The 54,490-nt window shown below is 72.3% G+C and carries 54 protein-coding genes and 2 pseudogenes (2 of these 56 cut by a window edge); 26 read left to right on the top strand and 30 right to left on the bottom strand.

What is annotated here, in order from left to right; translation table 11 throughout:
- The 3 genes in view from ACLJQE_RS36420 to ACLJQE_RS36410 are tightly spaced (each overlapping or abutting the next) and all read right to left on the bottom strand, a layout consistent with a single transcriptional unit that may run on beyond the window.
- Nucleotides 1-37, bottom strand: the 5' end (the start) of a protein-coding gene (locus ACLJQE_RS36420) for an ABC transporter permease (protein ID WP_410644104.1). 914 nt of this gene lie to the left of the window's left edge; 37 of the gene's 951 nt are visible here — the first part of the coding sequence; it begins with the start codon at nt 35-37; its stop codon lies off the left edge, out of view.
- On the bottom strand, nt 18-1,583 hold the full coding sequence (locus ACLJQE_RS36415) for a sugar ABC transporter ATP-binding protein (RefSeq protein ID WP_410644103.1): 1,566 nt from the start codon (nt 1,581-1,583) through the stop codon (nt 18-20). Before ACLJQE_RS36415 ends, ACLJQE_RS36420 begins: the two co-directional genes overlap by 20 nt.
- The gene (locus tag ACLJQE_RS36410) at nt 1,580-2,659 is read right to left on the bottom strand and encodes an ABC transporter substrate-binding protein (RefSeq protein ID WP_410644102.1); all 1,080 of its coding nucleotides are present in this window, start codon (nt 2,657-2,659) and stop codon (nt 1,580-1,582) included. The genes ACLJQE_RS36415 and ACLJQE_RS36410 overlap by 4 nt, the downstream gene beginning before the upstream one ends.
- Before the next feature lie 155 nt (nt 2,660-2,814).
- Between ACLJQE_RS36410 and ACLJQE_RS36405 the strand changes: the two genes are divergently transcribed.
- The gene (locus ACLJQE_RS36405) at nt 2,815-3,819 is read left to right on the top strand and encodes a LacI family DNA-binding transcriptional regulator (RefSeq protein WP_410644101.1); all 1,005 of its coding nucleotides are present in this window, start codon (nt 2,815-2,817) and stop codon (nt 3,817-3,819) included.
- Nucleotides 3,820-3,825: 6 nt separating this feature from the next.
- Here the strand turns inward: ACLJQE_RS36405 and ACLJQE_RS36400 are convergent, their stop codons facing one another.
- The 3 genes from ACLJQE_RS36400 to ACLJQE_RS36390 form a co-directional block, all read right to left on the bottom strand.
- Nucleotides 3,826-4,980 (bottom strand): AAA family ATPase, encoded by a 1,155-nt coding sequence (locus ACLJQE_RS36400; protein WP_410644100.1) that lies wholly within the window; start codon nt 4,978-4,980, stop codon nt 3,826-3,828.
- Nucleotides 4,981-5,102: 122 nt separating this feature from the next.
- On the bottom strand, nt 5,103-5,657 hold the full coding sequence (locus ACLJQE_RS36395) for a snapalysin family zinc-dependent metalloprotease (protein ID WP_410644099.1): 555 nt from the start codon (nt 5,655-5,657) through the stop codon (nt 5,103-5,105).
- Between the two features lie 115 nt (nt 5,658-5,772).
- Nucleotides 5,773-6,264, bottom strand: a complete 492-nt coding sequence (locus ACLJQE_RS36390; RefSeq protein WP_410644098.1) for a winged helix-turn-helix transcriptional regulator — start codon at nt 6,262-6,264, stop codon at nt 5,773-5,775.
- 101 nt (nt 6,265-6,365) lie between these two features.
- On the opposite strand from ACLJQE_RS36390, the gene ACLJQE_RS36385 reads away from it, so the two are divergent.
- Nucleotides 6,366-7,070 carry an SDR family oxidoreductase gene (locus ACLJQE_RS36385; protein WP_410644097.1) on the top strand — a complete coding sequence of 235 codons (705 nt, stop codon included), beginning with the start codon at nt 6,366-6,368 and terminating at the stop codon, nt 7,068-7,070.
- 120 nt (nt 7,071-7,190) lie between these two features.
- Nucleotides 7,191-7,754, top strand: coding sequence for a TetR/AcrR family transcriptional regulator (locus ACLJQE_RS36380; protein ID WP_410644096.1), 564 nt, complete (start codon nt 7,191-7,193; stop codon nt 7,752-7,754).
- A gap of 67 nt (nt 7,755-7,821) precedes the next feature.
- Here ACLJQE_RS36380 and ACLJQE_RS36375 read toward each other — a convergent pair whose 3' ends face one another.
- From ACLJQE_RS36375 to ACLJQE_RS36360, 4 genes are read right to left on the bottom strand one after another with little or no spacing between them, the layout of a single operon-like run.
- Nucleotides 7,822-8,004: a hypothetical protein gene (locus tag ACLJQE_RS36375; protein WP_410644095.1), complete on the bottom strand. Its 183-nt coding sequence runs from the start codon at nt 8,002-8,004 to the stop codon at nt 7,822-7,824.
- Between the two features lie 57 nt (nt 8,005-8,061).
- Entirely contained in the window at nt 8,062-8,934 is an 873-nt protein-coding gene (locus tag ACLJQE_RS36370) for a phosphotransferase family protein (RefSeq protein ID WP_410644094.1), read from the bottom strand.
- Entirely contained in the window at nt 8,919-9,737 is an 819-nt protein-coding gene (locus tag ACLJQE_RS36365; RefSeq protein WP_410644093.1) for a siderophore-interacting protein, read from the bottom strand. The genes ACLJQE_RS36370 and ACLJQE_RS36365 overlap by 16 nt, the downstream gene beginning before the upstream one ends.
- A complete protein-coding gene (locus tag ACLJQE_RS36360) occupies nt 9,734-12,007 on the bottom strand; it encodes an ATP-binding cassette domain-containing protein (protein ID WP_410644092.1) in 2,274 nt (757 codons plus the stop codon). Before ACLJQE_RS36360 ends, ACLJQE_RS36365 begins: the two co-directional genes overlap by 4 nt.
- Before the next feature lie 75 nt (nt 12,008-12,082).
- Here ACLJQE_RS36360 and ACLJQE_RS36355 point away from each other — a divergent pair, with 75 nt between their 5' ends.
- Entirely contained in the window at nt 12,083-12,883 is an 801-nt protein-coding gene (locus ACLJQE_RS36355; protein ID WP_410644091.1) for a TetR/AcrR family transcriptional regulator C-terminal domain-containing protein, read from the top strand.
- Here the strand turns inward: ACLJQE_RS36355 and ACLJQE_RS36350 are convergent.
- Genes ACLJQE_RS36350 through ACLJQE_RS36340 form a run of 3 tightly spaced genes read right to left on the bottom strand, consistent with a single transcriptional unit; the run spans nt 12,861 to nt 16,137 of the window.
- Entirely contained in the window at nt 12,861-13,601 is a 741-nt protein-coding gene (locus ACLJQE_RS36350; RefSeq protein ID WP_410644090.1) for a methyltransferase domain-containing protein, read from the bottom strand. The genes ACLJQE_RS36355 and ACLJQE_RS36350 overlap by 23 nt on opposite strands.
- Before the next feature lie 11 nt (nt 13,602-13,612).
- Nucleotides 13,613-13,843 (bottom strand): ferrous iron transport protein A, encoded by a 231-nt coding sequence (locus tag ACLJQE_RS36345; RefSeq protein ID WP_410644089.1) that lies wholly within the window; start codon nt 13,841-13,843, stop codon nt 13,613-13,615.
- A 38-nt stretch (nt 13,844-13,881) separates the two neighbouring features.
- Nucleotides 13,882-16,137, bottom strand: a complete 2,256-nt coding sequence (locus tag ACLJQE_RS36340) for a terpene synthase family protein (protein WP_410644088.1) — start codon at nt 16,135-16,137, stop codon at nt 13,882-13,884.
- 165 nt (nt 16,138-16,302) lie between these two features.
- Here ACLJQE_RS36340 and ACLJQE_RS36335 point away from each other — a divergent pair, with 165 nt between their 5' ends.
- Together ACLJQE_RS36335 and ACLJQE_RS36330 are read left to right on the top strand one after the other, a co-directional pair.
- Complete coding sequence (locus ACLJQE_RS36335) at nt 16,303-16,599, top strand: GNAT family N-acetyltransferase (protein ID WP_410644087.1); 297 nt, start codon at nt 16,303-16,305, stop codon at nt 16,597-16,599.
- Between the two features lie 151 nt (nt 16,600-16,750).
- Entirely contained in the window at nt 16,751-17,767 is a 1,017-nt protein-coding gene (locus ACLJQE_RS36330) for a S1 family peptidase (protein WP_410644086.1), read from the top strand.
- Nucleotides 17,768-17,863: 96 nt separating this feature from the next.
- Here the strand turns inward: ACLJQE_RS36330 and ACLJQE_RS36325 are convergent, their stop codons facing one another.
- Complete coding sequence (locus ACLJQE_RS36325) at nt 17,864-18,490, bottom strand: SAM-dependent methyltransferase (protein WP_410644085.1); 627 nt, start codon at nt 18,488-18,490, stop codon at nt 17,864-17,866.
- 210 nt (nt 18,491-18,700) lie between these two features.
- On the opposite strand from ACLJQE_RS36325, the gene ACLJQE_RS36320 reads away from it, so the two are divergent.
- The 3 genes from ACLJQE_RS36320 to ACLJQE_RS36310 all read left to right on the top strand — a co-directional run bounded on the left by ACLJQE_RS36320 (nt 18,701) and on the right by ACLJQE_RS36310 (nt 21,633).
- Complete coding sequence (locus ACLJQE_RS36320) at nt 18,701-19,900, top strand: cytochrome P450 (RefSeq protein ID WP_410644084.1); 1,200 nt, start codon at nt 18,701-18,703, stop codon at nt 19,898-19,900.
- Between the two features lie 87 nt (nt 19,901-19,987).
- Nucleotides 19,988-20,815, top strand: coding sequence for an SCO6745 family protein (locus ACLJQE_RS36315; protein WP_410644083.1), 828 nt, complete (start codon nt 19,988-19,990; stop codon nt 20,813-20,815).
- 62 nt (nt 20,816-20,877) lie between these two features.
- The gene (locus ACLJQE_RS36310; protein WP_410644082.1) at nt 20,878-21,633 is read left to right on the top strand and encodes an SDR family NAD(P)-dependent oxidoreductase; all 756 of its coding nucleotides are present in this window, start codon (nt 20,878-20,880) and stop codon (nt 21,631-21,633) included.
- A 225-nt stretch (nt 21,634-21,858) separates the two neighbouring features.
- Here the strand turns inward: ACLJQE_RS36310 and ACLJQE_RS36305 are convergent, their stop codons facing one another.
- Nucleotides 21,859-22,413, bottom strand: coding sequence for a CGNR zinc finger domain-containing protein (locus ACLJQE_RS36305; RefSeq protein ID WP_410644081.1), 555 nt, complete (start codon nt 22,411-22,413; stop codon nt 21,859-21,861).
- A 102-nt stretch (nt 22,414-22,515) separates the two neighbouring features.
- Here ACLJQE_RS36305 and ACLJQE_RS36300 point away from each other — a divergent pair.
- Nucleotides 22,516-23,369: pseudogene (locus tag ACLJQE_RS36300) on the top strand (alpha/beta fold hydrolase).
- Nucleotides 23,370-23,396: 27 nt separating this feature from the next.
- Here ACLJQE_RS36300 and ACLJQE_RS36295 read toward each other — a convergent pair.
- Entirely contained in the window at nt 23,397-24,425 is a 1,029-nt protein-coding gene (locus tag ACLJQE_RS36295) for a carbohydrate kinase family protein (protein ID WP_410644080.1), read from the bottom strand.
- Between the two features lie 222 nt (nt 24,426-24,647).
- On the opposite strand from ACLJQE_RS36295, the gene ACLJQE_RS36290 reads away from it, so the two are divergent.
- A complete protein-coding gene (locus ACLJQE_RS36290; RefSeq protein ID WP_410644079.1) occupies nt 24,648-25,928 on the top strand; it encodes a 6-phospho-beta-glucosidase in 1,281 nt (426 codons plus the stop codon).
- On the opposite strand, the gene ACLJQE_RS36285 is transcribed toward ACLJQE_RS36290, so the two are convergent.
- Nucleotides 25,925-26,635: an SDR family oxidoreductase gene (locus ACLJQE_RS36285; RefSeq protein ID WP_410644078.1), complete on the bottom strand. Its 711-nt coding sequence runs from the start codon at nt 26,633-26,635 to the stop codon at nt 25,925-25,927. The two genes, ACLJQE_RS36290 and ACLJQE_RS36285, sit on opposite strands and share 4 nt — an antisense overlap.
- Before the next feature lie 200 nt (nt 26,636-26,835).
- Here ACLJQE_RS36285 and ACLJQE_RS36280 point away from each other — a divergent pair, with 200 nt between their 5' ends.
- Nucleotides 26,836-28,026, top strand: coding sequence for a cytochrome P450 (locus tag ACLJQE_RS36280; RefSeq protein WP_410644077.1), 1,191 nt, complete (start codon nt 26,836-26,838; stop codon nt 28,024-28,026).
- A gap of 179 nt (nt 28,027-28,205) precedes the next feature.
- Nucleotides 28,206-29,930 (top strand): 3-oxosteroid 1-dehydrogenase, encoded by a 1,725-nt coding sequence (kstD, locus tag ACLJQE_RS36275; RefSeq protein ID WP_410644076.1) that lies wholly within the window; start codon nt 28,206-28,208, stop codon nt 29,928-29,930.
- Here kstD and ACLJQE_RS36270 read toward each other — a convergent pair.
- The 4 genes from ACLJQE_RS36270 to ACLJQE_RS36255 form a co-directional block, all read right to left on the bottom strand.
- Nucleotides 29,927-30,955, bottom strand: a complete 1,029-nt coding sequence (locus ACLJQE_RS36270; RefSeq protein ID WP_410644075.1) for an LLM class flavin-dependent oxidoreductase — start codon at nt 30,953-30,955, stop codon at nt 29,927-29,929. The two genes, kstD and ACLJQE_RS36270, sit on opposite strands and share 4 nt — an antisense overlap.
- A gap of 43 nt (nt 30,956-30,998) precedes the next feature.
- Nucleotides 30,999-32,180: a Glu/Leu/Phe/Val dehydrogenase dimerization domain-containing protein gene (locus tag ACLJQE_RS36265; protein WP_410644074.1), complete on the bottom strand. Its 1,182-nt coding sequence runs from the start codon at nt 32,178-32,180 to the stop codon at nt 30,999-31,001.
- A gap of 20 nt (nt 32,181-32,200) precedes the next feature.
- On the bottom strand, nt 32,201-32,782 hold the full coding sequence (locus tag ACLJQE_RS36260; protein WP_410644073.1) for a TetR/AcrR family transcriptional regulator: 582 nt from the start codon (nt 32,780-32,782) through the stop codon (nt 32,201-32,203).
- A gap of 762 nt (nt 32,783-33,544) precedes the next feature.
- Nucleotides 33,545-35,251: a TIGR03086 family metal-binding protein gene (locus ACLJQE_RS36255; protein WP_410644072.1), complete on the bottom strand. Its 1,707-nt coding sequence runs from the start codon at nt 35,249-35,251 to the stop codon at nt 33,545-33,547.
- An 84-nt stretch (nt 35,252-35,335) separates the two neighbouring features.
- Between ACLJQE_RS36255 and ACLJQE_RS36250 the strand changes: the two genes are divergently transcribed.
- Nucleotides 35,336-35,983 (top strand): TetR/AcrR family transcriptional regulator, encoded by a 648-nt coding sequence (locus tag ACLJQE_RS36250; protein WP_410644071.1) that lies wholly within the window; start codon nt 35,336-35,338, stop codon nt 35,981-35,983.
- A gap of 175 nt (nt 35,984-36,158) precedes the next feature.
- Nucleotides 36,159-36,986 carry a hypothetical protein gene (locus tag ACLJQE_RS36245; RefSeq protein WP_410644069.1) on the top strand — a complete coding sequence of 276 codons (828 nt, stop codon included), beginning with the start codon at nt 36,159-36,161 and terminating at the stop codon, nt 36,984-36,986.
- Nucleotides 36,987-37,073: 87 nt separating this feature from the next.
- Here the strand turns inward: ACLJQE_RS36245 and ACLJQE_RS36240 are convergent.
- Nucleotides 37,074-37,684 (bottom strand): annotated as a pseudogene (locus tag ACLJQE_RS36240) (trypsin-like serine protease).
- A 113-nt stretch (nt 37,685-37,797) separates the two neighbouring features.
- Here ACLJQE_RS36240 and ACLJQE_RS36235 point away from each other — a divergent pair.
- A complete protein-coding gene (locus ACLJQE_RS36235) occupies nt 37,798-37,920 on the top strand; it encodes a hypothetical protein (protein WP_410644068.1) in 123 nt (40 codons plus the stop codon).
- Here ACLJQE_RS36235 and ACLJQE_RS36230 read toward each other — a convergent pair.
- Nucleotides 37,913-38,569 (bottom strand): rhomboid family intramembrane serine protease, encoded by a 657-nt coding sequence (locus ACLJQE_RS36230; RefSeq protein WP_410644067.1) that lies wholly within the window; start codon nt 38,567-38,569, stop codon nt 37,913-37,915. The genes ACLJQE_RS36235 and ACLJQE_RS36230 overlap by 8 nt on opposite strands.
- A 93-nt stretch (nt 38,570-38,662) precedes the next feature.
- On the opposite strand from ACLJQE_RS36230, the gene folP reads away from it, so the two are divergent.
- The 4 genes from folP (at nt 38,663) to ACLJQE_RS36210 (ending at nt 42,636) form a co-directional block, all read left to right on the top strand.
- Nucleotides 38,663-39,541: a dihydropteroate synthase gene (gene folP / locus ACLJQE_RS36225; RefSeq protein ID WP_410644066.1), complete on the top strand. Its 879-nt coding sequence runs from the start codon at nt 38,663-38,665 to the stop codon at nt 39,539-39,541.
- Between the two features lie 220 nt (nt 39,542-39,761).
- Nucleotides 39,762-40,889, top strand: a complete 1,128-nt coding sequence (locus ACLJQE_RS36220; RefSeq protein ID WP_410644065.1) for a hypothetical protein — start codon at nt 39,762-39,764, stop codon at nt 40,887-40,889.
- On the top strand, nt 40,886-41,797 hold the full coding sequence (locus ACLJQE_RS36215) for an ABC transporter ATP-binding protein (protein ID WP_410644064.1): 912 nt from the start codon (nt 40,886-40,888) through the stop codon (nt 41,795-41,797). The genes ACLJQE_RS36220 and ACLJQE_RS36215 overlap by 4 nt, the downstream gene beginning before the upstream one ends.
- Complete coding sequence (locus ACLJQE_RS36210; protein ID WP_410644063.1) at nt 41,794-42,636, top strand: ABC transporter permease; 843 nt, start codon at nt 41,794-41,796, stop codon at nt 42,634-42,636. The genes ACLJQE_RS36215 and ACLJQE_RS36210 overlap by 4 nt, the downstream gene beginning before the upstream one ends.
- On the opposite strand, the gene ACLJQE_RS36205 is transcribed toward ACLJQE_RS36210, so the two are convergent.
- Complete coding sequence (locus tag ACLJQE_RS36205; protein WP_410644062.1) at nt 42,626-43,432, bottom strand: lipase family alpha/beta hydrolase; 807 nt, start codon at nt 43,430-43,432, stop codon at nt 42,626-42,628. The two genes, ACLJQE_RS36210 and ACLJQE_RS36205, sit on opposite strands and share 11 nt — an antisense overlap.
- Nucleotides 43,433-43,526: 94 nt before the next feature.
- The gene (locus ACLJQE_RS36200; RefSeq protein WP_410644061.1) at nt 43,527-46,142 is read right to left on the bottom strand and encodes a CHAT domain-containing protein; all 2,616 of its coding nucleotides are present in this window, start codon (nt 46,140-46,142) and stop codon (nt 43,527-43,529) included.
- 96 nt (nt 46,143-46,238) lie between these two features.
- Here ACLJQE_RS36200 and ACLJQE_RS36195 point away from each other — a divergent pair, with 96 nt between their 5' ends.
- A complete protein-coding gene (locus tag ACLJQE_RS36195; protein WP_410644060.1) occupies nt 46,239-47,366 on the top strand; it encodes a S8 family peptidase in 1,128 nt (375 codons plus the stop codon).
- On the opposite strand, the gene ACLJQE_RS36190 is transcribed toward ACLJQE_RS36195, so the two are convergent.
- Nucleotides 47,363-47,809, bottom strand: a complete 447-nt coding sequence (locus ACLJQE_RS36190) for a hypothetical protein (RefSeq protein ID WP_410644059.1) — start codon at nt 47,807-47,809, stop codon at nt 47,363-47,365. The two genes, ACLJQE_RS36195 and ACLJQE_RS36190, sit on opposite strands and share 4 nt — an antisense overlap.
- Entirely contained in the window at nt 47,806-48,366 is a 561-nt protein-coding gene (locus ACLJQE_RS36185; RefSeq protein WP_410644058.1) for an RNA polymerase sigma factor, read from the bottom strand. Before ACLJQE_RS36185 ends, ACLJQE_RS36190 begins: the two co-directional genes overlap by 4 nt.
- Nucleotides 48,367-48,567: 201 nt before the next feature.
- Between ACLJQE_RS36185 and ACLJQE_RS36180 the strand changes: the two genes are divergently transcribed.
- Together ACLJQE_RS36180 and ACLJQE_RS36175 are read left to right on the top strand one after the other, a co-directional pair.
- Nucleotides 48,568-48,741: a hypothetical protein gene (locus tag ACLJQE_RS36180; RefSeq protein WP_410644057.1), complete on the top strand. Its 174-nt coding sequence runs from the start codon at nt 48,568-48,570 to the stop codon at nt 48,739-48,741.
- Between the two features lie 84 nt (nt 48,742-48,825).
- Nucleotides 48,826-49,215, top strand: coding sequence for a hypothetical protein (locus ACLJQE_RS36175; protein WP_410644056.1), 390 nt, complete (start codon nt 48,826-48,828; stop codon nt 49,213-49,215).
- Nucleotides 49,216-49,403: 188 nt separating this feature from the next.
- Here ACLJQE_RS36175 and ACLJQE_RS36170 read toward each other — a convergent pair whose 3' ends face one another.
- On the bottom strand, nt 49,404-50,588 hold the full coding sequence (locus ACLJQE_RS36170; RefSeq protein WP_410644055.1) for a glycoside hydrolase family 64 protein: 1,185 nt from the start codon (nt 50,586-50,588) through the stop codon (nt 49,404-49,406).
- Between the two features lie 37 nt (nt 50,589-50,625).
- Complete coding sequence (locus ACLJQE_RS36165) at nt 50,626-51,540, bottom strand: EamA family transporter (RefSeq protein ID WP_410644054.1); 915 nt, start codon at nt 51,538-51,540, stop codon at nt 50,626-50,628.
- A 76-nt stretch (nt 51,541-51,616) separates the two neighbouring features.
- Here ACLJQE_RS36165 and ACLJQE_RS36160 point away from each other — a divergent pair, with 76 nt between their 5' ends.
- Nucleotides 51,617-52,114 (top strand): MarR family winged helix-turn-helix transcriptional regulator, encoded by a 498-nt coding sequence (locus ACLJQE_RS36160; protein WP_410644052.1) that lies wholly within the window; start codon nt 51,617-51,619, stop codon nt 52,112-52,114.
- A gap of 106 nt (nt 52,115-52,220) precedes the next feature.
- Here ACLJQE_RS36160 and ACLJQE_RS36155 read toward each other — a convergent pair whose 3' ends face one another.
- A complete protein-coding gene (locus ACLJQE_RS36155; protein ID WP_410644051.1) occupies nt 52,221-53,165 on the bottom strand; it encodes an MBL fold metallo-hydrolase in 945 nt (314 codons plus the stop codon).
- Between the two features lie 337 nt (nt 53,166-53,502).
- On the opposite strand from ACLJQE_RS36155, the gene ACLJQE_RS36150 reads away from it, so the two are divergent.
- Nucleotides 53,503-53,979, top strand: a complete 477-nt coding sequence (locus tag ACLJQE_RS36150; protein WP_410644050.1) for a PTS sugar transporter subunit IIB — start codon at nt 53,503-53,505, stop codon at nt 53,977-53,979.
- Between the two features lie 7 nt (nt 53,980-53,986).
- Nucleotides 53,987-54,490, top strand: the 5' end (the start) of a protein-coding gene (locus ACLJQE_RS36145) for a PTS system mannose/fructose/sorbose family transporter subunit IID (protein WP_410644049.1). It continues 1,140 nt past the right edge of the window; the window shows 504 of its 1,644 coding nt (coding positions 1-504); its start codon is at nt 53,987-53,989; its stop codon lies beyond the right edge, outside the window.

The following is a 54,490-nucleotide window of genomic DNA, read 5'->3' as shown; positions in this document are numbered from 1 at the left end:
CCGTGACCTTCGCGCGCTCAAGGGTGACCGTGGACATCGTTGTCACCCCCGGTGCTTTCCGCTGCGATGGCCGTCAACACGTTCTCCTCGGTGATCCGGTCACCGGTCAGCTCGCCGGCGACCGAGCCGTCGCGCAGGACGACCACGCGGTCGGAGCCGTCGATCAGTTCCTCGAGTTCGGACGAGATGAGCAGCACGCCGAGCCCTTCCCGCGCGAGTTCGTCGATCAGCGCCTGGACCTCGGCTTTCGCGCCGACGTCGATGCCGCGGGTGGGCTCGTCGAGCAGCAGGATCTTCGGGCCGGTGGCGAGCCAGCGGGCGAGGAGCACCTTCTGCTGGTTGCCGCCGGAGAGCTCCGACACCCTCTGCTCGGGGCTCGCGGCCTTGATCCGCAGGCGTTCCACGAAGATGTTGACGATCTTGTCCTGTTTGGCCTTGCTGACGACGCCGAACGGGGACAGCGTCGGCAGCGCGGCCAGCACGATGTTCTCGCGCACCGACAGGTTCGGGATGATCCCGTCGGTCTTGCGGTCCTCGGCCAGCAGCGCGATCCCGGCCCGCATGGCGGCCGCGATCTTGCCCTTCTTCAGCGGTTTCCCCGCGAGCAGCACACTGCCGCCGTCCAGGGGGAACGCGCCGACGATGGCCCGGGCCGTCTCGCTGCGGCCGGAGCCGAGCAGGCCGGCCAGGCCGACGACCTCGCCGGGCCGGATGCTCACCGAGACGTCGTGCAGCTTCCGCAGGCCGGACAGGCCTTCGGCCTTGAGCAGCGGCTCGCGCTCGACGGCGTGCTCCTCGCCGAACGCCGTGACGCCCTCTTCGCGGATCTGGCGGATCTCGCGGCCGAGCATCAGCGACACGAGCTCGATGCGCGGCAAGGGCTTCAGCGGTCCACTGTGGACGACCCGGCCGTCGCGCAGGACGGTGACGCTGTCACACACCCGGTACAGCTCGTCCATCCGGTGGCTGACGTAGACGACCGCGATGCCTTGGGCGTGCAGCCGGTGCAGCACCTCGAACAGCGTCTCGACCTCGCGCGGCTCGAGCGACGACGTCGGCTCGTCCATGATGACGACCTTGGCGTCGGTCGACACCGCCCGGGCGAGGGCGACCATCTGCTGCGCGCCGACCCCGAGGGTGTGCAGCGGGCGCTTGACGTCGTCGTCGATGCCGTAGCCCTTGAGCAGCTCGCGGGCTTCGGCGTACATCTTCGCCCAGTCCACCAGCCCGGCGCGGGTGCGTGGTTCGCGGCCGAGGAAGACGTTGCCGGCGATGCTCATCAGCGGGACGAGGTTGACCTCCTGGTAGATGGTCGAGATCCCGGCGCGCTGCGCGTCGATCGGCCGCTTGAACGTCACCGGCTCGCCGAGGTGGCGCACTACGCCCTCGTCGGGCCGGTAGACGCCGGTCAGCACCTTGATCAGGGTCGACTTGCCGGCGCCGTTCTCCCCGACCAGGGCGTGCACCTCGCCGGGCTTCAGCGCGAAGCTGACGTCGTCGAGCGCGAGGGTGCCGGGGAACCGCTTGGTCACCCCGGTCACCTCGAGCACCGGTGCGGTCGTCACTTCGGTGGTGGCCGTCATCGGTAGGAGTTCCCGACCTTCTGCGCGGCGTTGGTCTCGTCGTACTGGTCGTCGGTGATGACGATGCTCGCCGGGATCGGCTCGCCGTTCTCGAACTTCTGCAGCGTCTGGAAGGCCAGCGGGCCGAAGCGCGGGTTGGACTCGATCACGGCGTTGTAGCTGCCGTCGACGATGAGCTGCACGGCGTTGCGGGTGCCGTCGATCGAGATGATCTTGACGTCCTTGCCCGGTGCCTTGCCCGCCGTCTTGAGCGCGTTGACCGCACCGACGCCCATCTCGTCGTTCTCGGCGTAGACGGCGGTGATGTCCGGGTGGCTCTGGATCAGCTGCTCCATCACGGCCTGGCCCTTGGACCGGTCGAACTCGCCGGTCTGCTCGGCGACCACGGACAGGCCCGGCGTCTTCGCGAGCTCGTCCTTGAAGCCCTTGGTGCGGTCGGTCGTCACGTTGTTGCCGGACGAGCCGAGCAGGATCGCGACCTTGCCGGTGCCGCCGGTGACCCGGGCGGTCTCCTGGGCGGCGCGTTTGCCCTGCTCGACGAAGTTCGAGCCGATGAAGGTCAGGTAGTCGGTGCACGGCTGCGACGTCACCTTCCGGTCGATGGTGACGACCGGGACCTTCTTGGCCTTCGCCGCGTCGAGGGCGGGTTGGAGGCCGTCGGAGTTCAGCGGCGCGACGATGAGCAGCTGGGCACCGCGGTCGAGCATCGACTTGATGTCGCTGATCTGCCGGTTCAGGTCGCTCTGGGCGTTGGTGACGAGCAGCTTGTCCCGCGCGATGCCGAGCTTCGCGGCTTCGTCGCGGATGGACTGCGTCTCGGTGATCCGGAAGGGGTTGGCCTCCTTCTCGGACTGGGAGAACCCGACCACCGCGGTCTTGAGGTCGACCTTCGGGTAACCGGTCTTTTCGAGCGTGCAGCCGTCGGCGGACGGCGCGGCGGACTGGGCACTGGCGGCCGGCCCGCCGCCGCTGGCGGGGGCCGCGGGCGTTTCTTCCCGGGCCGTGCAGGAGGTGAGGGTGAGCGCGGCGGCGGCCGCGGTGACCAGGACCAGTCGGGGACGGGAGGGCAAGAGCACGTCGACTCCTCGGGCAGCGTCGTTGGTAGCCCCGCTCGCCGGGGTGATCGGGGTCACCACGGGAGCCTTGAGGTACTTTTTACATCGTTGGAACAACGTTGTAAACCGGCAATGGCTCGCTACACTTCGTGCTCAATCTCTGAAAGGGACCGCCTGTGACCGTGACGCTCAAGGACGTCGCCACGCTTGCCGGAGTGTCGGTGAAGACGGTGTCGAACGTCGTGAACGGCTACGCCTTCGTCAAGCCGGAGAACCGGCGGCGCGTCGAGGAGGCACTGGCGGCGACCGGGTACCGGCCGAACATCGGGGCCCGCAACCTCCGCCGCGGCCGCACCGGGTTCCTGGCGCTGGTGGTGCCGGAGCTGTCGATCCCGTACTTCGGCGAGCTGGCCGGCCTGGTGATCACGGCGGCGCAGAAGCGCGGCTGGAGCGTCCTGATCGAACAGACGCAGGGGACGCGGTCGCGCGAACGCGAGACGCTCTCGTCCTTGGGGTCCCACCTGGTCGACGGGGCACTGGTGCACCCGGAAGCACTGGAGGCGGCGGACTTCCCGGCCGAGCCGGGCGGGATCCCGCTGGTCATGCTGGGCGAGCACGCGGTGGACGTGCCGATCGACCACGTGGCGATCGACAACGTGCTGGCGGCGCACACCGCGGTGTCACACCTGACGTCGCTGGGCCGCACGCGCATCGCGGCGATCGGGCGCAACCCGGCGCGGGGGACGTCGTCGCAGCGGCTGGCCGGGTACCGTTCGGCGCTGGCGGCGGCCGGTCTGTCCTATTCGGACGTTCTGGTGGCCCCGGCGGAGAAGTGGCACCGATCGGTGGGTTCGGCGGCGATGAAGGCGTTGCTGGCCTCGGATTCACTGCCGGACGCGGTGTTCTGCTTCAACGACCTGCTGGCGATCGGCGCGTTGCGCGCGGTGGCCGAGCGGGGCCTGCGGGTGCCGGAGGACGTGGCGATCGTCGGGTTCGACAACAACGAAGAGAGCGCATTCTCGCTGCCGTCGCTGACGACGATCGCGCCGGACAAGACGGCACTGGCCGAGGCCGCGGTGGACCTCGTGCACCGGCGGATCACCGGCGACAAGACGTCTCCGCCGCAGGACATCCAGACCCCGTTCGCCCTGGAGATCCGCGAAAGCACCCGCGGCCGCTGACGCCGGTCAGCGGCCCGGCCAGTGCCAGGAGGGCCGGTCCAGCCGGCCCTGGCCGGCCACCTTCGTCTCGCCGTACTCCTTCTCCAGTTCCACCGTGCCCACCTCCGTCACCTCCGCGAGGGCGCGGATCAGGGACTGGGCGTGGGACACCACCACCAGCTGGGTTTCCTTGGCCGCCGTCGCGATCAGGGTCGCCAGGGCCGGCAGCAGGTCCGGGTGGAGGCTCGTCTCCGGCTCGTTCAGCACCAGCAGCTCCGGCGGGCGCGGGGTGAGCAGGGCCGCCACCCACAGCAGGAACCGCAGCGTCCCGTCCGACAGCTCCGCCGCCGACAACGGCCGCAGCAGGCCGTGCTGGCGCAGCTCGACCGACAGCAGGCCGTCCTGGGAACGCACTTCCAGGGTCGAGCCCGGGAACGCCGCGTCGATCACGTCCGCGAGGTCCTCGGTGCGGCCGACCTCGATGATCGTCTGCAGTGCCGCGGCCAGGTCCGCGCCGTCGTGGGACAGGACCGGGGTGCGCGTGCCGATGCGGGCTTGGCGGGCCGGGGCGTCCGCGTCCGTGCGGAAGTGGTCGTAGAAGCGCCACGACCGGATGCGCTCCCGCAGCACCACCAGCTCCGGGCACGCCCGCGGGTCCGCGAATTCGCTCAGCATGCTGTCCGTCAACCGGATCTTGAACCGCTCCGCACCCCACGCCCCGGAAGCCACGCGGGTGCGCACCGACGGGCCCGCCCGGTCCGCGAGCAGCGCGGCCGGCCGCAGGTACGGCCCCGACCACACCGCTTCCCGCTTGAACTCCGGGTCGAGGTTGAACAGGGTCGCGGCAGGCACCGGCAGTCCCAGGTCGAGCGCGTAGCCGAACTCGTCGCCCGCGAAGCCGAGCCGCAGCCCGACGGCCTTCGTGTGCACCTTGCCCTGGATCCGCGAAGTTCCCCGTCGCACGCCGTTCTCCGGGCCCGCCCACAGTGTCGACGGCAGCCCGCCCTCCCGGGCCAGCGCCGCCACGGCGCCGTTGCGCGACGCGTCCGCCAGCAGCCGCAGTGCCCGGTACAGGCTCGACTTGCCGCTGCCGTTCGGCCCGGTGACCACGGTCAGCCCGGACAGCGGCAGCACGACGTCACGCAGCGAACGGTAGTTCTCGACGGCCAGCGTGGTGAGCATGCCCCGAACTTAGCGCCCCAAGGTGGCCTTGGTTGCGTTGAACGCACCCAAGGTGGCCTTCGGTGCGTTGAACGCACCGAAGGCCACCTTGGGGCGCTTTGGCTCGGCGTTGCTTGACCGGGTTACTTGACCGGCATCGTCACCTCGTAGACGCGGACCGGGGCCTTGCGGGCGCCGGTGAAGCCGTTGGCCCACAGGGACTGCACCTTCGACGCCTCGGCGGCGTTCGGGTTCGCGTTGGTGCAGGACGGGCCGGGGCCGCCGCCGGACATCAGTTCCGAGCACGGGCCTTCGTAGTGGTCCGGCAGGCCGAGCGCGTGCCCGGTTTCGTGGGCCGCGATGCGGGTCTGGTCGTACTGGGCGGCCTGGGTGTGGTCGATGAAGATCGTGCCGCTGCCGTGGCCGTCGGTCTGGGCGTACGAACCGCGCGGGTCGTTGCCCTCCGTGTAGTGCAGCGACGCACCCGAAGAGCTTTCCTGGAGCTTGACGTTCGACACCGCCGCGTTCCAGTTGGCCGCGCCCGCGTTGATCACCGCGCGGAAGCTGGGGGCGCCCGAGGTGTCGTAGTAGACGATCGTGGCCGCTTCCGGGGCCGCGAAGGCCGGGCCGGCCGTCAGCGGGGTCGCGATCATCGCCAGTGCGACGGCGGCTCCGGGCAGCAGGTACTTCCTGGACATCGGGACGACTCCTTGCCGTGGGAAATTTGCCAGGTCTGCGCGCGCTGTGTGCCGAACTTACGGAACCGCCCGGTGTTTGTGACCCGACTTTCGTACCGGCTTGGGGCCGTTCGGCTCAGTCGACCGGATCGGCCAGAGGAATCTCGCCCTCGCTGAGCCAGGACCCGCGCCACGCCAGATCGCCCCTGGCCAGGGTTTTCCCGCAGGCGTCGCACTTCGCGCCCGGTCGCGTGCGCTGTCCGCAGCGGGAGTGGACCAGTGCCATCGGGCCGGGGCCGGTGGCCGACGCGGTGTGGGCGTCACCCCACGCGCCGAGGGCGTGCAGCACCGGCAGTGCGTCCGAGCCGGCCTGGGTGAGGCGGTACTCGTGGCGGGTGCGGCCGCCGTCGCGGTAGGGGAGCTTCGTCAGCAGGCCGCGGTCGACGAGCTTGCCCAGCCGGGTGGTCAGCACGTTGTCGGCGATGCCGAGCTGGGTGCGGAAGTCCTCGAACCGGGTGGTGCCCGCGGTGGCGTTGCGCAGGATCAGCAGCGTCCACGGCTCGCCGAGGACGTCGGCGGCGCGAGCGATCGGACAGGCGGCGTCCGCCCAGGTGGTGCGACGGCTCATCGTGTGATCCCTTCGACCTGACTTGCTGGGAGCAAGTTTACGCCGTAGGGTCGTTGTCAGCTAGCTTGCAAACAGCAAGCCAGGTTCGAGAGGAGTTCGTCATGGACATCACGGGTGCGGTGGCGCTGGTCACCGGAGCCAACCGGGGGCTCGGCCGCCGGTTCGCGGCCGCCCTCCTCGAGCGAGGCGCGGCCAAGGTCTACGCCGCCGCGCGCAACCCCGAGTCGATCGACCTGCCGGGTGTCGTCCCGCTGCGGCTCGACGTGACCGACCCGGAGTCGATCCGCGAGGCCGCCGCGCTGGCGGGCGACGTCACGCTGCTGGTGAACAACGCCGGTTCCTCGACCGGCGCGTCCCTGCTGACCGGGTCCCTCGAGGACATCCGGCTGGAGATGGACACGCACTACTTCGGCACGCTGGCGGTCACGCGCGAGTTCGCGCCGGTCCTCGAGCGCAACGGCGGCGGCGCGGTGCTCAACGTGCTGTCGGTGCTTTCGTGGTTCACCGCACCGCAGGTGGCGGCGTACTCCGCGGCGAAGTCCGCGGCCTGGTCGCTGACCAACGCGCTGCGCCAGGAACTGGCACCGCAGAAGACGCAGGTGACGGCCCTGCACGTGGGGTACATGGACACCGACATGGCCAAGCACGTCGACGGCCCGAAGATCGACCCGGCGGTCGTGGCGGGCCTGGCTCTGGACGGCGTCGAAGAAGGCCGCTTCGAGGTGCTCGCCGACGACGTCAGCCGGAACGTGCGGGCCGGGCTCTCCGGCGATCTCTCCGCGCTGTACCCCGCACTGGTTTCCTGACCGCCTTTTCCGACCCCGGAATACGGCGGTGACGGCCGCGGGCGTATGAATAGGCGGGTGGCGGAACACGTCGAATCCGGAATGGGCCGAACGAGAAACCGCTGGGGGGAAGGCGAACGGTTGCGCGGCGAGATCCTGGCCGCGGCCGGGAAGTTGCTCGCCGAACTGGGCGGCGAGGACGGACTGACGATCCGCGGCGTCGCCCGCGCCGTCGGTATCGCCCCGGCGAGCATCTACCAGCATTTCGCCGACCGCGCGGAATTGGTCCGCGGGTTGCTCGACCACGAATACACCCGGCTGCGGGATTCGATGCGCGCGGCGGAGGAGTCACTCGGCGAAACCGACGTCGTCGGCCGGGTCCGGGCGCAGATTCACGCGTACTGCGCGTTCGCCATGGAGAATCCGGGGCACTACCGCCTGATGCTGGCGAACGGGGCCTCCCGGCCGGCGCCGGACGCCCGCGCGGAAGGCCCGCTGCTGGACGTGATCGACCGGCTGGCCGCGGGCTTCGAGCGCTGCATCGAGGCAGGTCACCCGCTCCGCGTCACCCCGGGCCGCGCGGCGGCGGTGGTGTTCGTGGGCGCCCACGGGCGGGTGGCGCTGTTCCACAGCGTGCTCAACCGCACCGGGGCGGAGCTGGTGGAGCCGTTCGTGGACGAGCTGGTGTCACTGGTCTTCGCGTGATCACCGCGGTTTGCGCAGGAGTACGCAGGTGGTCTGGTGCCCGCCCCGGCCGTCTTCCGGTAGTCGATCAGTCCTTTGCCGACGGGCAGCCCGGACCGCGCCGCGCACGCGACGAGTAGTCGGCGTCATCCCGGCGGAGCTCCCGCGCCACGTGCTCGAGGTGCAGGCGGGAGCCCGACCAGCCGCAGTGGGGCAGGTCGGCCTCGGTGAGGTCGCGGATGGCCAGGGGAACCACGATTTCGGAGCGCACGCTGCAAGATGTCGGCCGGGGGCGGCGCACGCCGACGGATTTTCGCCTCCGCCGCGGTTAGAGCGCCCGCTGGGCCGCGTCGAGGTGCTCCGCCAGCCAGGCCGAGACGAACCGCTCCCGGTCCGCGTTCGTGTCCTGCCGCGGCACCATCTCCGTCAGCATGATCAGGCCCAGGTACACCCGGTACAACGTCAGCCGGCGCCGGGCCGGGGCGTCGAAGCGGGCTGCGCCGTAGCCCTCCAGCAGGGGCGCGTCCAGGTCGCGGAACAGCGTCAGCGACACGAACTCCGCCACCGGGTCGCCCCAGAACGCGCGCTCGGCGTCGATGATGCCCGATACGCGGCCGTCGTCCAGGAGGATGTTGCCGTCCCACAGGTCGAAGTGGACCAGGACCGGCGTCGTGACCAGCGCCAGCAGCGGCTCGTGGCGGCGCACCAGGTGCGCGATCTCCGCCGCCGGTCGCGGCAGGCGAACGCCGTAGCGGACGGCGTCGGACAGCACCGCGTCCACCATCGCCGTGAACGCCGAGGGCCACGTCGGGTGCAGCGGGTCCTGGAGGTAGCCGAAGCCGCCGCCGGTGACCCGGTGCAGCCCGGCGACGATTCCGCCGAGTTCGGCGCGCAGGTGCGGGCCGGTGCCGGGCACCCCCGACCACGGGACGCCCGGCACCTCCGTCATCAGCAGGAACCCCGGCCCGGCGCCCACCACCGACGGCAGCGGCCCCGGAACCAGGCGGTAGTACTCCGCCTCCGTCGCGAGCAGGTCGTGTTCGTACGACAGGCCCGGCGCGGACGGCGCGATCTTGAGCACCAGCCGCCGTCCGTCCGCGAGCCGCAGCCGCACCGCCCGGTTGTACGTCCCGCCGCCGAGGTCCTCGGCCGACACCACCGAAGCCGGGTCGATGCCCGCTGCGGTCAGTTCCCGGTCCACCCGGCCGAGTCTCCCAGTTTTTCCGCCGCGTCGGCCAGGTCCTCCGGCGTCGGGGCGTCGTCCTGGGTCAGGCGGCGCCGCCAGTAGCCGGTGAACTCGATGACGCTCTTGTCCCAGCCGCGGTCGCCGACGAGGTGGCGGCGCAGTGCCCGGACCGTCGCGGCCTCGCCGGCGAGCCACGCCGCCGCCGAACCGTCCGGCAACGCCGCCCCGCGAACGGCCTCGACCAGCTTGCGGCCGTGCTCGGCGCCGTCCCGGTGCAGCCAGTGCACCTCGCCGGGCAGTGGCTGCTCCTCCGCCGCGTCCGCGACCTCGAGGAACACCACCGCATTGTCCACCTCGGACAAGATGGTCGCGACGGCCGGGATCGCCGTCTCGTCCCCCGCGCACAGCAGGGTGTCCGCTGTGGACAGGGGGCGGCGGTAGGCCGGGTCCGGGCCGTACCGGCCGAGGACGTCGCCCGGCGCCGCTCGGCGGGCCCAGGCGGTGGCGGGCCCCGCCGGACCGGCGTGCAGCACGAAGTCGACGTCGATCGTGTCGCGGTCCCGCGAGCGCACGGTGTAACTGCGCATCACCGGGCGCTGGTCCTCGGGGATCTCCAGGTACGCCTGGTACCAGCGCATGACGTCGGCTTCCGCCGACGGCAGCCGCACCGGGTGGCCCGGTGGCGGGAACAGGAGCTTGAGCTGCTGGTCCGGCCACGGCTCGAGCTGGTCGAGACCGTCGCCGGTGAAGGTGACGCGCACAGTGCGCGGGGTCACCCGCCGCACCGCCGTCACTTCGAGCAGACCGGTCGGGTTCACGGCTTCCCCAGGTATTCGCGCAGGTGACGGGCGGTGAGGGTGGAGGCGTCGGCCACGAGCGAAGCCGGGGTGCCTTCGAAGACGACCCGGCCGCCGTCGTGGCCGGCGCCGGGGCCGAGGTCGATCAGCCAGTCGGCGTGGGCCATCACGGCCTGGTGGTGCTCGATGACGATCACCGTGTTGCCCGCGTCGACGATCCGGTCGAGCAGCGCCAGCAGCTGGTCGACGTCGGCGAGGTGCAGCCCGGTCGTCGGCTCGTCGAGCAGGTACGTCGAGCCCTTCTCCGCCATCCGGATCGCCAGCTTCAGCCGCTGCCGCTCCCCGCCGGAAAGCGTCGTCAGCGGCTGCCCGAGCGTCAGGTAGCCGAGGCCGACGTCGGCGAGGCGGTCGAGGACCGTCCGCGCGTTGCCCGTGGTGAAGAACTCCCGCGCCTCGGCGACGGACATGGCGAGCACCTCGCTGATGTTCTTGCCGCGCAGCAGGTACATCAGCACCTTGGGGGTGAACCGCTTGCCCTCGCACTCTTCGCAGACCGACGCGACCCCGGCCATCATCGCCAGGTCGGTGTAGATCACGCCGAGGCCCTTGCACTTCGGGCACGCGCCTTCGGAGTTGGCGCTGAACAGGCTCGCCTTGACGCCGTTGGCCTTGGCGAACGCCGCCCGGATCGGGTCGAGCAGGCCGGTGTAGGTCGCCGGGTTGGAGCGGCGGGACCCGCGGATCGCCGACTGGTCGACCACGACGACGCCTTCGCGGTGCGCCAGCGAGCCGTGGATCAGCGACGACTTCCCGGAGCCCGCCACCCCGGTGACCACGGTCAGCACGCCGAGCGGGACGTCGACGCTGACGTCACGCAGGTTGTGCAGCTTCGCGCCGGTGATCGAGACGTGCCCGGACGGCGTGCGCACCTTCTCGCGGAGCGTCACCCGGTGGTCGAGGTGACGGCCGGTGAGCGTGCCGGACGCGCGCAGGCCGTCGACGCTGCCGGTGTAGCAGAGCCGCCCGCCCGCGGCGCCCGCGCCGGGGCCGAGGTCGACGACGTGGTCGGCGATCCGGATCGTCTCCGGCTTGTGCTCGACGACCAGGATCGTGTTCCCCTTGTCCCGCAGGCAGAGCAGCAGGTTGTTCATCCGCTCGATGTCGTGCGGGTGCAGCCCGACGGTCGGTTCGTCGAAGACGTAGGTGACGTCGGTGAGGCTGGACCCGAGGTGGCGCACCATCTTCACGCGCTGTGCCTCGCCGCCGGAGAGCGTCGCGGATTCGCGGTCGAGCGAGAGGTAGCCGAGGCCGATCTCGACCAGCGAGTCGAGGGTGTCGCGCAGGTTGCCCAGCAGCGGCCGGATCGACGGTGCGTCGAGGTTCCGCACGAACTCGGCGAGGTCGCTGATCTGCATCGCGGCGCAGTCGGCGATGTTCCGCCCGTCGATCTTCGCCGACAGGGCGGCCTGGTTGAGCCGCGCGCCGCCGCACTCGCCGCAGGTGGCGAAGGCGGCGGCCCGCTCGATGAACCCGCGGACGTACGGCTGCAGTGACTCGGTGTCCTTCTGCAGGTAGAGCCGCTTGACCTTGACCGCGAGGCCTTCGTAGGTGAGGTTGCTGGTGCCGACCTTCACCTTGCACGTCCCCTTGTACAGCAGGTCGTCGAGCTGCTGCGGCGTGAAGTCGCGGATCTTCGTGTCCGGGTCGAAGAAGCCGGAGGAGAGGTAGATCTGGACGTACCAGCTGTCCGGCGCCCAGCCGGGGACGAGGATCGCGCCGTCGTTGAGCGAGCGGTCGAAGTCGAGCAGGGCGGTCACGTCGAGGTCCGAGACCCGGCCGAGGCCCTCGCAGGCCGGGCACATGCCCTCGGGCAGGTTGAAGCTGAACGCGCCGGACGTGCCGACGTACGGGTCGCCGAGCCGCGAGAAGGCGATCCGCAGCATCGCGTAGGCGTCGGTCGCGGTGCCGACGGTGGAGCGCGAGTTGACGCCCATCCGCTCCTGGTCGACGACGATGGCCGCGCTGAGGTTCTCCAGCAGGTCGACGTCCGGGCGCGACAGGCTCGGCATGAACGACTGGAGGAAGGCGCTGTAGGTCTCGTTGATCAGCCGCTGGGACTCGGCCGCGATGGTGCCGAAGACCAGGGACGACTTGCCGGAGCCGGAGACGCCCGTGAACACCGTGAGCCGGCGCTTCGGGATGTCCAGGTCGATTCCGGTCAGGTTGTTCTCCCGGGCCCCCCGGACCTCGATCACGTCGTGGGTGTCGGCGGCCCGCCTGGGTGAGGTCATACCGTCCTTCTTGATAGTTTAGGCTGTAAAGTGATGATCAGCGTACAATACTTTAGGGTGTAAGGAGTCGGCAAGGTGGTCGTCTTCGCGGGTCAGGGCGACGCCCGGCGGTCCATGGAGCTGCTGTGGGGGCCGCGGGTGGTGGCGCCGCGCACGGGCCCGGGCCCCAAGCCGGGCCTGTCCGTCGAGGCGATCGTCGCGGCGGCGATCGAGATCGCCGACGCCGAGGGCATGACGGCGCTGTCGATGCGGGCGGTCGGCGAACGGCTCGGCCGCACGGCGATGGCGCTGTACACGTACGTGCCGGGCAAGACCGAGCTGGTCGACCTCATGTACGACCGCACCCTGAGCGAGCTGCCGCCGGAGTACCCGACGGCGTCGGGGTGGCGCCCGGCGGCGCTGGCCTTGGCGGGCGCGCTGTGGGACCTGCACCTGCGGCACCCGTGGCTGCTCCAGGTCTCGCCGGCGCGGCCGGTGCTCGGGCCGGGGGAGTTCCACGTGCAGGAGACGCTGCTGCGGGTCCTGGCCGCGTCGGGGCTGCCGCTGTCCCGGGTCCGGTGGGTGGTGGCGGCGCTGTTCAACATCGTGCGGGGGTCGGTCCAGGCGGCGGCGGAGTCCCGTCAGGCGGCGCGCGAAACCGGACAGTCCGAAGAGGACTGGTGGTCCGCGCGGTCGGTGTTGCTGGACGAGCTGGCGCCGGACCTGCCGGCGCGGTTCCCGACGGTGACCCGGCTCGGTGCGGAGGGCGAGTACGAGGCGGCGGACTCCGAGGAGCCCTACCTCGAACGGGAGGCGCGGCTGTCGTTCGAGGCGGGGCTGGAGCTGCTGCTGGACGGCGTCGAGGCGGCGATCGTCAAGGCTTCCGGGCCTCGATGAGGAACCGGGTCGTGTGGGCGACGAACGGGCCGTCGCGCCGGATCTTCTCGTGCAGCTCGCGCAGCTCGTCCCGGTACTGCCCGGCCGTGAAGCCCGGGACCATCCAGATCACCTTGCGGAGGAAGTAGACCACCGCGCCGATGTCGGAGAACTCGGTGCGCAGCGACTCCGACCGCAGGTCGACCACCTCCAGCCCGGCCTCCGCGGCGGCTTTCACGGCGTGGTCCGGGTGGCGGCTGTTGCGCCCTTCCTCGGGCTGCGGGCCGAGGAAGAATTCGACCAGCTCGAACACACTCGCCGGGCCGACCTGCTGGGAGAAGTACGTTCCGCCGGGCCGCAGGACACGGGCGATCTCGGACCACGCCGTCGTCACCGGGTGGCGGCTGGACACGAGGTCGAACACGTCGTCGCGGAACGGGACACCCGTGGTGGCGACGACGGCGACCCCGCGCGGCCGGAGCCGGGCCGACGCCTTGGCGACGTTCGGCGGCCACGACTCGGTCGCGGCCGTCAGCCGCGGCAGGGACGGGCAGCCGTCGAGGACTTCACCGCCGCCGGTCTCGAGGTCCAGCGCCGCTTGGACGTGCTGGAGGCGTTCGCCCAGCAGCCGCTGGTAACCCCAGGAAGGACGGGCCTCGGTGGCGCGGCCGTCGAGCCAGGAGAAGTCCCAGCCGTCGACGGACACCGCTTCGGCCTCGGCCACGAGGTTCTCGAACATGGCTCCGATCGTCACAAAGCCGACGGCGGGCCGCCACCCGATTTCCGGACCGGCGGCGGGGGCACCGGCTTGGCGAGCGTGACGGCGGAGAACGCCACCACGACCGGGCCGCGCCGGGTCTCGACCGTGCACGTCGTTTCGTCGCGGGCCGTCAGGTCGCCGAGCGCGTCGGTGAAGCCGCCCTCGATCCGATAACGCACCACGACCCGGGTGCCCAGGGGCAGTTCCCGCAGCAGGTTCACGCGACCACCTCCGAAACCGAAGCCCGGCACCCGCCGGCTCAGGGTGACCCGAACTCTGCCAGCCGAAGGGCACCGCCGGTCAGTGACCCGCGGGCAAGCAGGGACGAGATGCGCAGCGACGACGTCCCGATGCCGGTCGGGCCGCCGAACGTGGGCGTGGCCATCGGGTGGTAGCCGAGCTCCGGCTCGGTGTAGCGGCCGACGTTTTCGTGCCAGTTCAGGATTCCGGCCAGCCAGTCGCGCAGTTCCTCGACGAACCCGAGCAGCATTTCCCGGACGTCCGGCTCGACGGCGTGGTCGCGGAACAGAGCGGGGAGCTCGATCGCCGCCGCGTGCTCGAACTCGGCCAGCCGGGCGTGGAGCAGGTCCGTCACCACCTCGAACGCGCGTTGCTCCGGGCAGTCCAGGAAGTTCCGCACCACCAGCACCGCGTTGTGCAGCTCGCCTTCGTACTGGATCTCCTTGCGGTAGGAGTACAGGTCGTTGATCAGGCAGGCCACGTCCGTCGCCGCGTGCTCGATCGTCTGCACCGGGCGCGTGCGGTAGAGCGCGGGCGGCACCGCACGGCCGTGCGAGAACCGCGAGAGGCTCATCGTGAGGTCCGAGCCGAACGTCCGGCGCCGCATCTCGACGTAGTCGATCGGGTCCGGGATGCGGTTCTGCGCCTGGTTCGCCAGCTCCCACAGCCAGCTCGACGTCATCGTCTCGACCGCCCGGCGCACCGCGCGCCTGCCCTCCGGTGGCAGCTCCGCCGTGGTCCGCGGCCAGAGGTCGGCCAGGCCCGCCTCCAGCGCCGTCGTCGGCGTGGGCATCGGTGCGCCGTCGGCCGGCATGAAGGCCGACAGGCGGAGATTGCACGCCTTCGCGCCCGCCAGGTCGCGGGACGCGCCGAACGCCACCGGGTAGTAGTCGTCGGCGTAGGTGCCCCAGGTCAGCCAGTCGCTCGTGACGTCGAGGGCGTCGGCCGTCGCGTCCGGGTGGATGCCCGCCGCGCACAGCGGCAGGTCGGTGGCCCGCAGCTTCCGCTCGTCCCACACCACGCCGTCGAGGAAGCCGGTGCGCCGCGCCCAGTCGACGTTCCGGCGGCGGCAGGACTCCAGGTGCGGGCTGAGCCGCAGCGGGAACGGCAGCTCGACCGACGGCCGTGGCACGTCGACCGCGGAAAACGGCGTCGAGCTGAAGGCCCGCAGCCGTTGCGGGGCGGTGGCGAGCACCGACGAGAAGATGCGGGCCGCGGACGTGCCGAGGCCGGTGGTGCCGCCCAGCTCCGGGCCGCCGCGGCCGGCCAAGGCACCTTCGTTCATGTACCGGCTGGACCGCAGGTGCCATTCGTGCCCGCCGGCCTGCCAGTCCTGCAGGCCCTTGACGTAGGCGAAGGTCGCCGCCCGCGCGGCCGGGTCGACGCAGTGGTCGTCGAACAGCGCGGGCACCTCGGCGAGCGCCGTGTGCTCGAACTGGTGCAGCCGGGAGGTGATCAGGTCGTTGACCGCGTCGGCCGCCTGCTGCGTGCTCAGCCCGAGGAACTTCTCGAACACGAGCACGCCGTTGGACAGCTCGCCCTCGTCCTGCACTTCGCGCTGGTAGGAGAACAGGTCGTTGCGGAGGTGGACGCTGTCGGCGAAGCAGTCGCGCAGGACCTCCATCGGCCGGGACGCGGCGATCGCGTCGGGGACTTCGGCGTGCACCGAGTGCTCGACCAGGTTCGCCGACCACGGTGCGCCGCCGACCTTCCGCCGCATCTCGACGTACTCGATCGGGTTGGCGAGCCGGTCTTCGTTGATGTTGGCCAATTCCCACAGGGATTCGTCCAGCAGCGCCTTCGTGCTTTCGCCGAACCGGCGCCGCCAGCCCGCCGACCGGTGCGGGACCGTGCGGTTCCACAGGTCGGTGAGGCCGCGCTCGACCGGGTTCTCCGGTGTCGCGGTGATTTCGCCTTCGGCGGGCATGAACAGCTCGAGCCGGTCGAGGTAGCCCCGCGCGCTGTCGATGTCGCCGGTGCGCTTGTACAGCTCGAGGAAGTGGTCGTCGAAGTAGAAGACCCAGACGTACCAGTCGGTGATGAGGTCGAGCTCGCCGGCGCCGGCGTCGGGGTGGGTGTACGCGCAGAGCAGCGCGTAGTCGTGGGAGTCGAGGTCGTGCTCGGTCCAGATCACCGTGCCGTGCTGCGGCACGTCGATCATGTCGAGCTCGCGGGCCCACGCCTTGCTGTGCTCGCGGGCCCGCTCCAGGTGCGGGTTCAGGCGCGCCGGGTAGGGCAGGTAGAACTCGGGGAGGACGAACGGCTGCTCGGGCACACCGCGAGGCAACCAGCCGACCGCGGTGTCCGCCAAGGGGAACAGCGGGGAAGCACACGAACGGGACGAGCGCTTCCCCCGGCCGGCCCAGCGGCGCGGCCGGTCCGGTCGGCACGCGGTGGCGAGCCGTCGCACGATGGTGGTGTCCCCGAACGAGGAGCGCGGATGACCGACGAAAACCGGGTGGCCGACAACCCCGACGAAAGCCGCTACGAGCTGTGGGCGGGCGAAAGGCTGGCCGGGATCGCGCAGTACGACCGGCGCGGCGGGCTCACGGTGTTCACCCACACCGAGATCGACGACGCGTTCTCCGGGCAGGGCCTGGGCAAGGTGCTGGCCGCGGGCGCGCTCGACGACGTCGTCGCCCGCGGCGGGACGATCGTGCCGGTCTGTCCGTTCATCGCCGGGTACCTGAAGAAGAATCCCGGGTACGAAGACCACGTCCGTTGGCCGCGCGAGTAGGCCGAAAGCGGCGGGACGTTACCCCGTTCGGGGCGTCTGAGTGGTATGTCCGGTTCCCTTGGTTATTAACCAACCTTAGTCGGTAGTGCGTTGGTTGCCTGGCAACGAAAGTGTCGGCACAGGCTTCGAACGGCAACCCTGGAGGAAGTTGATGACTCCCCGGAAGACCGCCCTCAAGACCCTCGCCGTCTTGGCGGCCGCCGCGCTGACCAGCGGTGTCTGCGCTTCGGCGGCCACCGCGTCCCCGCTGGCCTTCGCCGAGTTGCAGGCCAGCGCGATCAGCGGGGCCACCCAGGTGGCGAACGCGCTCGGCGCCGCTTCCGGCGGCATCTACCTCGAGCACGGCAAGGCCGTCGTGAACGTCGTCGACGACGCCGCCGTGCAGCGGGTGCAGGCCGCCGGCTTCACCGCGAAGAAGGTCAAGCACACCTTCGCCGCGCTGACCGGCGTCAAGAACCAGCTGGACGCGGTGAAGAACGTGCCGCAGACCGCGTGGGGCATCGACACCAAGACCAACCAGGTCGTGGTGAAGGTCTACGACGCGGCGAGCAAGGAGACCGCCGACAAGGTCTCCGCGGCCGCCGCGAAGTACGGCGACAGCGTCCGCGTCGAGCACCGCACCGGCAAGCTGGAGCTCTACATCGCCGACGGCGACGCGATCCAGAACAGCCAGGGCCGCTGCTCGCTCGGCTTCAACGTGACGCGCGGCGGCTCGCCGTTCCTGCTCACCGCGGGCCACTGCACCAACCTCGGCGGCACCTGGTCCGGCGGCGACGTCTCCGGCGCCCAGGTCGTCGAAAGCGACTGCCCCGGCGCCGACTCCGGCCTGCTGACCCGCCCGAACGGCACCGGACCCGGCGAGATCAACACCGGCCAGCAGATCACCAGCGCGGCGACGCCGACCGTCGGCGAGCAGATCCAGAAGCAGGGCTCGACCACCGGCGGCGGCAGCGGTGAGGTCACCTCGGTCGACGAGTCGGTCAACTTCGACGTCGGCGTGCTCAACCACGAGTTCGGCACCACCGCGCACACCGACCACGGCGACTCCGGCGGCCCGGCGTACGACGGCTCCAAGGGTCTCGGCACGTTGTCCGGCGGCGACACCCAGACCAGCTACTTCTACCCGCTCACCCTCGAGCTGCAGGCCTACGGCCTCGAGCTCGCCTGAGCCGGCGCGAGGGCCCGCTCACTTCCGTCAGGGGAGGTGAGCGGGCCCTCGCCCGTTCCTCAAGGGGCACTTTCGCGTGAAGGTGCCCCTTGCTTGTCAGCTGTCGAGGCGCCGCGCGCGGTAGACCGCGTCGGTGTGGTGGCCCTCGCCGCGCGTCTCGCACGTTTCGACCACCCACGTCCACGGGTCGCCGAGGTAGGTGGTGATCTCCTCGGGCTCGAAGTACAGCTCCTCCGGCGGCTTCTGGCCGTCGAACTCCCGCATGGCCTTCGGCGAGTGCCCGACGACCAGCAGCGAGCCGCCGGGCTTCACCGCGGCCGCGGCGGCGGTGAAGACGTCGCGGCGCAGGTCCGGCGGAAGGTGCATGTACTGCGCGGAGATCAGGTCGTAGGTCTCCTCGGGCCGCCAGGTGAGGATGTCGCGGTGCAGCCACCGGACGTCCACGCCCGCTTCCTTGCCCGCGGCTTCGGCACGGGCGAGCGCGGTGGTCGAGATGTCGGCGCCGTCGACCGTCCAGCCCCGCTTCGCCAGCCAGATCGCGTCACCGCCCTCGCCGCTGCCGAGGTCGAGGGCGCGCCCGGGTTCCAGTCCGTCGGCTTCGGTGCGCAGGTTGACGTTGACGTTCCCGCTCCAGATCTGGTCGTCACGCTGGTAGAGCGCCTCCCAGAACTCCCGCTTGAGCAGGTTCTCGGTGGTTATCGGCTGATCGTGTGCGTGGGGCACGGCTCCTCCTCAAGGACGTCCTGGCGAGCATGCGGGCAGCGTCCCCGGGAAGGCAAACCCTGTTGCCGGAATGGCAACCGCTGGCGTGAACGGCGGCGCGCGCGGTGCTCGCTAGGCCATCCGGGTCGCAAGTGGGGCGGCCGGCCCACCGGAGCCGCGGTTCTCTCCATGGTGGAAGGACAGACCACCGGAAGAGAGAGGTGATCCGCCGTGACGGCCGCACCCGCAACCCCGGTCCTCCCGACGACCCGGCCGCCCGGCTGCCCGTTCGACCCACCCGGCAGCTACGCCACCCTCCGGGAAACCGCGCCCACGTCGAAGGTGCGCTGCCCGGCGGGCATGGACGCCTGGCTGGTGACGCGCTACGCCGACGTCCGCGCGGTGCTCGCCGACCGCACGATGAGTTCGCGCGGCGCGTCTTCGGTGCACGTGAACCCGAACGCCGACCCCGACGAGGAAGTCAGCCCCGGCTCGATCATCCAGCTCGACGGCGCGGCCCATGCGCGGCTGCGGAAGAAGGTGATCGCGGAGTTCACCGTGCGGCGCGTGGAGGCACTGCGCGGGTACGTCCAGGGGCTGGTGGAAAGCCACCTCGACGCGATGCTCGCGAAGCCGGGCCGGGCGGATCTGGTGCAGGACTTCGCGTTGCCGATCCCGTCACTGGTGATCTGCGAGCTGCTCGGCGTCCCGTACGCCGACCGGTCGCAGTTCCAGCAGCAGAGCACTACGCTGGTCAGTACGGATGCGACGCGTGCGGAACGCGAGCAGGCCTACGACGCGCTTTCGGGTTATCTGGCGGAATTGTTCACCGAGAAACAGCGGAATCCGCAGGACGACTTGTTCAGCAGGCTGATTTCCTCCGGTGCCGGCGACCCGCTGACCATGGAGGAGCTCGTCGTGCTCGGGCTGAGCCTCCTGGTGGCCGGCCACGAGACGACGGCCAACATGATCGCGTTGAGCACGTTGGTGCTGCTGGAGCACCCCGGGCAGCGCGACGTGGTGCTGTCGGAGCCGGAGCGGGCGGTGGAGGAACTGCTGCGGTACCTGTCGGTCGTGCAGTTCGGCGTGCTGCGCTACGCGACGGCGGACGCCCAGGTCGGATCCCGTGCGGTCCGGGCGGGCGAATGGCTCGTGGCCGCGTTGAACTCGGCCAACCGCGACGAGTCGGTGTTCCCGGGCGCGGACAAGCTGGACTTCGATCGCGAGTCGCCGCGGACGCACGTGGCGTTCGGGTTCGGGGCGCACCAGTGCGTCGGGCAGCAGCTGGCGCGGGTGGAGCTGCAGGAGGCGTTGACGGGGTTGTTCCGCCGGGTGCCCGATCTGCGGCTGGCGGTGCCGCGGGAGGAGCTGGGGTACAAGCACAACACGCTCGTGTACGGGGTCCGGGAGCTGCCGGTCGCTTGGGGCTGAAATTCGCGATGTCCGCCGTGCGGGAGTTCCGGTCCATTTTGGACACATGCGGCTCCCCCGAGGTGCACACGTCCGTGAGGAGTGGCCATGACAGCTCGTCGTCTCTGGGCGGCCGTGGAGCCGTTGCACGCCGTCGTCTACTTCGCGCCCGAGACGGCCGCAGCGGCGAAGGCGGTGGGCTTGCGCGGCTACTGGATGGGCTACTTCGCGGGGCGGCTGGCGCCACTGGGCCCGATCGGCGCCGAGCCGGCGACGTCGATGCTGTTCGGCTTCGCGCCGTCGATGGTGGCGCGGGCGTTGCCGGACGCGTGGTCGTTCGCCTCGCCCGCGGCCGTCGTCGGCTCCCGGCTCGAGGCGGTGGCGTCGGCGTTGCGCCCGGTCGCGGGCGAGGTCTCGGAACTGAGCGCGCTCCTGTGGCGGGCGGTGGACGCGTGCGCGTTCGACGGGCGACCGCTCGCGGCGGCGTGGGCGGCGGTGCCGAAGCCGGCGGATCCGCCGGCGCGGCTGTGGCTGGCGGCGACGATCCTGCGTGAGCACCGCGGCGACGGGCACGTCCTCGCGGCGGTCCACGCCGGGTTGAGCGGCTTGGCGACGACCCTCACCCACATCGGTGACGGAGTGCTCGGCCGCCCGGACATCCAGCCCCACCGCGGCTGGACGGACGCGCAGTGGGACGCCGCGGCGGAGGAGCTGCGGGCCCGCGGGATCCTCGACGCGGACGGCCGTCTCACCGACGCGGGCCGCGAGCTGCGCCGCCGGCTCGAGGACGACACGGACCGGCTGGCGGCGGCACCGGTGGCGGCGCTGGGCACCGACGTCGAGCGCCTGCTGGAGCTGGCGGTGCCGCTGAGCCGGGCGCTGATCGACCGCAGTGTCGTCGTGGTGCCGAACCCGGTGGGTGTTCCCCGTCCTTGAGCGTCGATTCCGGGTGCGCTCGTTCGACGCACCGGTGAACGCACCCGGACATCGGAGGACTCATGACGTTGCTCGACGGCAAGAACGCGATCGTCTACGGCGGTGCCGGGCGGATCGGCACGGCGGTCGCCACCGCCTTCGCCGAGGAGGGCGCGCGGGTGTTCCTCGCCGGCCGGACCCGCGCCCGGCTGGACGAGGTGGCCGGCCGCATCCGCGCGGCAGGCGGCCGGGCCGAGACGGCGGAGGTCGACGCCCTCGACGAGCACGCGGTGGACGAGCACGCCGCCGCGGTCGCCGCCGAGGGGGCGATCGACGTGTCGGTCAACCTCATAGGCCACGGCGACGTCCAGGGCACACCGCTGGTGGACATGGCGCTCGCCGACTACGAACGCCCGGTGCTGACGGCCGTGCGCACCCAGTTCCTCACCGCCCGCGCGGCAGCCCGGCACATGGTGGCGCGCCGGTCCGGGGCGATCCTGTTCTTCGGGGGCGCGGGCGAGCCGGTGCGCGAGTTCGCGGTCGGCGGGCTGCAGGTGGCGTTCCACGCACTGGAGGCGATGCGCCGCCAGCTCGCCGCCGAGCTGGGCCCGCACGGGATCCGCACGGTGACGCTCCGGACGGGCGGCATCCCGGAAACCCTCCCGCCCGGGTTCCCCGGCCGGGAGGAGCTGGAGCGGAACATCGCGGGCAAGACGATGCTCGGCCGCGCGGCGACCCTGGCCGACGTGGGTGCGACGGCGGCGTTCGTCGCCTCGGACCGAGCCAGGACGATGACGGCGGCCACGGTCAACATCAGCTGCGGCGCTTTGGTCGATTAGGCGGGGGGTTGCGTTCCCGGGCCGCGGCGGGTGGCGTGCGCCGGGTGGCTTCGCGCGGTTGCGGGGCGCGGGGACCGGTCGGCGGGTGTGGGGTCCGGCGGGGGCGGGGGTTGCGTTGGCCGGGCGGCGCGGGTCGGCTGGCATGGCTTGGCGCGGGTCGGTTGCGGGGCGCGGCAACGGTCGGCGGCGGGTGTGGGGGTCCGCCGGGGTTGCCGGGGCGTGGCGTCAGCGGGGCTCGTCGCGCTGCTCGACCACCAGCCGGTGGTGGCGGGCCGCTCGGACGCGGTCGCCGCAGGTTGTCGAGCACCAGCGGCGGCGGGCGTGCTCGCGGAGGTAGTACCTGATGCAGCCGTGGGCCTCGCACGGGCGCACCAGCGGCCCGAGCGCTCCGCTCACCACCTCGATCGCGTCGCGGGACAGGGCCGCCATCGCCGCTTCGAGGGTGCCCGGCCGGGCGCTTTGCCACTCGCTCAGCGGGCCGTCCCGCCAGGCGAGCTGCAACGCGGCCGCGTCGGTTCGGGCCGCCGTGTTCACCGTCTGGATCGCGGCCGCGTCCGGCGTCCGGCCTTCCGCCAGCGCCGCCAGCAGCTCGCGGACCGCCGCGCGCAAGTCCGTCAAGCGGCGCAGCGAGTCCGGACCGGAGACCGCCGCCTCGAGCCCGTGCTCGCGCAGCCAGTCCGCCGCCGCGCCGGGGGTGGCGAGGTCGTCCGCCGCCGGGCGGCGGGTGTTGACCAGTGCCAGTGCGGGTGAGCGGTCCTCGCCGGGTGCCGCCGTGACCATGTTCGCCTCCCGAGTCCGTCGCCCCAGTGTCCCCGACGGTTGACAGCCTACTCCGTCTCATGGATAACTATAAAAGTAACCATGAGACGCGAGGAGAACACCGTGGTCACCGTGCATCACCGCTACGCCACCGTCGCCGGGCACCGGCTGTTCTACCGGGAGGCCGGGCCCGCCGGCGCGCCCACGATCGTGCTGCTCCACGGGTTCCCGACGAGCTCGCACATGTTCCGGCACCTCATCCCGGCGCTGGCCGACCGCTACCACGTCGTCGCGCCGGACTACCTGGGCTCGGGCGCGTCCGACGCGCCGGCGGCCGGCAGCTTCGCCTACACCTTCGACGTGCTCGCCGAACTCACGCTCGGCCTGCTCGACCGGATCGGCCTGGGCCGCTTCGCGCTCTACATCCAGGACTTCGGTGCGCCGGTGGGCCTGCGGATCGCGGCCGCGCACCCCGATCGGGTGACAGCGATCGTCACGCAGAACGGCAACGCCTACGTCGACGGCCTGGGCGCCGGGCTGCCGCAGAAGCTGGCCGCCGGCACGCTGACCGGCGACGACCTGCGCGGCATGGTCACCCTCGAGGCCACCAAGGCGCAGTACCTCGACGGCGTGCCCGACCCCTCACTGGTCAGCCCGGACGTCTGGATCCACGACCAGGCGCTGCTGGACCGGCCCGGTGCCGCGGCGATCCAGCAGGCGCTGCTCGCGGACTACCACCACAACATCGGCCGGTACCCGGAGTTCCACGAATACTTCCGACGAGCCGGGTGCCGCTGCTCGCGGTCTGGGGCGGCAACGACGAAATCTTCGTCGCCGACGGGGCGCGCGCCTACGCCCGCGATCTGCCCGACGCCGAAATCCACCTGCTCGATTCCGGCCATTTCGCGCTGGAAACGCACCTGGACGCCATCGCCGGGTACCTCCGCGGCTTCCTGGGACGGGTGCTGCCCGGCTGAATGCGCTTTCCGCGACCGGGTTCCCGGTCAGTGCCAGCCGTCGTCGTCGCCGAAGCCGAGGGTCACCGGGCCGCGGCGGATCCCCGCCACCGTCTCCGACGGCAGCACGTCGTCCAGGAAGGCGTACTCCGGGCTGCGGGTCCGCGCGTGCCACTGCCCGATCTCGTGCCAGCCCGGCGCCGCCAGCGCGCCGCCGAAGTGCTGGACCGACAGGCTCGCGGTGAGGCACGCGAACCGCAACCGCTCCACCAGCGGCCAGCCCGTCAGCGTCGCGGCCACGAAGCCGGCGCCGAACACGTCGCCCGCGCCGGTGGCGTCCAGCACGTCGACCGGGAGGGCCGGGACCGCCGCCGTCTCGCCGGTCGTCCCGTCCACCGCCAGCACGCCCTCGCCGCCGCGGGTGATCACCGCGATCGGGACCAGCTCCGCCAGCCTGGACAGCGCCGCCTCGGGGGTGTCCGTGCGGGTGTAGCGCAGGGCTTCGACCTCGTTCGGCAGGAACGCGTGGCAGCACGCCAGCTGCTCCAGCAGCGCGGGCGACCAGGCCTCGGACGGGTCCCAGCCGACGTCGGCGAAGACCAGGCTGCCCGACTGGTGCGCGGTGTGGACCCACTCGGCCGTGTCGAGGCCGATGTGCGCCACCGTCGCGCGGCTCGCCGGCGGCGAACCGGCGAGTTCCGCGACCGGGACGGGTGGCGGGTGGCCGTGGGTGATCATCGCGCGGTCGCCGGCGTAGGCCAGCGAGACCGTCACCGGGGAGTGCCACTCCGGGAACCGCCGCGACCGCGACAGGTCGATGTGCTCCTGCCGGGCCAGCACGTCCCAGCAGTAGCGCCCGTAGACGTCGGTGCCGAACGCCGCCGCCAGCGACGTCCGCAGGCCGAGCCGGCTCAGCGCGACGGCGAAGTTCGCGATCCCGCCCGGTCCCGAGCCCATGCCGCCCGTCCACACCTCCGTGCCCGGGGCCGGCGGGTGTTCGAGCCCGGTGAAGACCAGGTCGAAGAACAGCAGGCCGGACAGGAACACCTCGGTTTCGGGTGCGGGCTCAGCCGGCACGGGCACCTCCACTCCGATCACGTCACGGTGGCCCGAGCCTGCGTCAGCGGCGCGAGAATCGCAAGAGCCCGCCCGTTCGAGGCACGGATTGCGTGGTTCCGGCTGCTAAGGTCGCCGGATGCGGCACGGCTGTCATTCGGAGCGTCGCTCCGGGCCGGGGGCTCCGCCACCCGGACCCCCGGAAAACCTGGTGGGTCATCCCCTCGAGGGAAGTGCCCCGCGATGAGGCTGACGATCCTCGGCGGCGGCGGATTCCGCGTGCCGCTGGTGCACGGGGCGCTGCTGGACGGCGGCGATGTCACCGAGCTCGTCCTGCACGACGTCGACGCCGGGCGCCTCGCGGCGATCGAACGGGTACTGGCCGAGCAGGCCGCCGGTGCGGCGGGCGCACCGCGGGTGCGCACCACCACCGATCTCGCCGCCGCGGTGTCCGATGTGGACTTCGTGTTCTCGGCCGTCCGCGTCGGCGGCCTGCGCGGACGGCGGCTGGACGAGCAGATCGCGCACGCGGAAGGCGTGCTGGGCCAGGAAACGGCGGGCGCGGGCGGGATCGCCTTCGGGCTGCGGACGGTCCCGGTCGCGGTCGCCCTCGCGCGGCTGGTCGGCGAGCTGGCGCCGCGCGCGTGGGTCATCAACTTCACCAACCCCGCCGGGATGGTCACCGAAGCGATGGCCGCGCACCTCGGCGGCCGGGTGATCGGCATCTGCGACTCCCCGGCCGGGTTGTGCCGCCGCGTCGCCCGGGCCCTCGGGATCGACGCGGCGGCGGCGCGCTTCGACTACGCGGGACTCAACCACCTCGGCTGGCTCCGCTCGGTCCGCGCCGGCGGCGAGGACCTCCTGCCGCGGCTGCTCGCCGACCCCGCCGCGTGCGAGTCGTTCGAGGAGGGCAAGCTCTTCGGCGCGGACTGGCTGCGCACGCTCGGCGCGATCCCCAACGAATACCTGCACTACTACTACTTCGCCCGCGAGGCCGCCGGTTCGGCGTCGCGCGGGGCGTTCCTGCTGGAGCAGCAACGCGGGTTCTACGCGGACCCTTCGCTGGCGTCGTGGGAACGCACGCGCTTGGAGCGCGAAGCGACGTACATGGCCGAGACGCGCGAGGGCGAACGTGACGATCTCGAAGGCGGCGGCTACGAGAAGGTCGCGCTGGCGTTGATGCGCGCCCTCGCGCACGGCGAGCGCACGACGCTGATCCTCAACGTCCGCAACGGTTCCGCGCTGCCGGGCGTGCCGGGTGACGCGGTCGTCGAGGTGCCGTGCACCGTCGGCACCGGCGGTGCACGCCCGATCGCCGCCGCGCCACTGGCGGACCACGCACTGGGCCTGGTGACGACGGTCAAGGCCGTCGAGCGGGCAGCGATCGAGGCCGCGACGACGGGTTCGCGGGCGGCGGCGCTGCGGGCGTTCGCGCTGCACCCGCTGGTCGGCTCGGTGCCGGTCGCGCGGCGGCTGCTCGACGCCTACGTCGCCGCGCACCCGGAACTCGCCTACCTCGCTTAGACCGCCGCCATCGCGTTGAACTCCGCTTCGGCTTCGCGCTCGGTGTAGAGCTCCCACGCCGTGTCCGCGATGTCGTCCGGATCGAGCGTGCCCACGGTGAAGCCGTGGTCCTGCGCGGTGAACACGCGGTGGATGTCGCCGCGCTCGATGAGGCCGCCGATGGTCAGGAGGCCCGCGTGCACGCCGGTTTCCCGCAGGGCCGCGTGCAGCGTGAGCACGTACATCCGCAGTGCCGCCGACGCCGGGGCGAGGCTGCCGAGCATCGGCATCGGGTACTTGCCGCTCAGGCCGCCGGCGAACAGCAGCGAACCCGAGCCGCGGGCCAGCAGACCCGGCAGCACGGCTTCGACGAGTTTCGCCGCCGGGAGCACCACGGAATCGAACGACGCGCGCAGGGTGCCGGCGCCGGCTTCGGTGATCGGCGTGATGCCCGGGCCAGACGTGGCGTCGGCCGGCCCGAAGTACACCGTGTCGATCTCCCCGGCGTCGGCCGTGATGCGGACGAGCACGTCGCGGAGCTGGGCTTCGTCGGTCACGTCGGCCGTGTAGGTGGGGGCGTTGACGCCGTCCAGCGACGCGCGGTAAGCCGCGTGCCGGGTGTCGGTGCGGGAAACCAGCGCGGTCGTGAAGCCTTCGCGGCCGAAGCGGCGGGCGATCGACAGGCCGAGCCCGGGACCGACGCCCAGGACGGCGAGCACTTTCGGCAAGGGGAACCTCCTCGTAGCGAACTTGAGTACATCCTCAACTTAGCCACAAGTTGAGGATGCCGTCAACTTGCTCTTTGTGTCCACAAAGGACAACTCGTGGTCCGGCCGTGCGGCCGTCCGGGCGGTTTCCGGCGTCCGGACGGGTTTCCCGCGCTGTTGCGCCTTCCGCGACGACGGGAGCGGCGCCCATCATCGGCGGCATGACCGCTGTGTATCCCGCCGAGAAGGACCACCCCGCCGTCCCGATGGGGGCGATCTACGCCGGGCACCCGCCGGTGTCCCGGATCGCGTTCCCCAGCGGGCACGAAGGCTGGCTGGTGACGCGCTACGACGACGTCCGCACGGTCTTCTCCGATCCGCGGTTCAGCCGCAACCTGCTGTACCCGGGCGCGCCGTGCCTCATCGAACCGGGTGACTTCTCGACCGGCGAGCACAGCATCCTGAACATGGACCCGCCGGACCACACCCGCCTGCGGCGGCTGTCGGCGCAGGCGTTCACCGTCCGCCGGATCGCCGCGTTCCGGCCCCGGATCCAGGAGATCGCCGACGGGCTCCTGGCGGCGATGATCGCCAACGGCCCGCCGGCGGACCTGGTCGAGGAGTTCGCCTTCCCGCTGCCGACCGCCGTCATGTGCGAGCTGCTCGGCGTCCCGTTCGCCGGCCGCGAGCGGTTTCGCCAGTGGTCGCGGGTGATCGTGACGCCGATGCAGCACGCGCCCGCCGACGTCGAGCAGGCCCGCCGCGACGGCGCCGACGACATGGCCGCGCTGGTGGCGGAGAAGCGGGCCCACCCCGCGGGCGACTTCCTGAGCGCGCTCGTGCACGCCCGCGACGAGGACGGCGACCGGCTCACCGAGCCGGAGCTGATCGACCTCGCCACGCAGCTGCTGCTCGCCGGGCACGAGACGACGGTCAGCCTGATCGGGTGCGGCGTCGTCCTGCTGTGCCGGCACCCGGAACAGCTGGCCGCGCTGCGCGCCGATCCCGCCCTGACGCCGGGCGCGATCGAGGAGATCATGCGCTACGACGGCCCGGTCGACTCGTCGCTGCTGCGCGTGGCCCTCGAGGACGTCGAGCTGAGCGGGGTGCTCGTGCGCCGCGGCGAGGCGGTGCTGGCCCATGTCGGAGCGGCCAACCGCGACGAGAACGTGTTCCCGGCGGCGACCGAGTTCGACATCCGCCGCAAGGACGCCCCGCAGCTCGGCTTCGGGCACGGCATCCACTTCTGCCTGGGTGCGGCGCTGGCCCGGCTGGAGGGCGAGATCGCCCTGCGGGCGCTGGTCGACCGGCTGCCCGGCCTGGACCTGGCGGTACCGGCGGAGGCCGTCACCTGGCGGCCGCCGCTGTCGGTGCGCGGGCCCGAAGAGGTGCCGGTGACCTGGAAGGCCTGAGTAAATGCGCCTGAGGTCGCGAAGCCGACTGCTCGCGCACTTGCGCCGAATGCCGCGTCCGGTTGGCGCCACCGGCCGAGCGGTCCGGTCCGGCACTGCTCCACTCGGGTAGAACCTGTTCCAGTTCTGCCGTGCTCCCGAAATCATGACCTCGCCGTTCCCGCGAGCGAGGAGTCGCCATGGATGCCGACCTGACCCGCCGTCAGCTCCTCCGCGGCACCGCCGCGGGCGCCGGCCTCGCCGTGACGGCCGGGCTCGCGTCCCCGGCCGCCGCGGCGCCGTTGGCGGAGTACGACGTCGTCGTGGTCGGCTCCGGTGCGGCGGGCATGACCGCGGCCCTCACCGCGGCCAAGCGCGGGCTGAGCGTCGTGGTGCTCGAGAAGGCGCCGACCTTCGGCGGGTCCGCCGCCCGCAGCGGCGCCGGCATCTGGATCCCCAACAACCAGGTGCTGCTCGCCGCCGGCGTGCCGGACACGCCCGCGAAGGCCGCGCAGTACCTCGCTGCCGTCGTCGGCCCGGAAGTGCCGGCCGCGCGGCAGGAGGCCTTCCTGCGCCACGGCCCGGCGATGATCGCGTTCGTCATGGCGAACAGCCCGCTGCGCTTCCGCTTCATGGCGGGCTACAGCGACTACTACCCGGAGCTCCCCGGCGGGCTGCCGAACGGCCGGTCGATCGAGCCGGACCAGTTCGACGGGAACCTGCTGGGTGCCGAACTGGCCAACCTGAACCCGCCCTACCTCGCCACGCCGCCCGGGCTCGTCGTCTTCAGCGCCGACTACAAGTGGCTGAACCTGGCCGCGGTGAACGCCAAGGGTGCCGCGGTCGCCGCCGAGTGCCTCGCCCGCGGCACGGCCGCCGCGCTGGCCGGGCAGAAGCCGCTCACCATGGGCCAGTCGCTCGCCGCCGCCCTGCGCGTGGGCCTGCAGCGGGCGAACGTGCCGGTGCTGCTGAACACCCCGCTCGTCGACCTGAACGTGGAAAACGGCGCGGTCACCGGTGTCGTGACGCCGCAGGGGCTGGTGCGGGCGCGGCGCGGCGTGATCGTCGGCTCCGGCGGGTTCGAGCACAACGCCGCGATGCGCGCGCAGTACCAGCGGCAGCCGATCGGCACCGACTGGGCGGTCGGCGCGAAGGAGAACACCGGCGACGGCCACCGCGCCGGGCAGCGCGCCGGCGCCGCCCTCGACCTGATGGACGACGCCTGGTGGGGCCCGGCCATCCCGACCCCCGGCGACCCGTACTTCTGCCTGGCCGAACGCACCCTGCCCGGCGGGCTGATCGTGAACCAGGCCGGGCAGCGGTTCGTCAACGAAGCCGCGCCCTACGGCGACGTCGTGCACACCATGTACGACAAGAACCCGTCGGCGCCGGACATCCCGGCGTGGCTGATCGTCGACCAGAACTACCGCAACCGGTACCTGTTCCGCGACATCCTGCCGCTGCTGCCGTTCCCGGACGCCTGGTACGCCGGCGGCGCGGTCTTCAAGGCCTCGACCGTCCAGGGCCTCGCCGCGCAGATCGGCGTGCCGCAGGCGGCCCTGAAGTCCACTGTGGACCGCTTCAACGGGTTCGCCCGGTCCGGCGTCGACAGCGAATTCCACCGCGGCGCGAGCGCGTACGACCACTACTACACGGATCCGTCGGTGTCGCCGAACTCCTGCCTGGCGCCGCTGTGGGCCCCGCCGTACTACGCGCTGCGGCTCGTCCCCGGCGACCTCGGCACGAAGGGCGGCATGCGCACGGACGCCAGGGCCCGGGTGCTCCGCCCGGACGGCTCGGTGATCCGCGGCCTGTACGCGGCGGGCAACGCGAGCGCGGCGGTGATGGGGCACAGCTACGCCGGCGCAGGGTCGACCATCGGCCCCGCGATGACGTTCGGCTACATCGCCGCGAACGATGTTTAGAACTCCTTTTGCACCAGCGGAAGCACCTCGGTGCCGAGCAGTTCGATCGCGCGCATGACCTCGGCGTGCGGCACGCCGGACCAGTCCATCTGCATGGCGTACCGGTCCGCGCCGGTGAGCTTGCCGACCGCGATCAGGCGTTCGGCGATCTCCTGGGAGCTGCCGACGAACAGCGCCTGCGCGTCGCGGGTGTACTCGTCGTACTCCGCGCGGGTCGGGACCGCCCAGCCGCGGGCGCGGGCGCCGTACTTCATCGTCTCGAGCCAATACGGATAGAAGGTTTCCTTGGCCTCCTGGGACTTCTCGGCGATGAAGCCGATCGCGCCCATCGTGACGTGCAGGTCCGCGGGGTCCTGTTCACCGGCCTCGCCGGCCTGGCGGTAGAGGTCGACGAGCGGGGCGAAGCGCTCCGGCCGGCCGCCGATCACCGCGTACACCACCGGCAGGCCGAGCAGCCCGGCGCGGATCGACGACTCGGGGTTGCCGCCGGTGCCGACCGAGATGCGCAGGCGCCTGCCGTACGGCCGGGGCAGGATCCGGGCGTTCTCCAGCGGCGGGCGGAACTTGCCGGACCACGTCAGCGGGTCCTCGCGGTCGATGTGCAGCAGCAGGGCGAGCTTCTCCTCGAAGAGCTCGTCGTAGTCGCCGAGGTCGTTGCCGAACAGCGGGAACGACTCGGTGAACGACCCGCGGCCGGCGAGCAGCTCGGCGCGGCCGTGGCTGAGCTGGTCGAGCGTGGTGAACTGCTGGTAGAGGCGGACCGGGTCCTCGGTGCTCAACACGGTGACGGCGGAGCTGAGGGTGATCTGGTTCGTGACGCTCGCGGCGGCGGCCAGCACGGTGCCGGGATGGGAGATCGCGTACTGGTCGAGGTGGTGCTCGCCGAGGCCGTAGAAGCCGAGGCCCAGCTCGTCGGCGAGCTTGATCCGCTCGAGGGTGTTGGCCAGCGTCTGCGCGACGGTGGGCTGTTCGCCGGTGCGCGGGTCCGGCGCGCGGTCGCCGAAGCTGTAGATGCCGAGTTTCATACAACGCTCAACTATCTTCGGGACCGTTTCGTTCCCCCGGTCCTCAGCCGAAGCGGGCGTGAATGGCCTCGAGGTTCTTCTCCGACAGCTGCAGCGCGGCGGCGCGGAGGCTCAGGCCATCGAGGGTGGCGACTTCGAACACGCTGGTCACCAGGGTGCGCATCCGGGCGCGGACCTTGCCGAACGCCTCCTCGGCATCCGCGCCGACGTCGCCGAACAGCGTCCACCACCACCACGAGTTGGTCGCCGAGTTGGCGACGAAGTCCGGCACCACGCGGATGCCGCGGGCGTCGAGGAGCTCCTCGGCGTCCGGGGTGACCGGCAGGTTCGCGGCTTCGACGATCAGTTTCGCGCCGATCTTGGCCTGGTTGTCGGCGTCGACGCAGTACGAGATCGCCGCCGGCACCAGCACCTCGGCCGGCACGTCCAGCCACGCTTCCGGCGGCAGGAGCTCGTCACCGGGCTTGAGGTTGTCGCGGTCGATGCCGCCGAAGCGGTCGCGGTGGCGCAGCAGGTGCTCGACGTCGAGCCCGTCCGGGTTGGCGACGACCCCGCGGACGTCCGAGACGCCGACCACGCGCAGCCCGGCGTCGGCGAGGAAGCGGGCGGTGGCCCCGCCCATCGCGCCGAAACCCTGCAGCACGACGCGGTGCGGCCGGTTGCCTTCGTTGTCCAGGCCGAGCATTTCGAGCCCGGTGAGCGTGGCTTGCGCGACGCCGAGGCCGCCGACCAGTTCGTCGAGCCCCAGCCCGCCGACTTCGATCCGGAAGGCGTCCGCCAGCCGGGCGGTCGCCGCCTCGCGGTCTTCGAGCAGCGGGTAGATGGCCTGCACCGGGCTGAGCAGGCCGATCTCGGCGATGACGCCGTCGATGACGTCCTGCCGCAGCCCCAGGTCCTCGCCCATGGTCCAGTACTGCTCGATGAGCGGCCGCATGGCGTGCAGGTACCGGGCGACGACGTCGCGGGCGCGCTCGTCGTAGGGGTCGAAGTCGATACCGCCCTTGGCGCCGCCGAGGGGGATGTACCGGCCGTCCGGGTCGTAGTTGAGGCCTTCCTTGAGCGTCATGCCCCTGGCCAGCCCGCGGACTTCGAACAGCGAGCAGCCGCGGCGCATCCGCAGGCCCCCGCTGGCCACGCCCCGCACGAGCCGGTCGATCACCAGGTACCCGCGGCACCCGGTGACCGGATCGGTCCACGCCACTTCGAGCAAGGCTGTGTCGGTCATCGCCCCTCCTGATCCCCCGGTCAACATCCGAGCTCGTACGCCATCGCCTGCTCGACCCACCGCGTGCAGTCCCCGGCGGTGACGGTGCCCTGCCGGGCGACGACCTGGACGGCGAGCCCGTCGAGCAAGGCGGTCAGCCGCCACGCGGCGCCGTGTGGATCGGGGCACCGGAAGGTCCCGGCCCCGACACCCTCCGCGATCAGCGCCACGACGGCATCCCGCCACCGCAGGTCCAGCCGCTGCAGCACGGCCCGCAGGGCGGCGTCCCGCATGGCCGCGGCCCCGGCCTCGATCCACAGCTGCCAGCTGTCGGGTTTCGTGGGCCCGTACAGGGCGAGCACGGCCCGCAGCCGCTTCTCGGCGGGGCCGCTTTTGCCGAGCTCGTCGTTCAGTTTCTGCAGTTCGTGCTCGGCGGCCTGCCGGAAGGCTTCGATGACGAGCGTTTCGAGGGTCCCGAAGTGGTAGAAGATCAGCGCGGTGCTGACATCGAGTGACCGCGCGACATCGGCGGCCCGCACGCCGGCAATGCCCCGAGCGCGAATCTGCTGCAGAGCGGCCCCCACGATCTCCTCCCGCCGCACGGCGACCGCCTTCCGCATCATGCGGCCACCGTACCGAGGGGACGGAGGCGACGGGAGGCGCCGAATGTGGGTTCCTCGGCCTGTGCGGACAGTCAGGACCGCAGGTGAGCGGCTGGGTTTCGGTGGGGGTCGAGGTGGCCGGAGCCGAATCGGGGCACCGGTGGCGGGAGGCCTGCGGCGGCCGGAGGGGCCGGCTGCCGGGAGCTCGGGCGGCGGTGCGGTGGCCTCGGTGGCCTCGGTGGCCTCGGTGGCCTCGGTGGCATCGGAGCCGGGATGCCGGGGAGGTCACTCGACGCCGGCCGCGAATCGAGATGTCGACAGCGGAAATCCTGGCGGCCGGCGGATCTGCCTGGGAGCGGGCCCGCAGTACCGGGCGGCGGGCGGCCCTGGCCAGCGGCGGGTTTCGGCTGCTGGTGGGCAGCCCGGGTGGTGGGCCGGTGGCCCAGGGCGGGATCCGGCTGGCGGGCCGCCGGGGCGGTTGGCGGCGAGGGGTTCGGTTGTGGGGCGGCAAGGCTGGGCGGGCCCGGCTGGTGGCCCGGGGCATGAGTGCCGGGTGGGTCTGGTTGGTCGGCTGGCGGCGCAGGAGGCCAGGTGGGTCGGGGTGGTGGGGGTGTGGGGGTGTGGGGGAGTGGGGGTGTGGGCGAGTGGCCGGGGTACCGGGTTGGGACTGCTCGCTCGCCGGGCCAGGGGTCGGGACTGCCCCGTGCGCGCCGGAGCGCCGGGGCCGCGATGCGGCTCCCGGCGCTCCCGGTACCTCTCGTCCTGGCACCTCTGGCTCTGGCCTCAGGCCGTCCACAGGGGATTGCGGCCCAGGTAGCGGAGCAGCGTCGTGACTGCGTCGTCGTCCGGGGAAGTTTCCAGGGCCGGGGCGTAGGCGAAGCCGCGCAGAGGTTCGGCCAGCTGGTGGGCGATCGGGAGGAGCTGCTCGGCCAGCGCCGGGGTCAGCGGGGACTCCTGGCCCGTTGCCTTCGCGATGTCCCATGCGTGGACCGCCGCGTCGAGGGCTGCCGCTCCTGCTGCCACCAGGGCCGGGAGGGCTCCCTGGGGCAGGGGCGTCGGGACCTCCGCCGCGTCGGCGGGCACCGTGGCGAACGCCGCCGCCGCTGCTGCCAGTGTGGGCTCCAGGTACTCCGGTGCCGGGGCCGGGAGCTCGCCCGACGGGGCGAACGGGTTGAAGTCCGGGCCGCCCGTTCCGGTGATCGCCGCCGCGTAACCCAGCTGGTCGCCCGCCGCGTGCTGGAGGACCTGGGTGACGTTCCACTCCGCGCACGGCGTCGGGGCCGACCAGTCCGTGACGCCCGCGATCGCCGACCGCAGTGCCGCGTGGGCCGCCTCGAGGATCGGCCAGGACGAGCCGCGGTTCAGGCCGGCGAAGAACTGGCGGATGTCGCCCACCAGGACGTCCGTGGCCTCGTGGGCCGCGTAGTGGCCCGCCGCGTCGCGGGAATCGCCGCTGCCGGACGTCACGTCGTAGGAGTTCCAGCCGACGATGTTCGCGTGGTCGCGCTCGGCGAAACGGCGGATCGACTGGAAGTCGCCCGCGAACATCGCCAAGGCCGTCGGGACCGTCGTCGGGCCCTCCGGGTGCGACGTCGCCTTCGCGTTCTCGTAGTAGAAGCGGATCGACGAGCCGCCGGTGCGGGTCAGCCAGTACAGCGCCACGTTCGCCAGCACGAACTCCGCGTCCAGGTGCTCGCCGAACAGCTGGGCGTTCCACGCCAGCAGGCCCAGCGGCGAGTCCGCCAGCGCGAACGCCAGCGTGTGCGGCTGCTGGCTGTGCAGGGTGTTGAAGGAGAACATGTTCTCGTAGAACCACTGCAGGTGCGTGAGCGCGGCCTGGTCGGCTTCGCTCAGGTCCGCCATCTCGGCCGGGTCGCCGGACGGGAAGGAGAACAGCTGCGTGACGTGCACGCCGACGACCTTCTCCGGCGCGAGCCTGCCGATCTCCGGTGAGATCATCGACCCTGCGTCGTTGCCCACCGCGCCGTACTTCTCGTAACCCAGGCGGCTCATCAGCTCGGTCCACGCCGCCGCCGTGCGGTCGGTGCCCCAGCCCGCCGAGCGGGTCGGGCCCGAGAAGCCGAAGCCCGGCAGGGACGGGATGACCAGGTGGAACGCCGGCTCCGCCGCCGACGCCGGCTCGGTCAGCGGGCCGATCACGTCCAGGTACTCGACGATCGAGCCCGGCCAGCCGTGGGTCAGCACCAGCGGCGTCGCGTCGGGCCGGGACGAGCGGACGTGCAGGAAGTGGATCGACTCGCCGTCGATCTCCGTGACGAACTGCGGGTACGCGTTGAGCCGCGCTTCGAACGCCCGCCAGTCGAACTTCTCCAGCCAGTACTCGGCCAGCGCGCGGACCCGCTCGTTCGTGACGCCGTACTCGGCGGGCAGATCGTCCGGCCACAGCGCCCCGCGCAGGCGGTTCTCCAGGTCGTCGAGGGCGGACTGCGGGATCTCGACGCGGAACGGGCGGAGGGCGGGGACCGTCACGACTGGCTCCTCGGATAGGAACGGAATGCTTCGTTCCGAACTGTATCAGACCGGAACGATCCGTTCCAGTGGTAATCTCGGTCCATGTCCGAGACAGCCACGCCCCAGGCCGACACCGCCCTGCCCGGCCGCCGCGGCCAGGCCGCCCGCAACAACATCGTCATCCTCGACGCCGCCCGCCACGTCTTCCTCGGCGATCCGAAGGCGCCGATCTCGCAGGTCGCCGAACGCGCCGGCGTCGGCATCAGCGCGCTCTACCGCCGGTACCCGAGCAAGGAGGCCCTGCTCTGCCGCATCTGCCACGACGGGCTCCTCATGTACATCGGCGAGGCCGAAGTCGCCGCGGAGGAGCCGGACGGTTGGACGGCGCTGACCGGGTTCCTCGCCCGGGTCGTCGAACTCGACGTGCACTCCCTGACCGTCCACCTGGCCGGCACGTTCACCCCGACCCCCGAGATGGGGCGGGACGCGCGGCGGGCGGGCGAGCTGACGAAGCAGCTGGTCGAGCGGGCGCACGAAACCGGCCGCCTGCGCCCGGACGCCGTCGCCGAGGACATCGGCATGATCCTCGAATGCTGCGCCGCCATCCGCGTCGACGACGAGGACCGCACGGCGCAGCTGCGCCACCGGTACCTCGCGCTGCTCGTCGAGGGGTTGTCGGCGCACGGCCCGGACCTGCCGGGCCCACCACCGCGCCCCGGTGAGATGAACGGGCGCTGGCGTCCGTCCTGACAGCCGCGCCGGAACGCGTCCGGATGGCGGTAACGAATTCCGGGAGTGTGACGACTGATCAGCGTCGGCCGTCCACAAAGACCTACGCAAACTGTCAGAGCGGCATTCCCCGGACTGGAACAGCGAGATGACGATTATGCAAAGAAGCTGGCGACGGACCACGATCCTGTCCTCGGTGGCCGCATTGGCCACGGCGTTCATCGCAATCGCGCCCGCCGCGCAGGCGGCCACGCCGACCAGTTCCGTCGAAGTCAGTCCCACCACGGTGCTGCCGGGACAGACATTCACCATCACGCAAACCATTTACAACGACCGCGATTTCACGGTGACTTTCGCGAAGGGCGCCATTTACGGCACGCCGACCGCGATCGTCGACGTCGTCGATGTCGTTTCCTGCACCAACACGACGGCGGTCGGCTGCTTCCAGGCCGGGAACAGCTACCGCGCCGCGTTCGGCGACCTCGCGGCGGGCGGCACGAAGACCACGGTGTGGACCTTGCGCGTCAAGGACACCGCGGCACCGGGGCCGTTCACGCTGCAGCACCAGTTCGTCGGCGACAACTACTCCTTCGAGACCTTCGCCGGCCCGGTCATCACGGTCGGCAACCCGGTGACCAACGCCGACGTCAAGGTCGCGCTGGGCGCCACCGGGCACGGCGGGTTGAACGCGCGCATCGACTACACGCTCACCGTGACGAACAACGGCCCGTCCGCGGCGACCGGAATCCGGGTCGTGGCCACGTATCCGGCGGGTCTGTCGTTCGCCAGTGGCGCCGGGTGCGTCCGCGTCGGCACCACCCGGACCGTGAACTGCGACGTCGCTTCGCTGGCCAGCGGCGCGTCGGTGACGCCGAAGTTCTCGGTGAACGGCGGCCTGCTCGCACTCGGTTCGTACACCACGACCGCCACGCGGACGGCGAGTTCGCCGTCGGATCCCAACCCCGCCAACGACAGCGCGTCGAAGACGTGCTCGGCGGTCACCGGGCTCATCGTGACCTGCTGAGGGTTCACGAGTGAGGAGCCGGGCTCGTGTCCACCGCCGGGACACGGGCCCGGTTTCGCGTCGCCGTCCGGCGACCGAGCCGGTGAGCTAGCCGGTCGCCGACGCGTACAACTCGGCGATGTCGTCGTCGAAATACGCGCTGTAGGAAACGTCCGGGGTGTCGCCGCCGAGCTGGTGACCGCCGATCACGCCGATGACGGCGCCGCCGGTCACCCACGGGCCGCCGCTGGTTCCGTCGGGGAAACCGGGGCAGGCCACGCGCAGCTGATCGAGGCCGGAACGCGTGGTGCCGCCGTCGCAAACCACCGGGGAACCGGTCGTGCCAGGGTAGCCCGTCAGGGTGATCCGGTGGTCACCGTCCACATCCCGAACGGCGTGACGCCGTCGTGGTAGCCCGGGGCGAAGGTCATGCCGTCCCGGACGCAGTGCGCGGCGGTCAGGACGAGATCGCCGGCCTCGGAGTGCACGACGCTCGCCGTGCAGAAGTGGCTCCCGTCCGCGAACAGGGCTCCGACCGGGGACGCGGCGGGGTTCGCCGGAGCGGGCGGGGTGGTGACCGGCGTGGTGACCGGGGACGGTGCGCCCGCGGCGTAGGCGTCGTCGGCGGTCGTGCCGGTGCCGAGGACCAGGCCGGTTCCCAGGGCCAGCACCGCCGCCGCGGCCGTCAGCGCGGTGCGGGGAATCTTGGTCGCCACCACTCCACAGCACCACAGCACTGCCGTATCCGCAGCGTGCGAGGTCCGCAGCTTCGGCGTCAACCGGGTGCGCGGCACGATCGGCGTCCGCGCCGGCACCGTCGAGGTGCGCGACGGTGACCGCCGTCCGCGCCACCGGGACACTGGACCGGGCCCCGCTCGGCCTGCGCGTGCCGCGCGCGGTGATCGGCCGGTACGTCCGGATCGTCGTCGAGGCGGAGCTCGAACCGCCTAGCTGACGTCCTTGGGGAGCAGGGTGGTCGCCGCGTCCGGGGCGGCGACCGCCTTGGGCCGCCGGTCGCGGAACAGCCAGCCGCCGATGATGCCGCCGGCGAACCCGAAGAGGTGGCCCTGCCAGCTGACACCCTCTTCGGTGGGCAGCAGGGAGGTGAACTGGTAGGCGAAGCACAACGCCATCACGAGCCCGATCACGATGTCGATCGGGTGCCGGTCGAACAGCCCGCGCACGATGACGTAACCGAAGTAGCCGAACAGCAGGCCGCTGGCGCCGACCGTGACCGTGTTCGACGGCGTGATGAACCAGACGCCGAGGCCGCTGGCCACGATGATCAGCAGGCTGACGCCGAGCCACTTCTTCACCCCGCGGTAGGCGGCGAGGAAACCGAACACGAACAGCGGCCCCGAGTTGGCTTCGATGTGCATCCAGCTGGCGTGCATGAACGGCGAGGTCAGGATGTCCGGCAGCGACCCGGGGTCCCGCGGTTCGATGCCGAACTCGCGGCTCAGGTCGTACCCGTCGACGGCGTTGACGATCTGCACGAGCCACAGCACGGCCAGCAGGCCGACCATCGCCCAGAGGGCCTTCTTGGCCTCGGCGATCATCAGCTCGGCGTCGCTGCGGGCCGGGCCCTCGCTGGTCGTGCTCATGGCGTCCCCCCTGCTCGGTCGCGCCGAGGATAACCGCCGCAGGGTCCCGGACGCGGCTTTTCGGACCCAGCCGTGACCTGGCAGGGTGGCGGCATGACGTCACACCGGCCGGAGATGGTCTTCCGCGGCCGTCGCATGCCCGGCGACCGCGCCCTGGTCATGGCCATCGTCAACCGCACGCCCGACTCGTTCTACGACAAGGGTGCGACCTTCGCCGACACCGCGGCCCTGGACGCGGTGGACCGCGCGGTCGCCGCGGGCGCCGACATCGTGGACATCGGCGGCGTGAAGGCGGGCGAAGGTCCCGAGGTCGACGTCGACGAAGAGAGCAGCCGGGTGGTGCCGTTCGTCGCCGAGGTGCGCCGCCGCCACCCCGGGCTGGTCATCAGCGTCGACACCTGGCGCCACGAGGTCGGCCGCCAGGTCTGCGAAGCGGGCGCCGACCTCCTCAACGACACCTGGGCGGGCGCCGACCCGAAGCTGGTCGAGGTGGCCGCGGAGTTCGGCACCGGGTACGTCTGCTCGCACGTCGGGGGCATGCCCGTCCGCACCGACCCGTACCCGGCACCGACCCCGGAGCGGCCCTTCTGGCCCCGCTACGACGACGTCGTCGCGGACGTGGTCGCCGAGCTGACGGCCGCGGCCGAGCGCACCGTGGCCGCGGGCGTGCCGCGCGGCGGCGTCCTCGTCGACCCGACGTTCGACTTCGGCAAGAGCACCCGGCACGGCCTCGAACTGCTCCGCCACTTCGACCGGCTGGTGGCGACCGGCTGGCCGGTGCTGGTCGCCCTGTCGAACAAGGACCTCATCGGCGAGACCCTGGACGTCGAAGCCCACGACCGCCTGGCGGGCACGCTGGCGGCCACGGCGATCGCGGCGCACGCCGGCGCCGCGGTCTTCCGCGCCCACAACGTCCGGGAGACCCGGGAAGCCGTGGAAGCGGTCGCGGGCTTAGCGTCCACTATGGACTGACCACACCCGCGGCCCCCACGCGAAGGTGAGGGGGCAGCGCTTCGGGTGGTCATCCCGGAGCCTGCCGGTCCGGCGAGGACAGCTTGTTCTGTTCTGCCGCGGCAGGGCGGGGGAGGCCGGGTGACGTCGTGGTTGTTTTGCGCCGCCGGCCGCCGGACGAGCCGTGGGGGTAGCTGCGGGCCCCGGACCATGCGTACAAAGGACGGAGAGGTGATGCCGGATGACGTCCTCGGTGGTGCGGCACGAGAAGCGGCGCCGGTGGGCGGTCGTCGCCGCGGTGGCCGTGGTGCTGGTCTCCGCGCCGCCGGTGGTCGCCGCGCTCGCCCCGGCCGGGGCGGCAGCCGACCCGGACCGGCTGCGCGCCCTCGTGCTGGACTCCGCCGGACGGCCGTACCAGGGTTACGCCGAAAGCGCCGGTTCGCTGGCCCTGCCCGAGCTGCCGAACCTCGCCGCCGTCACCGCGCTCTTCTCGATGCGGACGCCGATGCGCGCCTGGTACGCCGGGCCCGACCGCTACCGCGTCGACATCCTCGGTACCGCCGGCGAGCACGACGTCTACCGGCTCCCCGACGGCGAATACACCTGGGACTACGGCGACAACACGCTGACCGAGCTGATCGGCGAGCCGGGGCTTCGGCTGCCGCGGGCCGGTGACCTGCTGCCGCCCGAGCTCGCGCGGCGGATCCTGCGCGTGGCGACGGGCGATCCGGTGAGCGCGCTGCCGGGGCGGAACGTCGCCGGGGTCGCCGCGTCCGGCCTGCGGCTCGTGCCCGCCGATCCGGACACGACCATCGGGCGCGTCGACGTCTGGGCGGACCCGGCGACCGGGGTGGCGGTGCGGGTCGAGGTGACCGCGCGCGGCCAGCAGGCCCCGATCCTGGTGACCGAGTTCCGGCAGCTCGAACAGACGACGCCGGTCGTCGAGGCACCGCGGCCGGTGCTCGGGTCCGGGTTCAGCGTGGCCAGCGCCCCGGACGTCGCCGACACGCTCGGCGCGTTCAGCCAGGTCCCGCTGCCGTCGTCGCTGGCCGGGCGCCCGGTGGTGTCGTCGAACTTCGGCGGTGTGCAGGGCGCCGCGCTCTACGGCCGCGGGCTGGCCGCCTTCGCCGTGATCGCGGTGCCGCGGACCGTGGCCAACGCGGCGGGCGACGCCGCCGGGAAAGCCGGTGCGGTGCAGGTCAAACTGGCCACGGGGAGCCTCGTGCAGCTGTCGATCACCCCGCTGTCCCTCGGCATCGTGCGGTCGTCGGTGTCCCGCCGCTCCTACCTGCTGGCCGGGACGGTGACGCCGGACGTCCTGCAGTCCGTGGCCGGCGAGCTGTCCCGGCTGCGCCGGAGCGGCTCGTGATCGTCACGCACGCGCTGACGAAGCGCTACGGGCGCACGGTGGCCGTCGACGCGGTCGACCTCGACGTCCGCGAAGGCGACCGCTACGGCTTCCTGGGCCCCAACGGCTCGGGCAAGACCACTCTCGTCCGGATGCTGCTCGGCCTGGTCTACGCGACGGCCGGGGAGATCGAGGTGCTCGGCAAACCGGTGCCGAAGCGGGTCGCCGAGGTGCTGCCGGACGTCGGCGCGCTCGTCGAAGGCCCGGCCGCGTACCCGCACCTGTCCGGGCGCCGGAACCTGGCGCTGCTCGACGCCGCCGGCCGCGGGGGCGGGCGGCGCACGCGACGCCGTCGCATCGACGAAGCCCTCGAACAGGTCGGGCTGGGCGGGGTCGACCAGCGGCCGGTGAAGGCGTACTCGCTCGGTATGCGGCAACGCCTCGGGCTCGCCGGCGCGCTGCTGCGGAAGCCCCGGTTGCTGATCCTCGACGAGCCGACCAACGGGCTGGACCCGCAGGGCATCAAGGAGATCCGCGAGCTGCTGGCCGAGCTGAGCGCGGGCGGCACCACCGTGTTCCTTTCCAGCCACCTGCTGGCCGAGGTGGAGCAGCTGTGCACGCGCGTCGGCGTCGTCGACCGCGGCCGGCTCGTGCTGGAGGACGACCTGGCCACGCTGCGGGCGGCGACCGGCCGGATCCTGGTCGGCACACCGGACCCGGCCGAGGCGGCCGCGGTCCTCGACGGCCAGTTCGAAGGCCGCGACGGCGACCGGCTGGTCATCCGGCACGCCGATCCGGCGGCGCTGAACGCGCTGCTCGTCGAGGCGGGGGTGCGCGTGACGTCGATCCACGCCGAACAGCGGACGCTGGAACAGGTCGTCCTCGACGTGACGGGTCCCGGCTCGGACCGGTTCGGGGCGGCGGGATGATCGGCGTCGAACTGCGGAAGCTCGCGCTGCGGCCGCGGGTGTGGTTCAGCGTGCTGCTGCTGTGCCTGCTGCCCGCGATCGTCGGCGTCTTCCTGGCGACGGCCGACTTCGCGCCGCCGCCGGGGCAGGGCGGGGCGTTCCTCTCGGCGGTGGTCAACGACGGCGCCCTGTTCCCGGCCGCCGCGCTCGCGCTGGTGCTGCCGCTGTTCCTGCCGATCGCGGTCGCCGTCACCGCGGGTGACGCGATCGCGGGCGAGGCGGCCACCGGCACCCTCCGGTACCTGCTGGTGCGCCCGGTCGGCCGGACCCGGTTGCTGGGCGCCAAGCTGGTCGCGCTCGCCGTGTACGTGACCGCGGCGATCGTCGTCGTCGTGCTGACGTCGCTGGTGCTCGGGGTGATCCTGTTCGGCACCGGCGGCACGCCCGGCGTCGCGGGACCGGGCGGGCAGCCGACCGGCGTGACGTCGTTGTCGGGGCAGTCGCTCAGCTCGTCCGCGCTCGGCCTGCGGCTGCTCGGCGCGGTTTCCTACATCGTCGTGTCGATGCTCGGGTTCGCGGCGATCACCGTCTTCCTCTCGACGGTGTCCGACTCGGCGCTGGGGGCCGCACTGGGCGGGCTGGCCGTGCTCATCACCAGCTCGGTGCTGGAAACCCTGGACGCGGCCGCGTCCGTGCAGCCCTACCTGCCGACGCACTACTGGCTGTCCTGGATCGACTTCTTCCGCGATCCGGTGCTGTGGCGCAACATCGACCACGGGCTGCTGCTGCAGGCCGGCTACATCGTGGTGTTCTTCGGGGCGGCGTGGGCGAACTTCGCGACGAAGGACATCACGAGCTGAGGCACTCCGCCGGCGCTTCGAGCGGGGTGGTGCCGAGGGCCTGCAGGACGATCTCGGTGACGGCCGGATCGGTGGGCAGGTCGCCGTGCCCGGCCGGGTTGCCGGGGCAGACGTCCTGGAGGGAGACGTTGACGGCGCCGTCGAGCCGGGCGGAGTCCGGCGGGGTCACCGTCTCGTCGTGGTCGGTCCACAGCGACAGCCACGGCAGGCCCGGCGGGAGCGGCTGCTTGGCCAGCTCCTGCAGGAGGCTGCTGCCCGGCGCCAGCTGGACGCACGCGGTCGGACACCCGCCGGGGACCAGCGCGCCGCCCGCCGTGGCCAGGCCGGTGCCGTGCATCGGCGCGCCGAGCGTCACGACCCGGCGGGCCTGGTGTTCGCCGCCCTCCCGGCCGACCCACAGCCGCGCCACGACACCGCCCGCGGAGTACCCGACGACGTCGACCGAAGGCGCGCCCTGTTCGTACGCCTTCTCGACGGCTTCGGCGAGCACGGCGGCTTGTTCGACGAGGTCGCCGGTGCCGTCGCCGGCCAGGGTGAGCACCTCGGCGGACCGGCCGGTGGCCTGCCGGATCCGCTCGGCGAGGGTGTCCAGCGCACCCCGGCCGCCGCCGTAGCCGGGGACGAGCAGCACCGGGCCGGGCCGGGCCTGGTCCGGCGTCCCGGCTTCGGGCGCGGCTTTCGCCCCGGAGGTGGCGGCCACGGTCACGACGACCACGGCCACCACGGCCACGGCGACCCCGCTCAGCATCAGCCGCCGCCGCGGGCTGAGCCCGCCCCACCAAGCCGTGATCCGCACCCTCCCATCATGCCCCGCCCTCCAGCGTCACTTTCCCTATGAAAGTGTTGTGGAGGGGGTCTCTCCGGATCACTTTCCTGGGGAAAGTGACAGGTCAGCCGGCGCCGTAGCAGACGTAGCCGGCGGTGGCGGGGGAGTCCGGGAGGTCGGTTTGGGCGCGGGCCAGGGCCGCGGCCGGGGTGAGGCCCGATGCGAGGTGGCGGTGGTGACGGACCATCAGGGCGCGGCCGGCGTCGTCGGGGATCGGGAGGACCGTGGCCACCAGGCTGGTCGTGCCCATGGCCAGCAGGGCCGAGGCCAGGCCCAGCAGCTCGTCGCCCGCGTGGATGGCCGAACGGCCCGAGTCGCAGCCCGACAGCACCACCTGACGCGGCGGGCGGGCCAGCCGTTCCAGGTCGTACACCGTCAGGGGGCCGTCGGCGAGCCGGAGGGCCGAGAACAGCGGGTTGTCCGTGCGGAACACCCCGTGCGCCGCGATGTGGCCGAGCGCGGCGCCGTCGAGCGCGGCGAGCACCGGCTCGACCCGGGCGGTGCGGCCGGTGAACCGGCGGGCGCCCGGGTAGCGGCGGGCCAGCGCGGCGGCTTCCGCGGCGGCGTGCGGCAGCCCAGGACCGGCCACGACGACGTGGTCGCCGCCCTCGCCGCGGGGTGCGGTCGCCGCGCGGTGCCACAGCGCCGCCGACGGCGCCAGCGACACCGGACGGCCGTGGCAGCCCGGCAGCGACGGCCACGGCAGTTCGTGCAGCCGCCCGGTCGGCACGATCACCAGCGGGCCGTCGCCGAGCGGGAGCGGGGCGAGCAGCAGGTCGTCGAGGCGGCGGGCCGTCCGCTCGGCGAGCCCGGTGAACGAACCGAGGCCGAACGCCGACCGCCGCAGGGCGAACCGCAGCTCGTCCAGGCGGTCCGCGGCCTCGGCTGCCGGACCCAGCTCGCACCGCCGCAGCCGCCCGCCGTCGAGGACGAGCGCCGTCAGCCGCCCGTCCAGTTCCAGGTACTCCACCAGCGTGGCCGGCCCCAGTGCCGCGGCCAGCTCCGCGCGCGACGGGACCCGAGTGTCCCAAGTGGACACTGTGTTCGAATCAACTGTGTTCGAATCAAAAGTGCCGGTGGCGTGCCGGGCGCGGTCGCGCACCGCCTTCTCGAGCCGGGCCTGCCGGCGCAGCAGAGCCGGCGCCTGGCCGGGGCCGGCGGCGAGGTCGACGGCGGTCTGGCGCAGCGCGGCGAGGTCGGCGGCCAGGCCCTCGTCGTCCGGTGGCCGGACGGGCCGCAGCCGCAGCGCACCGGCGTGCCGCAGTTCCGCCCAGCGCAGCACGGCCTCCGGGTGGCCCGCTTCGACGGCGAGCCGCAGGCCCAGCCCGGTCAGTTCACTCGCGTGGCCCGACGCGTGGGCACGCAGCTCGCTCGCGCCCAGCCCGGCCCGGAACCGGCCGACCACCCGGACGCCGGCGCGCAGGGCCGCGTCCGCGCCGCGGCGGTCGCCGTGGACCAGCCGCAGCAACGCCGTCGCGTGCCAGGCACGGGCCCGCAGCTCGGCCGGGCCGCCGCGCCCGGCCCGGCCGACGACCGTCAGCTCCGCCTCCGCGACCGCCGGACGGCCCAGCGCCAGCGCCAGCGACGCGACGATCAGCCGTGCGTCCAGGGCCGGGACCACCCAGCCCGCGTCGGCCAGCGCCGCCACCGTGCGCTGCCCGGACCGGAGCATCGCCGTCGTCCGGAGCCCGCTGTCGCGGCGGGCCCGCAGCGCGAGGTAGCCGCCGAGCGCGGCCCAGCCCGGCCGGTGCTGCCGGGCCGCGGACCGCCGTGCCAGTGACGCTTCGCGCAGCGCCGTTTCCGGGTCGCCGTCGAGCAGCGCGACCTTCGCCAGCAGCAGCCGCGCCTGGACGAGGTCGACGGCGTTGCGACGGCGTTCGTAGTCGGCGACGGCGGCTTTCGCGGCTTCGCGTGCTTCGGCGATCAGCCGGACGGAGAGCAGCGTTTCGGCGCGTTCGATCGGCAGCAGTCCCTGGTCGGTTCCGGCCTCTTCGTAACGCGATGCGGCTTCGTCGTAGGCGGTCAACGCGGCCGGGACGTCGCCGCGGACGGTGGCGGCGAGCCCGCGGTTCTGCCACACCATCGCCGTCCGGCCGAGGTGGCCGGTCGCGGCGAACCCGCGCTCGGCCCGGCGCAGGTCCTCCTCGGCACCCCGCCAGTCGCCGAGCCGGGCCAGCACGATGCTGCGGTTGGTGCGGATCGTCGCCTCGATCAGGTCGTCCCCGCCGGCCGCGCGCAGGGTTTCGAGCGCGGCCGCGAACTCCGCGGCGGCCGCCCCGAACCGGCTGATTTCGGTGAGCACGACGGCCCGCTGCATGCGCAGCCGCGCCGCCGCCGTCCCGGTCAGCTCCGGCATCGCGCGGTCCAGTTCGCGCAGGGCCTCGGCGGTGCGCCCGGTCAGCGTCAGCACGTAGCCGAGCACGCCGCGCGTCTGGGCGGCCCGCTCGCGCAGCCCGGCACCGCCCGCCAGCCGGACCGCGGTGCGCAGCCGGGTTTCGGCGTCCGCCAGCCGTCCGGTGGCCACCCCGGCCAGGCCGAGCGCGTGCTCGGCGACCGCGGCGGCCTCGGCGTGGCCGTCCGCTTCCGCGAGCGCGGCCCCGGCCAGCGCCCGTGCCCTGGCCGGCGCGGTGAACGCGAGGTCCGCCGCGGCGACGGCCTTGGCCAGTGCCCCGGTCGTCACCGCTTGTGCCCGTTCCGGCCGTTGTGTATCGAATGGAGAGGTTCGCGGATCGGGCTGTCGACCCGTTCACCCATGACCGGCCCCGGAGGGGGACACATGACCCGATACCGCCATCGAGCCGGCGAGCTGCTGGTCCATGCCGACGATTCTGCCGCGATCCACGCCGAACTGGCAGGGTTCGGCTACCACCCGAGCGGGGGTGCCGGGCCCCTGCGCCGGTTCACCGGCAGCCGCCCGGTCCCGGAGGTGCTCGCCGCGCTGCGGGAGCCCCACCGCGTGGCGCCGAACCACCTGTTCGGGCTCGACCGCATCATCTGGGGCGACCTGCGGCCGAAACCCACCGACGACACCCTGACCCCGGTGCCCGCGGGCGACGTCCGGCACTGGGCCGGGGTGATCGACACCGGAATCGTGCTGCGGGACCGCCGTCCGCACGAGTTCCTCGGCGAGCGCGTCCACTACGACCCGGAGGACACCGTCCGGGTCGTCCGCGGCGAAGACGGGAACCCGGTCGGCTCCGCCGGGCACGGGACGTTCGTCGCGGGGGTGGTGCTGAAGCAGGCCGGGCCGGACGTGGGGGTCCGGATGAAGGGCGTGATCGACGAGCGGAGCGGCGAGGCGGAAGACCTGGCGGTGGCGAACGCCGTCGACGACCTCCGCGAGGAGGGCGTCACCCTGATCAACCTGTCCTTCTCGGGCCAGACCTTCGAGGACCGGGCGCCGAAGGCGATCGAAGCCGCGCTGCGCCGGCTGTCCCCGGACACCGTCGTGGTCGCCTCCGCCGGGAACCGGGGGATGCGGCAGCGGGTCCACCCCGCGGGGATCAAGCTCGCGCCCACGGTCCCCGGCGAGGTCGACGACAAGCACGCGCTGGTGCTGCCGGTCGGCTCGGCCGACGCCACGCGCAGCCCCCGCGTCGCGGACTTCAGCAACTTCGGGCCGTGGATCGCGGCCTATGCCGACGGGGTCGACGTCGTCGGCCCCTACTTTCACGCGGGCTACCCGGTGCAGCCGCCGGAGGAGGAACCGAAGTTCAACGGCTACGCGGTCTGGAGCGGGACGTCGTTCTCGGCCGCGATCGTCACCGGCCGGATCGCGGCGGTGATGGCGACGACCGGGAAGAGTGCCCGGGAGGCGGCACGCGAGGTGCTCGACGGTGCCGATTCGATCACCGTGTCCGATGTGAACGGCCCCATCGAAGTGCCGCGCGTGCAGGAGAGCTAGAGACTCGCCCAGCCGGTGGTGACCGTCGTGCCGTCCGCGGCGGTCACCTTCACCCGGGTGGCTCCGCGGGGCAGCCCCGCCGCCGTGAACCAGCCTTCCGCGCCGATCGGGCGTGTGTGCCGCTCTCCGGCCACCTCGATCACCGCGTCGCCCGTCGCGCCGGTGATCAGGCCGCGCAGCGAGACCCGCCCGTTCGCGTACTCCACCTGCAGCTCCACCGAAACCCGCGCCGCCTCGAACGACAGCAACCGGACGTCGTCGCCGTCCGCGCGGACCGTGCCGGCTTCCGCCAGGTCCGAATCGAAGGCCAGTTCCGCCAGCTCGGCGTCGAGGTCCCGGGTGGTCAGCGCCGCGCGGGCCTGGCGCAGCACGAGGTCCGGCACCGGGTCCGCCCGGTCCGCGGCGGCGCGCAGGACGTCCATGAGCTCGTCGTCGGCGGTCATGTCCGGTCCTCCGTTCCGAGCCCGGCCTGGCCGGCCCGCTCGCGCAGCCGGCCGAGGCAGCGCTGCCGGGTCGGGCCGATGCTGCCGATCCGCATGTCGAGGGCGGCCGCCACCTCCGCGTACGACGGCGGGGGCGTCGCCATGAGCGCCCGCAGCAGCCGACGGCACTGGTCCGGCAGCTTCTCCAGCGCACGCCAGAGCGCGGCGTCGCGCTCGCCGAGCAGCAGGGCCGCGTCGACGGCCGGGCCTGGGGCCGGCTCGCTCTGCCAGACCTGGTCGTCGGTGGGGCGCTCCCGGCCGGTGCGGCGGAGCTGGCGCAGGCACTCGTGCCGGGCCGTGGTGGCCAGCCAGCCGGGCAGCCGCTCCGGTTCCTTGATCCGGCCGAGGTTTTCGACGAGCTTCAGCCACGTCGTCTGGACGGCGTCGGCCGCGTCGGCGTCGGACAGCCGGTGGGCGCGGGCGATCGACCAGAGCAGGCTGGCGAACCGGTCGACCAGGGCGTCCCACGCCGCCTGGTCGCCGCGCGCGGCCGCTTCGAGCAGGGTCGTGGTGTCCACTTCACCTCCGCTTGACCCACTCAGCCTAGCCAAGAGCAGCCCTTCGGACCGGTACGCCATCGGGGGACTCCTTCGCGTCGCTCCCCCCGCTCAGCCGATCCGGTGAGAGCGCGGGAAATACCCCGTTCGCGCTGAACCACGCCCACGGCGGCCGCCGTGTGCCCGGTGGGAGTGGTGGAGACGGATCGGGGTGAGCCGGTCATGCGCATACGGCTTTTGCTTGTGGTGCCGGTGCTCGTGGTGGAGCTGGTTGCGTGCGGGCAGCCGGTCGTGGAGGTGAGAGGCCGGGCGCGACCGGTGCCGTCGAGCACCGGCGTGTCCCGGTGCGAGCTGCTCGGGGACACGCCGGTGGCGCCGGTGTTCGCCAAGCTCTAGTGGCCCGCGCAAGAGCGTGCCGCCGGACCGGGGCCCGGATCAGGGTGGCGCGGAGCCGCCCGGCTCGTCTGGCAAGATCGCTGCATGGCCCCGGAACGGCTTCTGCAGCAAGCGCTTCGCGAGCTCGGGCAAGTCTCCGGCCTGGAGTTCTTCGAGCACCGCGCGGACGACGACGAGATCTCGGCCTGCTGGGAGCTGGACTCACCGGAACGACTCTGCGGTGAATTCAGCGTGATGAGCCTGCCGAGGGCGCTGGCCGAGAAGGCGCAAGACCATCCCCTGGAGGAGGAGCTGACGCCGGCCGAGCGGCAGCGGTGGTCCGAGCTCCGCCCGTTCGACGGTCATCCATCGGGCGGTACCGGCGAGTGGGTGGCGCTGCGCGTCGGTCCGGGCACGCCGGAACTCTGGTACTACCACCCGGAAACCGCCAAGGAGAACTTCGCCGGGTTCAGGATGGACATCGACCACGAGTAGTACCTGCGCGCCCTGGCCACCACCAAAGGCACCTACGGCTGGCAGACGCTGTTCTGCGACCCAGCTGCCCTCGGCGAGGACGACCTGAGCTACGTCCGGGCGGGCCTGGAGGAGATGCTCGAACTTTTCCCGTCGTTGTTTCCCGACCACGATTACGAGCCGCTGCGGGCACGCCTGGCCGAACGGAGCTAGTTGAACGGATCCAGCGTCAGGTAGGCCGTCGCCGGGTTGCCGTCGTGGACCAGGGATTCGTGGTGGCCGACGTCGTCGAACGCGAAGGCGTACGCCTTGCCGTCGGCCATCTGCGCGTGGATCTTGCGCGCGTAGTGGTTGGTGACGGCGTCCTGGTAGAAGCCCGCCGGGCTGGTGTCCGGCTGGTTCGCGTTGGTCAGCAGCGTCGAGCGGTTGAAGCCCGCGCAGAGCGTGCGCGAGATCTGGCCGCGGACGTCGTTCGGCGCGTCGAGGTTCTTGTGGCAGCCGAAGACGCTGTCGGAGTCCGGTTTCTGGAACGCCGTCACGAACCCGCCGGAAGTGTTCGTGAAGGTCATCGTGTTGCCGGAAACGCGGCCGTAGTACTTCACGCTCGGCTGGTCCGCCACCGGCGTCACGGTCAGCGTCGAGGAGCTGTACTTCGTCCAGACGCGGTTGATGTAGTCCTGCAGCACGGTCGCGGGCAACGCGCCGGCTTCGATGCCGTGGCTCGGGGCCAGTGCGCGCAGGACCGTGCCGTCGGAGCGGGTCCGGATCAGGTTGGCCCAGCCGCCCGGCTGGCCGCGCAGCGCGGTGTAGAAACCGTGGTAGCCGCCCGGTTTCAGGTGCCCGGTGCTCCTGGTGGTGCCGCCGACGGGTTGCACGCCGACCGCGTACGGCGCGGAGAACATGTCCACCTGGGTGCTGTTGATCCAAAGACCACCGTTGTCGAGCGTGTACTCCGACCAGTTGAAGAGGATGTCGGCGTTCGGGTCCGACGGGTTCTGGACCGCCGGCTGCACCAGGCCGCCGGTGGCGAGCTTGAAGACCAGCTTCCGCCCGTAGGAGAAGTAGATGCGGCCGGAGAACTTCGGGATCCGGATGGTGATCGACTGGCCGTTGGCCGGGCCGGGGATCGAGGCGTCGGGCGCCGGGATCGGCGGCACCGCGCCGCCGGGCCACGCGTGGAACGTGCCGTTCGCGTCGGCCCAGCCCTGACGGCCGGTCGCCAGGTCCGTGCCGAGGTCGTAGAGGTAAACGGGCTCGCTGCGACCGGAGTTGTTGGTGATCTTCAAGGGAATCGTGGCCGGCACCGCTTCGGCGGCGGGAGCGGTCGCGGTGGCCACCGCGACCGCCGTGGCCAGTACCGCAAGCCGTTGCCGGACGGACGTTTTCGTGCGCACGGGCGCCTCCTCGTCGAGGCCGGTGATCACAAGTTGTTCAGACCATTTCAGCGTCCGTGGCCCGGCGAGCGGTTGTCAAAGGCTGATAATTATCAGCCCCCGTCCGGACCAACGGCCGCCGCTGCGCGGCCACGACGGCGGCCAGCACGATCGCGGCGCCCAGCAGCTGCCACGCCGTCAGCCGCTGGCCGAGGACGAGCCAGCCGAGCAGGGTGGCGACGACCGGGCTCAGCAGCCCGAGGAACGTCACCTTGGTCGCCGACAGCGCGCGGATCCCGCGGAACCACAAGGCGTACGCGAACGCGGCGCCGATCAGCGCGAGGTAGGCGTAGCCGGCCAGGTTCGCTCCGGACAGCGACGCGGGCGGAGCGCCTTCGACGGCCAGCGCCACCGGGACGAGCACCAGGCCACCCGCGACGAGCTGCCAGCCGGTCGTCGCCAGCAGGGGCGCGGGGGACGTCCAGCGCTTGCTCAGCACGACCCCGGTGGCCATCACGACCGCACCGCCGGCCGCGGCGGCGACGCCGATCGCGTCGAGGCGCGCACTGGACTGCAGCACCAGCAGGCTGACCCCGGCGACCCCGGCGACGCCCGCGAGCACGGTGCGCCGGGTCAGGCGTTCGCCGAGCAGGCCGGTGGACAGGCCGGCGACCAGCAGCGGCTGCAGGGCGCCGAGGGTGGCGGCGACCCCGCCGGGCAGCCGGTAGGCGGCGACGAACAGCAGGGCGAGGAACGCGCCGATGTTCAGCGTGCCGAGCACGAGCGACCGCCACCACCAGTCGCCCTTCGGCAGGCGGCGGGTGAGCGCGACCAGCAGCAGCCCGGCGGGCAGCGCCCGGACGACGGCGGCGAGCAGCGGGCGGTCGGGCGGCAGGAACTCGGTGGTGACGAGGTAGGTGGTGCCCCAGATGGCCGGGGCCAGCGCGGTGAGGAGGAGCTGTTTGTTTAGCACTAAGGCAGATTACCTCACCGCTAAGACAACTGGCTATTCTTTCACTTACCGCTAAGGGACCCGTTACGCTGCGGCCATGGCCGACCACGTGGACCGGGTACTGGCGCAGTGGCACGCCGAGCGCCCCGACCTCGACGTTTCCCCGATGGCGGTGATCGGCCGGCTGTCCCGGCTGAGCGCACTGGTCGACGCGGAGCTGCGCCGGACGTTCGCCCGCCACGGCCTGGACCGCGCGACGTTCGACGTCCTCGCGACCCTGCGCCGCAGCGGCCCGCCGTACCGGCTGACCCCCACGGAGCTGATGCGTTCGGCGATGGTGACGTCCGGGGCGATCACCCAGCGCCTCGACAAGATGGAGGCCCGCGGCCTGGTCGAGCGCACCCCGAACGAGGCGGACGGCCGCGGCGTCCGGGTGCGGCTCACCGAAGCCGGCGGGGAGCTGATCGACCGGGTGCTGCCCGAGCACGTCGAGACCGAGCACCGGATCCTGGCCGCGCTCGACGCCGGGCAGCGCGACGAACTGGCCGCGACCCTCCGGACCCTGCTGGAAAACCTGGGCGGCTCAGCCTCCTGAAGCGCCCCAATGTGGCCTTCGGTGCGTTGAACGCACCGAAGGCCACATTGGGTGCGTTGAACGCACCCAAGGCCACCTTGGGGCGCTTGGAGGGCGGCTGCTGAGGCTAGGAGATTCGCCGGATGGGCTCGTTGTCGAGCAGCAGGTCGAGGTCGATGCGGCCGCCCGCGGCGGCCAGGACCGCGTCGATCGCCAGGTCGACGTCGAGTTTGCGGCCGTGCTGGTCGGCGTACGCGCGCATCAGGTTGCCGATGTGCCGCTCGGGGTTGCGCCACGACGGCCACCGCAGGGACGCCTGCTTCGCCAGCTTCGTGAAGTTCGACTGGCGTGCCGTCGCTTCCAGCAGCCACTCCAGGTAGACGCGCATCCCGTGGAAGGCCGGGTGGCCGGGGGTGGCCACCGGGCCGTGGCCGGGCACGACGGTGCGCGGGCGGAACGTGTCCTGGAGCCAGTCGAGTGCGTCGAGCCAGCCGGGGATCGAGCCGTGCACCGCGAGCGGGGTGTCGCCGGTGTACACCAGGTCGCCGGTGAACAGCGTGCTCGAGCGCGGCTCGTGCACCACCAGGTCGCCCGCCGTGTGCGCCACGCCGGGCACCGCCACGACGTCGACGGACGCGCCGCCGAGGTCGAGCTCCTGCCGGCCGTGGACCGGGCGGACCGCGTCGGGCTCCGGCGGCTCGAGCACGCCCCAGCGGGTGTAGGTGAAGACGTTGCCGTACGTCTGCGGCCCGGCCTTGACCAGCTCCAGGCTGCCGGGGGCGGCCAGCGCCGTCCCGCCGTCGCGCAGGGCGACGCCGAGCCCGTTGTGGTGCTCGCCGTGCGCGTGCGTGATGACGACCGTGAGCTCCTGGTCGCCGGCGTACTTGCGGACGTCGTGCAGCAGTTCCAGGGTCGCCTGCTCGGTGCCGCAGGTGTCGATCAGCACGACGCCCTCGGTGCCCTGGATCCAGCCGCTGTTCGCGACGAACCACTCGGCCGGGCTCTTCACGTACGCCACCACTCCCGGCCGCGCGTGCCGGAGCGGGACGATGTTCGATCTGACGGCCGGCATGCTTTCCTCCCCTGAACGGACGATGCGCTTAACGACGGTGACCGGGTGAGGTTGCGCGGTTTCTCCCGGAATGTTTCCGCCTATTTCTGTCGGCTGACCGGTCGATAATTTTGCCGGATTGTCCCCCGGCAAAGGTCTTGACAGTCGATCACGACCGTCCATACTGGTATATACCTTTATGGGAGGGTCCGGGAGAAAATCCAGGGGGACTTCGCGCTCGTGGGCCGACGGAAGGTCTGAGGGGTCCTTCCGTCGGCCGCGCGAAGGCCGGTCACCGGCATGTTGACACAGATACTGGTACGAACCAGTATGTCTCCTGCCGTCCGGGAGGAGAAACATGACGGGGGCACACGTCCGGATCGACAACCGGCTGATCCACGGTCAGGTGACCGTCGCCTGGACCCGCCGCCTGGGCGTGCGCCGGCTGGTCGTCTGCAACGACGAAGTCGCCGCCGACGAACTCCAGCGGATGCTGCTCCCGCAGGCCGCGCGCGGCCTGCGCACGGACGTGCTGTCGGTCGAGGCCACGCTGGCCGCCGAGGCCGGCGCGGACGTCATGATCATCGTCAAGCACCCGGCGGACGTCTTCCGCCTCGTCGAGGGCGGGCTGCGGCCCGAGGTCGTCAACGTCGGCAACGTGGCCCCCCGGCCGGGTGATTCCTACACCATGGTCACCCGCTCGGTCGCGGTCACCGCGGACGAGGCCGACGCCTACCGCAAGCTCGCCGCCGCGGGCGTCCCGCTGGTCACGCAGCTGCTGCCGCAGGACAAGCCGGCCGAGTTCGTCCCGCTGCTCGACCGGAAAGGGCTGTAGCTCCAGCATGCTCGTCGCGTTGGCCCTGACCCTCTGGGCGATCTACTGCACCTACGACGGGCTCGGCCCGTTCCTGATCTACGCCCAGCGCCCGCTCATCGCCGGCTCGGTGGCCGGGCTGATCATCGGCCACCCGCTGCTCGGCCTGCTGATCGGCGCGACGCTGGAGCTGGCGGCGCTGGGTGTCTACACCTACGGCGGCGCCACCATCCCGGACTACCAGACCGGCGCGATCGTCGGCACCGCGCTGGCCGCGGGCGCCGTCGGCGACGCGGCCGCGCAGGCCGCGATCGGCATCGGCGTCGGGCTGCCGGCGGCGATCCTGCTCTCGGCGCTGGACCCGGTCGGCAAGATGGTCACCACCGCGCTGGTGCACCGGGCCGACGGCTACGCCGCCGACGGCAACGCCCGCGGCCTGGCGATGATCCACTGGGTGAGCCTGGTCCCGTGGGTGGCCGTGCGCGCGGTCCCGACGTTCCTCGCCGCGCTCGCCGCGTCCGGCGGGCTGATC

The sequence above is a fragment of the Amycolatopsis sp. lyj-346 genome (assembly GCF_046548975.1).
In the GTDB taxonomy this organism is placed as follows: Bacteria; Actinomycetota; Actinomycetes; order Mycobacteriales; family Pseudonocardiaceae; genus Amycolatopsis.
This window is presented reverse-complemented; position numbering and strand designations above follow the sequence as displayed.

Coding starts and splice junctions, on each gene's coding strand:
- ACLJQE_RS36415 (WP_410644103.1), bottom strand. CDS start 1,583: ATGACGGCCACCACCGAAGTGACGACCGCACCGGTGCTCGAGGTGACC.
- ACLJQE_RS36400 (WP_410644100.1), bottom strand. CDS start 4,980: ATGCTCACCACGCTGGCCGTCGAGAACTACCGTTCGCTGCGTGACGTC.
- ACLJQE_RS36395 (WP_410644099.1), bottom strand. CDS start 5,657: ATGTCCAGGAAGTACCTGCTGCCCGGAGCCGCCGTCGCACTGGCGATG.
- ACLJQE_RS36390 (WP_410644098.1), bottom strand. CDS start 6,264: ATGAGCCGTCGCACCACCTGGGCGGACGCCGCCTGTCCGATCGCTCGC.
- ACLJQE_RS36385 (WP_410644097.1), top strand. CDS start 6,366: ATGGACATCACGGGTGCGGTGGCGCTGGTCACCGGAGCCAACCGGGGG.
- ACLJQE_RS36360 (WP_410644092.1), bottom strand. CDS start 12,007: ATGACCTCACCCAGGCGGGCCGCCGACACCCACGACGTGATCGAGGTC.
- ACLJQE_RS36350 (WP_410644090.1), bottom strand. CDS start 13,601: ATGTTCGAGAACCTCGTGGCCGAGGCCGAAGCGGTGTCCGTCGACGGC.
- ACLJQE_RS36335 (WP_410644087.1), top strand. CDS start 16,303: ATGACCGACGAAAACCGGGTGGCCGACAACCCCGACGAAAGCCGCTAC.
- ACLJQE_RS36330 (WP_410644086.1), top strand. CDS start 16,751: ATGACTCCCCGGAAGACCGCCCTCAAGACCCTCGCCGTCTTGGCGGCC.
- ACLJQE_RS36315 (WP_410644083.1), top strand. CDS start 19,988: ATGACAGCTCGTCGTCTCTGGGCGGCCGTGGAGCCGTTGCACGCCGTC.
- ACLJQE_RS36310 (WP_410644082.1), top strand. CDS start 20,878: ATGACGTTGCTCGACGGCAAGAACGCGATCGTCTACGGCGGTGCCGGG.
- ACLJQE_RS36305 (WP_410644081.1), bottom strand. CDS start 22,413: ATGGTCACGGCGGCACCCGGCGAGGACCGCTCACCCGCACTGGCACTG.
- ACLJQE_RS36290 (WP_410644079.1), top strand. CDS start 24,648: ATGAGGCTGACGATCCTCGGCGGCGGCGGATTCCGCGTGCCGCTGGTG.
- ACLJQE_RS36280 (WP_410644077.1), top strand. CDS start 26,836: ATGACCGCTGTGTATCCCGCCGAGAAGGACCACCCCGCCGTCCCGATG.
- kstD (WP_410644076.1), top strand. CDS start 28,206: ATGGATGCCGACCTGACCCGCCGTCAGCTCCTCCGCGGCACCGCCGCG.
- ACLJQE_RS36270 (WP_410644075.1), bottom strand. CDS start 30,955: ATGAAACTCGGCATCTACAGCTTCGGCGACCGCGCGCCGGACCCGCGC.
- ACLJQE_RS36265 (WP_410644074.1), bottom strand. CDS start 32,180: ATGACCGACACAGCCTTGCTCGAAGTGGCGTGGACCGATCCGGTCACC.
- ACLJQE_RS36260 (WP_410644073.1), bottom strand. CDS start 32,782: ATGATGCGGAAGGCGGTCGCCGTGCGGCGGGAGGAGATCGTGGGGGCC.
- ACLJQE_RS36250 (WP_410644071.1), top strand. CDS start 35,336: ATGTCCGAGACAGCCACGCCCCAGGCCGACACCGCCCTGCCCGGCCGC.
- ACLJQE_RS36230 (WP_410644067.1), bottom strand. CDS start 38,569: ATGAGCACGACCAGCGAGGGCCCGGCCCGCAGCGACGCCGAGCTGATG.
- folP (WP_410644066.1), top strand. CDS start 38,663: ATGACGTCACACCGGCCGGAGATGGTCTTCCGCGGCCGTCGCATGCCC.
- ACLJQE_RS36220 (WP_410644065.1), top strand. CDS start 39,762: ATGACGTCCTCGGTGGTGCGGCACGAGAAGCGGCGCCGGTGGGCGGTC.
- ACLJQE_RS36210 (WP_410644063.1), top strand. CDS start 41,794: ATGATCGGCGTCGAACTGCGGAAGCTCGCGCTGCGGCCGCGGGTGTGG.
- ACLJQE_RS36195 (WP_410644060.1), top strand. CDS start 46,239: ATGACCCGATACCGCCATCGAGCCGGCGAGCTGCTGGTCCATGCCGAC.
- ACLJQE_RS36190 (WP_410644059.1), bottom strand. CDS start 47,809: ATGACCGCCGACGACGAGCTCATGGACGTCCTGCGCGCCGCCGCGGAC.
- ACLJQE_RS36180 (WP_410644057.1), top strand. CDS start 48,568: ATGCGCATACGGCTTTTGCTTGTGGTGCCGGTGCTCGTGGTGGAGCTG.
- ACLJQE_RS36175 (WP_410644056.1), top strand. CDS start 48,826: ATGGCCCCGGAACGGCTTCTGCAGCAAGCGCTTCGCGAGCTCGGGCAA.
- ACLJQE_RS36160 (WP_410644052.1), top strand. CDS start 51,617: ATGGCCGACCACGTGGACCGGGTACTGGCGCAGTGGCACGCCGAGCGC.
- ACLJQE_RS36155 (WP_410644051.1), bottom strand. CDS start 53,165: ATGCCGGCCGTCAGATCGAACATCGTCCCGCTCCGGCACGCGCGGCCG.
- ACLJQE_RS36150 (WP_410644050.1), top strand. CDS start 53,503: ATGACGGGGGCACACGTCCGGATCGACAACCGGCTGATCCACGGTCAG.